This is a genomic window from Pseudomonas sp. MWU13-2100 (assembly GCF_023242365.1).
Taxonomy (GTDB): domain Bacteria; phylum Pseudomonadota; class Gammaproteobacteria; order Pseudomonadales; family Pseudomonadaceae; genus Aquipseudomonas.
The window spans coordinates 57,672-105,786 of record NZ_JALLIX010000023.1 but is presented as its reverse complement, the minus strand read 5'-3'; the positions used below and the strand labels follow the sequence as shown (position 1 = coordinate 105,786).

General features: G+C 63.1%; 39 protein-coding genes and 7 tRNA genes (1 of these 46 running past the window's edge). 42 read left to right on the top strand and 4 right to left on the bottom strand.

Annotated elements, in window-relative coordinates:
• The first annotated feature begins 172 nt into the window (after window positions 1-172).
• Window positions 173-631 (top strand): REP-associated tyrosine transposase, encoded by a 459-nt coding sequence (locus M5B99_RS17380; RefSeq protein ID WP_248805187.1) that lies wholly within the window; start codon window positions 173-175, stop codon window positions 629-631.
• A gap of 327 nt (window positions 632-958) precedes the next feature.
• Here the strand turns inward: M5B99_RS17380 and M5B99_RS17375 are convergent, their stop codons facing one another.
• Both M5B99_RS17375 and M5B99_RS17370 read right to left on the bottom strand, forming a co-directional pair.
• Window positions 959-2,449, bottom strand: a complete 1,491-nt coding sequence (locus M5B99_RS17375) for an MDR family MFS transporter (RefSeq protein ID WP_248805190.1) — start codon at window positions 2,447-2,449, stop codon at window positions 959-961.
• Window positions 2,450-2,498: 49 nt separating this feature from the next.
• Entirely contained in the window at window positions 2,499-3,545 is a 1,047-nt protein-coding gene (locus M5B99_RS17370) for an HlyD family secretion protein (RefSeq protein WP_248805186.1), read from the bottom strand.
• A gap of 228 nt (window positions 3,546-3,773) precedes the next feature.
• On the opposite strand from M5B99_RS17370, the gene gltX reads away from it, so the two are divergent.
• From gltX to M5B99_RS17325, 9 genes are all read left to right on the top strand, one after another.
• Window positions 3,774-5,255, top strand: a complete 1,482-nt coding sequence (gene gltX / locus M5B99_RS17365) for a glutamate--tRNA ligase (RefSeq protein WP_248805185.1) — start codon at window positions 3,774-3,776, stop codon at window positions 5,253-5,255.
• A 284-nt stretch (window positions 5,256-5,539) separates the two neighbouring features.
• Window positions 5,540-5,615, top strand: a tRNA-Ala gene (locus M5B99_RS17360).
• Window positions 5,616-5,757: 142 nt separating this feature from the next.
• Window positions 5,758-5,833, top strand: a tRNA-Glu gene (locus M5B99_RS17355).
• A gap of 57 nt (window positions 5,834-5,890) precedes the next feature.
• A tRNA-Ala gene (locus M5B99_RS17350) sits at window positions 5,891-5,966 on the top strand.
• Between the two features lie 142 nt (window positions 5,967-6,108).
• Window positions 6,109-6,184: transfer RNA gene (locus tag M5B99_RS17345), tRNA-Glu, on the top strand.
• Window positions 6,185-6,375: 191 nt separating this feature from the next.
• Window positions 6,376-6,915, top strand: coding sequence for a TetR/AcrR family transcriptional regulator (locus M5B99_RS17340; RefSeq protein WP_248805184.1), 540 nt, complete (start codon window positions 6,376-6,378; stop codon window positions 6,913-6,915).
• Between the two features lie 50 nt (window positions 6,916-6,965).
• A complete protein-coding gene (locus M5B99_RS17335) occupies window positions 6,966-7,400 on the top strand; it encodes an acyl-CoA thioesterase (protein WP_248805183.1) in 435 nt (144 codons plus the stop codon).
• Between the two features lie 67 nt (window positions 7,401-7,467).
• On the top strand, window positions 7,468-8,427 hold the full coding sequence (locus M5B99_RS17330) for a tRNA dihydrouridine synthase (RefSeq protein WP_248805182.1): 960 nt from the start codon (window positions 7,468-7,470) through the stop codon (window positions 8,425-8,427).
• A 111-nt stretch (window positions 8,428-8,538) separates the two neighbouring features.
• Complete coding sequence (locus M5B99_RS17325; protein ID WP_248805181.1) at window positions 8,539-8,988, top strand: Hsp20 family protein; 450 nt, start codon at window positions 8,539-8,541, stop codon at window positions 8,986-8,988.
• A 182-nt stretch (window positions 8,989-9,170) separates the two neighbouring features.
• On the opposite strand, the gene M5B99_RS17320 is transcribed toward M5B99_RS17325, so the two are convergent.
• Both M5B99_RS17320 and M5B99_RS17315 read right to left on the bottom strand, forming a co-directional pair.
• On the bottom strand, window positions 9,171-12,476 hold the full coding sequence (locus M5B99_RS17320; RefSeq protein WP_248805180.1) for a PAS domain S-box protein: 3,306 nt from the start codon (window positions 12,474-12,476) through the stop codon (window positions 9,171-9,173).
• 69 nt (window positions 12,477-12,545) lie between these two features.
• On the bottom strand, window positions 12,546-13,436 hold the full coding sequence (locus M5B99_RS17315; RefSeq protein WP_248805179.1) for a LysR family transcriptional regulator: 891 nt from the start codon (window positions 13,434-13,436) through the stop codon (window positions 12,546-12,548).
• Window positions 13,437-13,589: 153 nt separating this feature from the next.
• On the opposite strand from M5B99_RS17315, the gene leuC reads away from it, so the two are divergent.
• The 32 genes from leuC to tssM all read left to right on the top strand — a co-directional run.
• A complete protein-coding gene (gene leuC / locus M5B99_RS17310) occupies window positions 13,590-15,008 on the top strand; it encodes a 3-isopropylmalate dehydratase large subunit (RefSeq protein ID WP_100942990.1) in 1,419 nt (472 codons plus the stop codon).
• Between the two features lie 10 nt (window positions 15,009-15,018).
• Window positions 15,019-15,663: a 3-isopropylmalate dehydratase small subunit gene (gene leuD / locus M5B99_RS17305; RefSeq protein ID WP_248805178.1), complete on the top strand. Its 645-nt coding sequence runs from the start codon at window positions 15,019-15,021 to the stop codon at window positions 15,661-15,663.
• Window positions 15,664-15,838: 175 nt separating this feature from the next.
• Window positions 15,839-16,603, top strand: coding sequence for a class I SAM-dependent methyltransferase (locus M5B99_RS17300; RefSeq protein WP_248805177.1), 765 nt, complete (start codon window positions 15,839-15,841; stop codon window positions 16,601-16,603).
• A gap of 57 nt (window positions 16,604-16,660) precedes the next feature.
• A complete protein-coding gene (leuB, locus tag M5B99_RS17295) occupies window positions 16,661-17,743 on the top strand; it encodes a 3-isopropylmalate dehydrogenase (RefSeq protein WP_248805176.1) in 1,083 nt (360 codons plus the stop codon).
• 68 nt (window positions 17,744-17,811) lie between these two features.
• Complete coding sequence (asd, locus tag M5B99_RS17290) at window positions 17,812-18,924, top strand: aspartate-semialdehyde dehydrogenase (protein WP_248797421.1); 1,113 nt, start codon at window positions 17,812-17,814, stop codon at window positions 18,922-18,924.
• A 258-nt stretch (window positions 18,925-19,182) separates the two neighbouring features.
• Window positions 19,183-20,181 carry an aspartate-semialdehyde dehydrogenase gene (locus tag M5B99_RS17285; protein WP_248805175.1) on the top strand — a complete coding sequence of 333 codons (999 nt, stop codon included), beginning with the start codon at window positions 19,183-19,185 and terminating at the stop codon, window positions 20,179-20,181.
• Between the two features lie 208 nt (window positions 20,182-20,389).
• A complete protein-coding gene (locus M5B99_RS17280; protein WP_248805174.1) occupies window positions 20,390-22,966 on the top strand; it encodes a FimV/HubP family polar landmark protein in 2,577 nt (858 codons plus the stop codon).
• 168 nt (window positions 22,967-23,134) lie between these two features.
• On the top strand, window positions 23,135-23,959 hold the full coding sequence (gene truA, locus M5B99_RS17275) for a tRNA pseudouridine(38-40) synthase TruA (protein ID WP_248805189.1): 825 nt from the start codon (window positions 23,135-23,137) through the stop codon (window positions 23,957-23,959).
• Between the two features lie 63 nt (window positions 23,960-24,022).
• Entirely contained in the window at window positions 24,023-24,643 is a 621-nt protein-coding gene (locus M5B99_RS17270; RefSeq protein WP_248805173.1) for a phosphoribosylanthranilate isomerase, read from the top strand.
• Between the two features lie 106 nt (window positions 24,644-24,749).
• Window positions 24,750-25,670 carry an acetyl-CoA carboxylase, carboxyltransferase subunit beta gene (accD, locus tag M5B99_RS17265; protein ID WP_248805172.1) on the top strand — a complete coding sequence of 307 codons (921 nt, stop codon included), beginning with the start codon at window positions 24,750-24,752 and terminating at the stop codon, window positions 25,668-25,670.
• Window positions 25,667-26,974 (top strand): bifunctional tetrahydrofolate synthase/dihydrofolate synthase, encoded by a 1,308-nt coding sequence (gene folC, locus M5B99_RS17260; protein ID WP_248805171.1) that lies wholly within the window; start codon window positions 25,667-25,669, stop codon window positions 26,972-26,974. The genes accD and folC overlap by 4 nt, the downstream gene beginning before the upstream one ends.
• Window positions 26,958-27,617 (top strand): SPOR domain-containing protein, encoded by a 660-nt coding sequence (locus tag M5B99_RS17255; RefSeq protein WP_248805170.1) that lies wholly within the window; start codon window positions 26,958-26,960, stop codon window positions 27,615-27,617. Before folC ends, M5B99_RS17255 begins: the two co-directional genes overlap by 17 nt.
• Before the next feature lie 96 nt (window positions 27,618-27,713).
• Window positions 27,714-28,271: a CvpA family protein gene (locus M5B99_RS17250; RefSeq protein ID WP_248797414.1), complete on the top strand. Its 558-nt coding sequence runs from the start codon at window positions 27,714-27,716 to the stop codon at window positions 28,269-28,271.
• A gap of 41 nt (window positions 28,272-28,312) precedes the next feature.
• Window positions 28,313-29,818, top strand: coding sequence for an amidophosphoribosyltransferase (gene purF / locus M5B99_RS17245; protein WP_248805169.1), 1,506 nt, complete (start codon window positions 28,313-28,315; stop codon window positions 29,816-29,818).
• A 283-nt stretch (window positions 29,819-30,101) separates the two neighbouring features.
• Window positions 30,102-31,313 (top strand): O-succinylhomoserine sulfhydrylase, encoded by a 1,212-nt coding sequence (locus M5B99_RS17240; protein WP_248805168.1) that lies wholly within the window; start codon window positions 30,102-30,104, stop codon window positions 31,311-31,313.
• Window positions 31,314-31,324: 11 nt separating this feature from the next.
• Entirely contained in the window at window positions 31,325-32,089 is a 765-nt protein-coding gene (locus M5B99_RS17235; protein ID WP_263860555.1) for an SDR family oxidoreductase, read from the top strand.
• A gap of 132 nt (window positions 32,090-32,221) precedes the next feature.
• A tRNA-Val gene (locus tag M5B99_RS17230) sits at window positions 32,222-32,297 on the top strand.
• Window positions 32,298-32,354: 57 nt separating this feature from the next.
• Window positions 32,355-32,431 (top strand) — tRNA-Asp (locus M5B99_RS17225).
• A gap of 99 nt (window positions 32,432-32,530) precedes the next feature.
• A tRNA-Asp gene (locus M5B99_RS17220) sits at window positions 32,531-32,607 on the top strand.
• A gap of 409 nt (window positions 32,608-33,016) precedes the next feature.
• The gene (gene tssA / locus M5B99_RS17215; RefSeq protein WP_248805166.1) at window positions 33,017-34,033 is read left to right on the top strand and encodes a type VI secretion system protein TssA; all 1,017 of its coding nucleotides are present in this window, start codon (window positions 33,017-33,019) and stop codon (window positions 34,031-34,033) included.
• A gap of 29 nt (window positions 34,034-34,062) precedes the next feature.
• On the top strand, window positions 34,063-34,578 hold the full coding sequence (tssB, locus tag M5B99_RS17210) for a type VI secretion system contractile sheath small subunit (protein WP_248805165.1): 516 nt from the start codon (window positions 34,063-34,065) through the stop codon (window positions 34,576-34,578).
• Between the two features lie 38 nt (window positions 34,579-34,616).
• Window positions 34,617-36,107 (top strand): type VI secretion system contractile sheath large subunit, encoded by a 1,491-nt coding sequence (gene tssC, locus M5B99_RS17205; protein ID WP_412548743.1) that lies wholly within the window; start codon window positions 34,617-34,619, stop codon window positions 36,105-36,107.
• A gap of 74 nt (window positions 36,108-36,181) precedes the next feature.
• Complete coding sequence (locus M5B99_RS17200; protein ID WP_248805164.1) at window positions 36,182-36,667, top strand: type VI secretion system tube protein Hcp; 486 nt, start codon at window positions 36,182-36,184, stop codon at window positions 36,665-36,667.
• Between the two features lie 69 nt (window positions 36,668-36,736).
• On the top strand, window positions 36,737-37,231 hold the full coding sequence (locus M5B99_RS17195; RefSeq protein ID WP_248805163.1) for a type VI secretion system baseplate subunit TssE: 495 nt from the start codon (window positions 36,737-36,739) through the stop codon (window positions 37,229-37,231).
• On the top strand, window positions 37,206-39,089 hold the full coding sequence (tssF, locus tag M5B99_RS17190) for a type VI secretion system baseplate subunit TssF (protein WP_248805162.1): 1,884 nt from the start codon (window positions 37,206-37,208) through the stop codon (window positions 39,087-39,089). The genes M5B99_RS17195 and tssF overlap by 26 nt, the downstream gene beginning before the upstream one ends.
• Window positions 39,074-40,081 (top strand): type VI secretion system baseplate subunit TssG, encoded by a 1,008-nt coding sequence (gene tssG / locus M5B99_RS17185; protein WP_248805161.1) that lies wholly within the window; start codon window positions 39,074-39,076, stop codon window positions 40,079-40,081. The genes tssF and tssG overlap by 16 nt, the downstream gene beginning before the upstream one ends.
• Before the next feature lie 167 nt (window positions 40,082-40,248).
• The gene (locus tag M5B99_RS17180; protein ID WP_248805160.1) at window positions 40,249-40,638 is read left to right on the top strand and encodes a DUF4280 domain-containing protein; all 390 of its coding nucleotides are present in this window, start codon (window positions 40,249-40,251) and stop codon (window positions 40,636-40,638) included.
• Window positions 40,639-40,654: 16 nt separating this feature from the next.
• Window positions 40,655-42,583, top strand: coding sequence for a type VI secretion system Vgr family protein (locus M5B99_RS17175; RefSeq protein ID WP_248805159.1), 1,929 nt, complete (start codon window positions 40,655-40,657; stop codon window positions 42,581-42,583).
• Complete coding sequence (tssJ, locus tag M5B99_RS17170) at window positions 42,570-43,079, top strand: type VI secretion system lipoprotein TssJ (RefSeq protein ID WP_248805158.1); 510 nt, start codon at window positions 42,570-42,572, stop codon at window positions 43,077-43,079. Before M5B99_RS17175 ends, tssJ begins: the two co-directional genes overlap by 14 nt.
• A complete protein-coding gene (gene tssK / locus M5B99_RS17165; RefSeq protein WP_248805157.1) occupies window positions 43,072-44,409 on the top strand; it encodes a type VI secretion system baseplate subunit TssK in 1,338 nt (445 codons plus the stop codon). The genes tssJ and tssK overlap by 8 nt, the downstream gene beginning before the upstream one ends.
• A complete protein-coding gene (gene icmH, locus M5B99_RS17160; protein ID WP_248805156.1) occupies window positions 44,409-45,611 on the top strand; it encodes a type IVB secretion system protein IcmH/DotU in 1,203 nt (400 codons plus the stop codon). The genes tssK and icmH overlap by 1 nt, the downstream gene beginning before the upstream one ends.
• 39 nt (window positions 45,612-45,650) lie before the next feature.
• Window positions 45,651-48,115, top strand: the 5' portion of a protein-coding gene (gene tssM / locus M5B99_RS17155) for a type VI secretion system membrane subunit TssM (RefSeq protein WP_248805155.1). It continues 793 nt past the right edge of the window; 2,465 of the gene's 3,258 nt are visible here — the first part of the coding sequence; the start codon lies at window positions 45,651-45,653; its stop codon lies beyond the right edge, outside the window.

The following is a 48,115-nucleotide window of genomic DNA, read 5'->3' as shown; positions in this document are numbered from 1 at the left end:
AACGCACACGATCGAACGCAGGACCTGTGGGAGCGGAGCTTGCCCGCGAAGGGGCCAGGGCAGGCACCCACGAGTGAATGAACTCACGCGAAATATTCAGTGTCATTGATCCACCCGCTCCCTGATCCAGCTCCTGTATTTTCAAGCTTTTCCAGCTTCAGGAGGGTCAAGGATGACTACTCGTTTCAACTCCTGCCAATTACGTAAGGGCCGTTATTCGGAGTTCGGTGGTATTTATTTGCTGACGGCGGTGGTCCGGGAACGTGAACCCATCTTCAGGGATTTCAATCTTGGACGCCTGCTGGTCCATAGTTTCAGATCCGCAGAGGAAGAACAGTTGGCACGTTCCCTGGCTTGGGTGGTGATGCCTGATCATTTTCATTGGCTCATCGAGCTTCAGGGGACCTGCCTTGGCGATTTGGTGCGTAGGACCAAGTCCCGGGCAACCTGTGCCGTCAATCGAAGGTTGCAGCGCACGGGCGCGCTCTGGCAAAGCAGCTTCCATGATCGGGCGATACGTCGGGAAGAAGATTTGCAGTCTGTGGCGCGCTACATAGTGGCCAATCCACTGCGAGCCGGCCTGGTGACGCGGGTGGGTGACTACCCGTTGTGGGATGCCATCTGGCTTTAGACCGGTGTTGACTGCTCTGGCCTCTTCGCGGGCAAGCTCCGCTCCCACCCAGTTAGGGGCGAACCGGTTTACATGTGCGTCACACAACCTGTGCAGGGGCGAACCGGTTTACATGTGCGTCACACAACCTGTGCAGGGGCGAACCGGTTTACATGTGTGTCACACAACCTGTGCAGGGTCGAACCGGTTTACATGTGCGTCACACAACCTGTGCAGGGGCGAACCGGTTTACATGTGTGTCACACAACCTGTGCAGGGTCGAACCGGTTTACATGTGCGTCACATAACCTGTGGGAGCGGAGCTTGCCCGCGAAGAGGCCGGCAGTATCAATGCGCCTCTCCCGGTTTGATCCCCGCCGGCAGCGCCTTGGTCAACAGCACCGCCAACATGCTGATCCCCAGCGCGATCCCGACAAAGTGGAAGGCGTCGTTATAGGCCATGATCGACGCCTGCTGGTGGGTGATCTCGCTCAGTTTGCCCAGCGCCGCGCCGTCGCCGCCGAGCTTCTCCGAAAGCATGCTCAGGCGCTCGGCCACCTGCGGGTTGCCCGGCACGATCGCCTCGCGCAGATAGTCGAAATAGATCTTGGTCCGAGCATCCAGCAAGGTCGCGAGCAGGGCGATGCCGATGGCCCCGCCAAGGTTGCGCAGGATGTTGAACAGGCTCGACGCCGACCCCGCGTCCTGGGGCAGGATATAGGCAGTGGCGATCAGCGAGATGGTCACCATGATCAGCGGCTGGCCCAGCGCCCGGATGATCTGGATCTGGTTGAACTGCGGGCCGGCAAAGTCCGGGTTGAGCACCCCGGAGGAAAAACTCGCCAGCCCGAACAGGCCGAAACCCAGGGTGCAGAGCAGCTTCGGTGAGATGAACTTCATCAGCTTGGGCACCAGTGGAATCAGGAACAATTGCGGCACCCCCATCCACATGATCACCTCGCCGATCTGCAGGGCGTTGTAGTTCTGGATCTGCGCCAGGTATAGCGGCAGCAGGTAGATCGAGCCATACAGGCCCACGCCCATGCCCAGGCTGGCAATGCTGGACAGGCCGAAGTTGCGGTTCTGCAGGATGCGCAGATTGATCAAGGGGTTGGCTTTGGACAGCTGCAGGATGACGAAGGTGATCAGGCTCAGCAGGGCGATACTGCCCAGCGTCACGATCAGGTCCGACTCCAGCCAGTCCTTGCGGTGGCCTTCCTCGAGGAACACTTGCAGGCAACCCAGGCCGATGCCGAGGCTGACGATCCCGGCGTAGTCGGTGCTCTTGAGCAGTTCCCAATGGGCCTCTTTCTTCTCCAGGCCGTAGAGCAGGCCGCTGATCATGATCAGGCCGGGCGGGATGTTGATGTAGAAAATGTACTGCCAGCCCCAGTTCTCCGTGAGCCAGCCGCCAATGGTCGGGCCGATGGACGGGGCAAAAGTGGCGGTCATGGCGAACATGGCCATGCCCTTGGCGCGGTGGTGGTCCGGCAGCTTGATCAGGGTCAGGGTGAAGGCCAGGGGAATCAGCGCGCCGCCGGTGAAGCCCTGCATGGCGCGGAACACGATCATGCTTTCCAGGCTCCAGGCCATGGAGCAGAGCAGCGACGAGGCGAGGAAACCCAGCGAAACCCAGACCGCCAGCCGCCGCGCCGAGAGCAATTGCACCAGCCAGGCGGTAAGGGGAATCATGATGATTTCCGCCACCAGGTAGGATGTGGAAATCCACGAGCCTTCCTCCAGGGTTGCCGACAGGGCGCCCTGGATATCCTTGAGCGAGGAGTTGGTGATCTGGATATCGAGCACCGCCATGAAGGCGCCAAGCATCACGCTCATCACCGCGATCCAGTCCCGGCGGGTCGGTTCGCCCACCGGTCGGATCAGTTGATCACCGGCCATGCTGGGCGTCGCGCAGATCGACCTTGACGGTGACCGACATGCCCGGACGGATCTTGCCCCGCAAGGGGTTGTCGGCGGCAAAGGTCAGCTTGACCGGGATGCGTTGCACCACCTTGGTGAAGTTGCCGGTAGCGTTGTCCGGCGGCAACAGGCTGAACTGCGCGCCGGAGGCGGCGAACAGGCTTTCGACCTGGCCCTGGATCGGTGTGTCCTCATAAGCATCGAAGGTCAGCGTCGCGCTCTGTCCCGCGAGCATATGGCCGATCTGGGTTTCCTTGAAATTGGCCTGGATCCAGATGTCCTGGTCCGGGACGATCGACAGCAGGTAGGCGCCGGCCTGCACATATTGGCCGTTGCGCGCCGCGCGCTGGCCGACCAGGCCGCTGATGGGGGCATGGATCTCACTGCGGGTCAGGTTCAGTTCGGCCTGGGCCAGGTCGGCGCGGGCATTGGCGATCATGGCGTCGAGACGCTTGAGCTCGGCGCCCAGGGCCGTGACCTGCTGGCGTTGACCTTGCAGGTCGGCCTGGGCCTTGGCCACTTGCGAACGGGCGATATGATTGTCGGCGGAAAGCGTGGTGACCCGTTCTTCCGATACGTAGCCGGGCTTGCGCAGGGTCTGCGCGCGGTTCAGGTCGAGTTGCGAGCGACTAAGGCTGGCCTGGCTGGACGCGACCTGGGCATCGGCGGCGGCGATCAGGCTGGCCTGTTGGGTCAGCTTGCTCTGGGCCTGCAGGCGTTCGGCTTCGCGGGTGGCGAGGGTGGCATTGGCCCGGTCGACGGCGAGCTGGAAGTCGGCGCCTTCGAGGCGAACCAGCAACTGGCCTTTCTCCACATGCTGGTTGTCCGCCACCAGCACCTGGTCGATGCGCGCGCCCAACTGGCTGGAGACCCGGGTGATCTCGCCCTGGACATAGGCGTTATCGGTGCTTTCATAAAAACGTCCCTTGAAGAACCAGTGGGCGAAAAAGCCCAGGGCGATCAACAGGACCAGGAACAGGAAAACAGACAGTCGACGCTTGAGTTGGGAGGGCATGGGTATTAACACATCAATGTGTAAGTGAATTTTACGGTAGACGAATCTGGCACAGCAGTTCTAATGGGTAAATGCCAGCAACCGAGAAAGCCCGGTTTTCGCGGTCTGGAGCCATTTTTACACCGAAGCTTGGCTTATATGCCCTCTGTCGGATGCCCTGTGCTGGAGCCCGGACGGCTGCGCCTGTTACCATTCGCCCTTTGTTTTATCTCCATTTCGAGACCGCCCATGACCACCGTTCGCACGCGCATCGCGCCATCGCCCACCGGCGATCCCCACGTCGGCACCGCCTACATCGCTTTGTTCAACTATTGCTTTGCCAAGCAGCACGGCGGTGAGTTCATCCTGCGGATCGAAGACACCGATCAGTTGCGTTCGACCCGCGAGTCCGAACAACAGATCTTCGATGCCCTGAACTGGCTGGGTATCACCTGGGCCGAAGGCCCGGATGTCGGCGGTCCCCACGGCCCGTACCGGCAGAGCGAACGTAGCGAGATCTACAAGAAATATACCCAGCAACTGGTGGATATGGGCCACGCCTTCCCGTGCTTCTGCACCGCCGAAGAGCTGGACCAGATGCGTGCCGAGCAGATGGCCCGCGGCGAGACGCCGCGTTACGACGGCCGTGCGCTGTTGTTGTCCAAGGAGGAGGTGGCCCGCCGCCTGGCCGCCGGTGAACCCCATGTGATCCGCATGAAGGTACCGAGCGAAGGCGTCTGTGTGGTGCCGGACATGCTCCGTGGCGATGTCGAGATCCCGTGGGACCGCATGGACATGCAGGTGCTGATGAAGACCGACGGCCTGCCGACCTACTTCCTGGCCAACGTGGTCGACGACCACCTGATGGGCATCACCCACGTCCTGCGTGGCGAAGAGTGGCTGCCGTCGGCACCGAAACTGATCCTGCTCTACGAATATTTCGGCTGGGAGCAGCCACAGCTGTGCTACATGCCGCTGCTGCGCAACCCGGACAAGAGCAAGCTGTCCAAGCGCAAGAACCCGACCTCGGTGACCTTCTATGAGCGCATGGGCTTCATGCCTGAAGCCATGCTCAACTACCTGGGGCGCATGGGCTGGTCGATGCCCGACGAGCGCGAGAAGTTCTCCCTGGCGGAAATGGTCGAGCACTTCGACCTGTCCCGCGTCTCCCTGGGCGGGCCGATCTTCGATATCGAGAAATTGTCCTGGCTCAACGGCCAGTGGCTGCGTGACCTGCCGGTGGAAGAATTCGCCAGTCGGGTGCAGAACTGGGCGCTGAATCCCGAGTACCTGATGAAGATCGCGCCGCTGGTCCAGGGCCGGGTCGAGACCTTCAGCCAGGTCGCGCCGTTGGCGAACTTCTTCTTCGCCGGCAGCCTGCCGCTGGATGCCAAGCTGTTCGAGCACAAGAAGCTCTCGGCCGACGAGGTGCGCAAGCTGATGCAGTTGATCCTGTGGAAGCTGGAAAGCCTGCGCCAGTGGGAAAAGGACAGCATCACCGCGACCATCCAGGCGGTGGTCGACTCCCTGGAGTTGAAGCTGCGCGATGCCATGCCGCTGATGTTTGCCGCGATTACCGGGCAGGCCAGTTCGGTGTCGGTGCTCGATGCCATGGAAATCCTCGGCCCGGACCTCACGCGTTTCCGTCTGCGCCAGGCCCTGGATCTGCTGGGCGGGGTGTCGAAGAAAGAAAACAAGGAATGGGAAAAGCTGCTGGGCGCGATTGCCTGAGGCCTTCCTGTTTCTGTGGGGCCCTGTGGGAGCGGAGCTTGCCCGCGAAGGGGCCCTCAAGGCCGCCAAGAGCTTCGCGGGCAAGCTCCGCTCCCACAAGACCGCGCGCTCTGCGGATCGGCTGTTCGTGCAGGGATGGCGTTTTAGCCCCGGTTTCACCGGGGCAGGGCGGTAAGTGGTTGTTATGCCGACAAAAAAAATTCAAAAAGTTTGAAAATAAGTTTGAAAATAAGTTTGACAGCTCCCTGATACGCCCTTAAGATTCGCCCCGTCCTCACCGATGAGGGGCTATAGCTCAGCTGGGAGAGCGCTTGCATGGCATGCAAGAGGTCGACGGTTCGATCCCGTCTAGCTCCACCAATTTACACTTCAAGGCCTGGCCACACCGGCTTTGAAGTTGTAGGAGCCGGCTTGCTGGCGATGATATCGACACGGTGTTCTTTTGAGCCGCGTTGAATGGATCGCAAGAAGTCCAGGTCCTGCAAATGTTAGAAGGGTTTGCGTCCCCTTCGTCTAGTGGCCTAGGACACCGCCCTTTCACGGCGGTAACAGGGGTTCGAGTCCCCTAGGGGACGCCAGTTTTACAGAAGCGATGTTGCAGGTTGATGTCGTTCCGCCTCCGAGGCGAAAAATCCGGGGCTATAGCTCAGCTGGGAGAGCGCTTGCATGGCATGCAAGAGGTCGACGGTTCGATCCCGTCTAGCTCCACCAATTTACACTTCAAGGCCTGGCCACACCGGCTTTGAAGTTGTGGGAGCCGGCTTGCTGGCGATGATATCGACACGGTGTTCAGTTGAACCGCGTCGAATGGATCGCAAGAAGACCAGGCCCTGCAAATGTTAGAAGGGTTTGTGTCCCCTTCGTCTAGTGGCCTAGGACACCGCCCTTTCACGGCGGTAACAGGGGTTCGAGTCCCCTAGGGGACGCCACGATTGCCCGCTCTGCGGGATTTTATAAGGGTCATTCAATTATTGAATGACCCTTTTGTTTGTCTGGCGTTTGGCCTTTTGCTCCCTGCAATCTATTTTTCAATCAGCATGGCTCGGACCAGCGGTCAGAATAAAGTCTTGCGGAAAAATATTATGTGAATAATATTTGTCCGTGATGTCTGGAGGTGGCAATGAACGACAAGAAAGCTCAAACCCGCGAGCGCATTTTGCAGGCGGCGAGTAACGCGCTGATCCAGCGCGGTCCGGTCGAGCCGAGCGTCAGTGAAGTGATGGGCGCCGCCGGGTTGACCGTAGGCGGTTTCTACGCGCACTTCGAAAGCAAGGACGCGCTGATGCTGGAGGCGTTCAAGCAATTGCTCGCCCAGCGCCGGGCGAAGATGAGCGAAGTCGACAGCCAGTTGCCCGGGGAAGAGCGGCGGGCCCTGTTCGCGGCGTTCTATCTGTCGCGCAAGCACCGTGACGCGGTCGAGCAGGCCTGTCCGATCCCGTCGATCGTCGGGGAAATGTGCAACCTGCCGGAATGTTTTCGCGAGGCCTTGAACGAGCATGTGGAGCTGATGGTCGCGCAACTGGCATCCAGCCCCGAGGACACCGACAAGGCCCTGGCCGATATCGCCCTGATGATCGGCGGCCTGGCCGTGGCCCGGGCGCTGGGCCCTGGCGAGTTGTCCGATCGGCTCCTGCGGGCGGCCAAAACGGCGGTCATCTGAGGGCTGTTCCGTTACACTGCTGCGGTCTTTGATTTGACCGGGAGCGGTACATGAGTTGGGATCTGGCGACACCCTTCACCCTCGACCTGCAGGTGGCCGACGAGGATATCGACGGTCTCGGGCACGCCAACAACGCGGTATATGTCAGTTGGCTGGAGCGCTGTGCCTGGCGTCACTCGCAGCGCTTGGGCCTGGACCTGAGCGAATATCGGCGTCTGGATCGGGCCATGGCGGTGGTCCGTCATGAAATCGACTACCTGGCCGCCGCCTACGAAGGCGACGAGTTGCAGTTGGCAACCTGGATCGTCGACTGGGACCAGCGCCTGAAAATGACCCGGCGTTTCCAGCTGGTCCGTCCCAGCGACAACCTGACCCTGCTGCGCGCGCAAACCACCTTTGTCTGTATCGAACTGTCCAGCGGCAAGCCCAAGCGCATGCCGGCGGAATTTATCGAGGGCTACGGGCCGGCCGTGCAGTCGGTCTGAGGGCGTACCGGTTTGCGCCGGAACCCCGTAAACTGCCGCACTTTTTCGATTCCCTATGAGAATACCCATGCAAATTGCCCTGGCACCCATGGAGGGCTTGGTCGACAACATCCTGCGTGATGTGCTGACCCGCGTTGGCGGTATCGACTGGTGTGTCACCGAGTTTATCCGGATCAATGACTCGCTGCTGACGCCGGCCTACTACCACAAGTTCGCCCCTGAGCTGCTGACCGATGCCCGCACGGCGGCCGGCGTGCCGCTGCGGGTGCAACTGCTGGGTTCCGATCCGGTGTGCCTGGCGGAAAACGCGGCGTTGGCCTGCGAGCTGGGCTCACAGGTGATCGATCTGAATTTCGGTTGCCCGGCCAAGACCGTGAACAAATCCCGGGGCGGGGCGGTTCTGCTCAAGGAGCCGGAGTTGCTCAACGCCATTGTCGAGCAGGTGCGGCGCGCGGTACCGGCGCATATCCCGGTGACCGCGAAGATGCGCCTGGGGTTCGACAGTCCGGATGGGGCGTTGGTCTGCGGTACGGCGTTGGCCGAAGGTGGTGCGTCGCAAATCGTCGTGCACGCCCGGACCAAGGTCGACGGCTACAAGCCGCCGGCTCATTGGGAATGGGTGGCGCGTGTGCAGGAAGTGGTCAAGGTGCCGGTGTTCGCCAATGGCGATATCTGGTCGGTGGACGACTGGCGCCGCTGTCGCGAGATCAGCGGCGCCGAGGACATCATGCTTGGTCGCGGTCTGGTCTCGCGTCCGGACCTGGCCCGGCAGATCGCCGCGGCGCGGGCCGGCGAAGAGGTGGTGGAGATGACCTGGGGCGAGTTGCAACCGCTACTGCGCGACTTCTGGGCGCAGGCGGTGGCACAGCTGACGCCACGCCAGGCGCCGGGCCGTTTGAAGCAGTGGCTGGCGATGTTGACGCGCAATTATCCGCAGGCGGTGGAGCTGTTCACTCACCTGCGCCGCGAGACCGATTGCGACGCGGTCGGGCGCCTGTTGCATGTGCCGTTGCCGGAAGCGGCCTGAAAAATTTCACGACAATCTCTTGAAATGCGTAGGCGAGTTCCTATTTAGGGAGTACGCGATGCCGAATTCGGGTCGCGGACTAAACCACTCGCTGAATTTCAGGAGATTGACATGACTACCGCATTTTCCCTGGCTCCACTGTTCCGTTCCTCCGTCGGTTTCGATCGTTTCAACGATCTGTTCGAAACCGCGTTGCGCAACGAGCCGGGCAGCAGCTACCCACCCTACAACGTTGAAAAACATGGCGACGACCAATACCGCATCGTCGTGGCCGCCGCCGGTTTCCAGGAAGAAGACCTGGAACTGCAGGTCGAGAAGGGCGTGCTGACCGTCAGTGGCGGCAAGCGTGAGACCAAGGCTGAGAACGTCAGCTACCTGCACCAGGGGATCGCCCAGCGTGCCTTCAAGTTGTCCTTCCGCCTGGCCGACCATATCGAGGTCAAGGCCGCGGACCTGCGCAACGGTCTGTTGAATATCGACCTGTTGCGGGTCGTCCCGGAAGAGGCCAAGCCAAAACGCATTGCCATTAATGGCGCGCAACAGCCGGCCCTGCAGCATTGATCTGAAGCTGCACCCACTGAAAAACCCCGCCTTCGAGGCGGGGTTTTTCGTTGTGCGGCGGTCTCGGGAGTTCCCCCGCCAACCTGGTCGACATCGAACCTGAAGCCGGCTTGCTGGCGATGGCGGCCTCGTCGTCACCCTCGCCACTCCAGCCTCTCGGCTGAACGCCAGCAAGCCGGTTCCTACAGGTCGGTGGTGTGCTCGGTCGCGGGGGATTCCAGGAGCTTTTTGAACTCGTCCAAAGGCAGCGGTCGGCTGTGCAGGTAACCCTGGTACAGGTGGCAACCCAATCCCTCCAGGAATACCAGTTGCTCCGGCAGTTCCACCCCTTCGGCAATCACCGTCAGCCCCAGGCTGCGGGCCATGGCGACAATCGCTCGGATGATCTCCGCATCGTTGGGGTCGTGGGTCGCGTCGCGCACGAACGACTGGTCGATCTTCAAGGCGTCCACCGGCAGGCGCTTGAGGTAGGTTAGCGACGAATAACCGGTACCGAAATCATCCATGGCAAAACTGACGCCGATCTTGTTCAGGCGGCGCATCTTGCTGATGGTGTCCTCCAGGTTCTGGATCACGATGCCTTCGGTGATTTCCAGCTTCAGCATCGAGGACGGCACGTTGTAGCGGGTCAGCGTGCGCTCCACCTGTTCGACGAAATCGGTCTGGCGGAACTGCCGCGGGCTGATGTTCACACACAGGCTGAAAGCGTGGCTGATCAGGCCTTCGCCGAGCAATAAGCCGAAGGCTTCGCAGGCGTGGTCGAGGATCCAGGTGCCGACTTCAAGGATCAGCCCGCTGTCTTCCAGGACCTTGATGAACTCGGTCGGCGATTGCGCGCCGAGTTCCGGATGGTGCCAGCGCACCAGGGCTTCGGCGCCGATGATGCTGTTGTCGCGGGCGTCCACCTGGGGCTGGAAATGCACACTGAACTCGCCCCGGGAAAGCGCCTGGCGCAGGTCGTTTTCCATGCGCAGGCGTTCGCTGGCGGCTTTCTGCATGGTGCTGTGGAACAGTTGGGTGATATTGCGCCCGGAGTCCTTGGCCCGGTAGAGCGCGATATCGGCGCGCTTGAGCAGGTCGGCGGGGGTCGTGCCATGGTCGGGAATCAGCGCCACGCCGATGCTCGGGGTTACTTGCAGGCGTTGGCCGTCGAGGAACATCGGTTCGGCCAGCAGCTCGCGAATGGTGTCCGCCAGCTCGCGGACTTTGTGCGTGACTTCGCTGCGTGAACCCTCCAGGCCGCTGAGCAGCACCACGAACTCGTCGCCGCCGAGGCGTGCCACGGTGTCCTCGGTGCGCACGCTGGCTTCCAGGCGGGCGGTCACCACCTTGAGCACGGTGTCGCCCACCGGGTGGCCGAGGGAGTCGTTGATGTGCTTGAAGTGGTCGAGGTCGAGGAACAGCAGGGCGCCGCGCAGGTTATGGCGCTTGAGCAGGGCGATCTGCTGGCTCAGGCGGTCCATCAGCAGGGCGCGGTTGGGCAGGTTGGTCAGCGGGTCGTGATAGGCCAGGTGGCGGATCTGCGCCTGGGCGTTCTTCAATTGGCTGATATCGCGGGCCGTCAGCAGCAGGCACGCGGTTTCATTGAGGATGATGGGTTCGACCGAGACTTCGACGGTGAGCACATCGCCGCGCTTGTTGCGTCCGAGCATGTCGCGATGCGGGACATGGCCCTTTTCCTTCAATTCCGCCAGCAGGGCGCTACGCTGTTTGTGATCGGCCCAGACACCGATTTCATACACGGTACGGCCGATGACTTCGCTGCTGGTGTAGCCGGTCAGCCGGCAGAAACCATCGTTGACCTCCAGGTAGCGCCCGCTGTCGCGCTCGGTGATGGTGATGGCGTCGGGGCTGGAGTGGAAGGCCTTGGCGAACTTTTCCTCGCTGGCCTTGAGCGCCGCTTCGGCCCGTTGTTGCTGGGTGATGTCGCGTAGCGTGGTGACGATGCAGGGCTGTTCCTCGACCACGATCTGCCGGCTGTTGATGACGCAGGTCAGGGCGTGGCCGCGCTTGTGATGGACGACCACTGCCACGTTGTTCAGGGCCTGGTCACGGATTACCTGCTGTATGCGCAGCAGGCGTTTGGCCGTGTCGTCCCACAAGCCGATCTGCTCGGCACTGCGATTGCGCACTTCGTCGATGTTCCAGCCGAACACCTGGGTGAAGGCCGGGTTGATCTCGATGAACTGCCCGGTTTCTTGGCGTGTGACGCAGATCGGGTCGGGACTGACCTGGAACAGGCTGGCGAATTTCTCTTCCGAGGCCATCAGGCGCTGTTCGCGTTCCACCTGATCGGTGATATCCAGCAGGGTGCCAGCCATGCGCAAGGGGTTGCCCTGTTCGTCGCGGTAGAGGCGGGCGCGGCTTTCCAGATAGCGCGAAGTGCCGTTTTCCAAAGGCACCCGATACGTCAGCTGATAGTTGCCTTCCGGCCCTTCGCGCAGACTGCGGTAGGCATGGCGCATGCTCTCGCGTTCGCTCGCGGGCACACCGTCGAAAAATGCATCGAAAGATTCATGGAATGGCTGCGGCTCCAGCCCGTGCAACTGCGCGGCGCGCGCCGAGCCGTAGAGCATGCCGCTGGGGATATGCCAATCCCAGGTGCCCAGTTGCGCCGAGTCCAGGGCCAGGTCGAGGCGTTCCTGGCTGTCCTTGAGGGCCTGCTCGGCGTTCTTGCGTTCGGTGGTGTCGAGAAAGGTGCTGAGCAGATAGGCCTGGCCTTCCAGTTCGACCCGCTGGGCGCTGAGGATGCCAACGTGAATTTTCCCGTTGCTGGCCCGTAGCCGCACCTCCTGGCTGACCGACTCGCCCTTGGCAGGGAGCGACTTGAGCAGGCGCTGGCGTTCTTCGGGATCGGCCCAGAGTCCCAGCTCCAGTGTGGTCCGCCCGATCACTGAAAGCGCGGGCCAGCCGAACAGGCTTTCGAAGTATTGGTTGGCCTCGCTGATCAGGCCGTCCTCCTCGCGAGTCAGCAGCACCATGTTGGGGGACAGGTGAAACAGGGTGGCGAAGCGTTTTTCCGAGCTGCTGAGGGCATGCTCGCGCCGGCGTTGGTGGGTGATTTCGCGAATGACGCCGATCATCCGCGGCTTGCCATTCTTGTCCGGCAACAGGCTGCCATTGATTTCCAGCCAGTGCAGGCTGCCATCGGGCCAGCGGATGCGATGATGCATGGCCTGCTCGACGGGTTCGCCCTCCAGTACGGCATGAAAGGCCCGCAAGGTGCGCGCCCGATCCTCGACCGGCAGCAGGTCAAGGTAGTCGAGATCCTGGGGCAGTGGCTGGTGCGGATCGAAGCCGAACAGCGCCTGGGTGCCGCGGGACCAACTGACCTGGCCGGTTTCAATATCCCAGTACCAGGCGCCGAGGCGCGCCCCGTTGAGGGCGGCGAGCAGTTGCGCGGCGCTTTCCCAGCTCTGTTCCGACACCTGGGGATCGAGTGCGTGAATGCGTGGCAGGGGTGGAATACGGCTGGCGTGCTTGGGCATTTACAGCTGTCCTTGGGATGAAAGGAACGTTGTGCCGCAAAAAGCTGTTTGGAATAAAGCAGGCTTGTCTTATGCCGTCAATCCTGGGCTATCGCTCTGCGCATCCAGCAAAGCCATGAAAGCCCGGGCGGCATTCGACAGTGTCCGTTCCGTGTGCAGGATATAGCCTAGCTGGCGAGTCAGTTGTATGCCGGGTAAAGGTATGCGTGCCACCTGGTCGTCGAGCATGGTTCGAGGCAGGACGCTCCAGGCCAGGCCGATGGAGACCATCATCTTGATGGTTTCCAGATAGTTGGTGCTCATGGCGATGTTCGGCGTCAGGCCCTGGGCTTCGAACAGGCGCTGGACGATATGGTGGGTAAAGGTATTGCCACCCGGGAAGACCGCCGGGTGATGGGCGATGTCCTTGAGGGTGACCGGGCTGTGCCTGGCCAGCGGATGCTCGAGGGCGACGACGAAATCCAGCGGGTCGTCCCACACCGGCACGGCGCGTACCAGCCCGTGGGGTTCCGGCGCCAGGGTGATCACCGCCAGTTCGGCGCGGCCGTGGAGGATTTCCTCATAGGCGACCTCCGAATCGAGGAACTGGATATCCAGCGCCACCTGCGGGTAACGCCGGGTAAAGGTGCGCAGCAGGGGGGGCAGGCGGTGCAGGCCGATGTGGTGACTGGTGGCCAGGGTCAGGCGCCCGCTGACTTCACCGGTGAGGTTGGTCAGTGCCCGGCGGGTGTCGTCCAGCACATTGAGAATCTGGTAGGCCCGTGGCAGCAGGGCCCGACCGGCCTCGGTCAGGCCGATTTCGCGGCCCAGGCGGTCGAACAGGCGGACATTGAGTTGCTGTTCAAGGCCGGCGATGCGTTTGCTGATCGCCGGCTGCGTCAGGTGCAGGCGTTCCCCGGCACCGGAAAAACTCCCGGTCTCGGCGATGGCAATAAATGCATTGAGGTTGGCGAGGTCCATGTGCTGTATTCCAAATAGTTATCCAAAGCATAAAAAATATGAATTTGAGTTATTCACTCTAACGCCATAGCATCGACCTCACAAGCCAAGGGGTTATTGAGAACAGTCATCAATGACCCGGGGCATAGAAACAAGTTGATGAGGAAACGTCTGATGGCCGGCAAAACGCTTTACGACAAGCTCTGGGATTCTCATGAAGTGAAACGGCGCGATGATGGATCGTCGCTGATCTATATCGACCGTCACATCATCCATGAAGTGACTTCGCCCCAGGCTTTCGAAGGCCTGCGCCTGGCCGGGCGCAAGCCTTGGCGTGTCGACTCGATCATCGCCACCCCGGACCACAACGTGCCGACCACTCCGGAGCGCAAGGGCGGGATCGAGGCGATTGTCGACCAGGTGTCGCGTTTGCAGGTGCAGACCCTCGACGATTACTGCGATGAATATGGCATCACCGAATTCAAGATGAATGACGTGCGTCAAGGCATCGTCCATGTGATCGGCCCGGAGCAGGGGGCGACCTTGCCGGGCATGACCGTGGTTTGCGGCGACTCCCATACCTCGACCCACGGCGCTTTTGGTGCCTTGGCCCACGGTATCGGCACCTCCGAGGTGGAGCACGTGTTCGCCACCCAGTGTCTGGTGGCCAAGAAGATGAAGAACATGCTGGTGCGGGTCGAAGGCACCTTGCCGTTTGGCGTGACCGCCAAGGATATTGTCCTCGCCGTGATCGGCAAGATCGGCACCGCCGGCGGTAACGGCCACGCCATCGAATTCGCCGGTAGCGCGATTCGCGACCTGTCCGTCGAAGGCCGCATGACCATCTGCAACATGTCCATCGAAGCGGGGGCCCGCGTGGGCCTGGTGGCCGCCGATGAAAAGACCGTGGCTTACGTCAAGGGCCGTCCTTTCGCACCCAAAGGCGCGGAGTGGGACCTGGCCGTCGAAGCCTGGAAAGACCTGGTGTCCGATGCCGATGCGCAGTTCGACACCGTGGTCGAACTGGATGCCGCGCAGATCAAGCCGCAGGTCAGCTGGGGCACCTCGCCGGAAATGGTCCTGGCGGTTGACCAGAACGTGCCGGACCCGGCCCGCGAGCCTGATCTGGTCAAGCGTGGCTCGATCGAACGCGCCTTGAAGTACATGGGCCTGACCGCGAACCAGGCGATCACCGATATCCAGTTGGACCGCGTCTTTATCGGCTCCTGCACCAACTCGCGGATCGAAGACCTGCGTGCCGCGGCGGTGATCGCCAAGGGCCGCAAGGTCGCCTCGACCATCAAGCAGGCGATTGTCGTGCCGGGTTCGGGCCTGGTGAAAGCCCAGGCGGAAGCCGAGGGCCTGGACAAGATCTTCCTCGAAGCCGGATTCGAATGGCGCGAGCCGGGTTGCTCGATGTGCCTGGCGATGAACCCTGACCGCCTGGAAAGTGGCGAGCACTGCGCCTCGACGTCCAACCGGAACTTCGAAGGGCGCCAGGGTGCCGGTGGTCGTACCCACCTGGTGAGCCCGGCCATGGCCGCCGCCGCCGCCGTGAGCGGTCGTTTTGTCGACGTTCGTGAATTGATCTGAGGAGCGCAGCATGAAAGCCTTTACCCAGCACACCGGTCTTGTCGCGCCTCTGGATCGTGCCAACGTCGACACCGACCAGATCATTCCCAAGCAGTTCCTGAAGTCGATCAAACGCACCGGCTTTGGTCCCAACCTGTTCGACGAGTGGCGCTACCTGGACGTGGGTTATGCCTACCAGGACAACTCCAAGCGGCCGTTGAACAAGGATTTCGTCTTGAACGCCGAGCGATACCAGGGCGCCAGCGTGTTGCTCGCCCGGGAAAACTTCGGCTGCGGCTCCAGTCGTGAGCATGCGCCATGGGCTCTGGAGGAGTACGGTTTTCGCAGCATCATTGCGCCGAGCTATGCCGATATCTTCTTCAACAACAGCTTCAAGAACGGCCTGTTGCCGATCATCCTAGGCGACAATGAAGTCGACGAGCTGTTCCAGCAGGTCGAGGCCAACCCGGGTTACCAACTGACGGTCGACCTGCAGGCACAGACCGTGACCCGTCCGGACGGTAAGGTCTACCACTTTGAAGTCGATGCGTTCCGCAAGCATTGCCTGCTCAACGGCCTGGACGATATCGGCCTGACCTTGCAGGACGGCGAGGCGATTGCCGCCTTTGAAGCCAAGCACCGGGCCAGCCAGCCCTGGTTGTTTCGCGACGCCTGATTTGAGGTAGGCAGGGCCGGCCTCTTCGCGGCGATGCGGCGCCCCGACAAGCTCCGCTCCCACAGTCTTCGGTCGTTCTCCGATCTTGTGTTCGACGCAACACTGTGGGAGCGGAGCTTGCCCGCGAAGACGGCCTAATCGGCAATACACAACGTTCGGCAAAAAGGAAAACCCCATGACCGGCAAAGCTCACACCGCAGTCGTTCAAAAGCAATTCGGCGAACAAGCCAGCGCTTACCTGAGCAGCGCCGTGCACGCCCAGGGCGCCGAATTCGCGCTGCTCCAGGCCGAACTGGCCGGACGCTCCGATGCCCGGGTCCTGGACCTGGGTTGCGGCGCCGGTCACGTGAGCTTCAATGTTGCCCCGCTGGTCAAGAAAGTGGCCGCCTACGACCTCTCGCAGCAGATGCTCGACGTGGTCGCGGCTGCCGCTAGCGAGCGCGGCCTGAGCAATATCACCACCGTGTGCGGCGCGGCCGAGTGCCTGCCGTTCGCCGATGGCGAGTTCGACTTCGTCTTCAGCCGCTACTCGGCGCACCACTGGAGCGACCTGGGCCAGGCCTTGCGCGAAGTGCGCCGGGTCCTCAAGCCCGGCGGCGTGGCGGCCTTCATCGACGTCATGTCCCCCGGCAGCCCGTTGTTCGACACCTACCTGCAAAGTGTCGAGGTTTTGCGCGACACCAGCCATGTCCGCGATTATTCGGCGGGCGAGTGGCTGCGCCAGGTCAGCGAGGCCGGGTTGCACGTACGCAGCACCCAGCGTCAGCGCCTGCGCCTGGAGTTCAGCTCCTGGGTCGAGCGCATGCGCACCCCGCAGCCGCTGCGGGTGGCCATTCGCGATTTGCAGCAGGCAATGGGCGCGGAAGTGCGAGAATACTTTGAGATCGAGGCCGACGGTTCGTTCAGTACCGATGTCCTGGTGCTGTGGGCCGAGCGCTAGACTTTTTCCCGGTGCGCTCGTGACCATGGGCGCTCCGACAGATGACATGAGGAAAGCATGAGCAAGCAGATTCTGATTCTTCCAGGCGATGGTATCGGTCCGGAAATCATGGCCGAAGCGGTCAAGGTGCTGGAACTGGCCAACGACAAGTACAGCCTCGGTTTCGAGCTGAGCCACGACGTGATCGGCGGCGCCGCCATCGACAAACACGGCGTGCCCTTGGCCGATGAGACCCTTGATCGCGCCCGCGCCGCCGATGCCGTGCTGCTGGGTGCCGTTGGCGGGCCGAAGTGGGACAAGATCGAGCGCGATATCCGTCCTGAGCGCGGCCTGCTGAAGATCCGTGCGCAACTGGGCCTGTTCGGCAACCTGCGCCCGGCAATCCTCTACCCGCAACTGGCCGACGCTTCCAGCCTGAAAGCGGAAATCGTCGCCGGCCTGGATATCCTGATCGTCCGTGAACTGACCGGCGGTATCTACTTCGGCGCGCCACGCGGCACCCGCACGCTGGATAATGGCGAGCGCCAGTCCTACGACACCCTGCCGTACAGCGAAAGCGAGATCCGCCGCATTGCCCGGGTCGGTTTCGACATGGCGCGAGTGCGCGGCAAGAAGCTCTGCTCGGTGGACAAGGCCAACGTCCTGGCCTCCAGCCAGCTGTGGCGTGAAGTGGTCGAGCAGGTTGCCCTGGATTACCCTGACATCGAACTGAGCCACATGTACGTCGACAACGCCGCCATGCAACTGGTGCGGGCGCCGAAGCAGTTCGACGTGATCGTCACCGACAATATGTTCGGCGACATCCTGTCCGACGAAGCCTCGATGCTCACCGGCTCCATCGGCATGCTGCCGTCGGCGTCCCTGGATGCCCACAACAAAGGTATGTACGAGCCGTGCCACGGCTCTGCGCCGGACATTGCCGGGCAGGGCATCGCCAACCCGCTGGCGACCATCCTGTCGGTGTCGATGATGCTGCGTTACAGCTTCAATCTGCACGAGGCGGCGCAGGCGATCGAGACTGCGGTCAGCCGTGTGCTGGACCAGGGCTTGCGCACCGGCGACATCTGGTCGGCCGGTTGCACTAAAGTCGGTACGCAGGAAATGGGCGACGCAGTAGTCGCCGCGCTGCGGAATCTGTAATCTCTCGGGCCCACCGCCTCTTTCATCCCCGGAAGCGGTGACCCACTTTTGTAAAAGGTGTAGTTGCGATGAAACGTGTAGGTCTGATCGGTTGGCGCGGTATGGTCGGTTCCGTGCTCATGCAGCGGATGCTGGAAGAGCAGGATTTCGACCTGATTGAGCCGGTGTTTTTCACCACCTCCAATGTCGGCGGCCAAGGCCCGTCGGTGGGCAAGGATATTGCTCCGCTGAAGGATGCCTACAGCATTGAAGAGCTCAAGACCCTCGACGTGATCCTGACCTGCCAGGGCGGCGACTACACCAGCGAGGTTTTCCCCAAGCTGCGCGAAGCCGGCTGGCAGGGCTACTGGATCGACGCCGCGTCGAGCCTGCGTATGCAGGATGACGCGGTGATCATCCTCGACCCGGTCAACCGCAAGGTCATCGACCAGCAGTTGGACGCCGGTACCAAGAACTATATCGGCGGCAACTGCACCGTCAGCCTGATGCTGATGGGCCTTGGTGGCTTGTTCGAAGCCGGGCTGGTGGAGTGGATGAGCGCCATGACCTACCAGGCGGCCTCCGGTGCCGGCGCGCAGAACATGCGCGAGCTGATCAAGCAGATGGGCGCGACCCATGCGGCGGTCGCCGATGAACTGGCCAACCCGGCCAGTGCCATCCTCGACATCGACCGCAAGGTGGCCGAGGCCATGCGCAGCGAAGCCTACCCGACCGAGAACTTCGGCGTGCCGCTGGCCGGCAGCCTGATCCCGTGGATCGACAAGGAACTGCCGAACGGCCAGAGCCGCGAAGAGTGGAAGGCCCAGGCCGAGACCAACAAGATCCTCGGTCGCTTCAAGAGCCCGATCCCGGTGGATGGTATCTGCGTGCGCATCGGCGCCATGCGTTGCCACAGCCAGGCGCTGACCATCAAGCTGAACAAGGACGTGCCGATCGCCGATATCGAAGGGTTGATCAGCCAGCACAACCCCTGGGTCAAGCTGGTGCCGAACCAGCGCGAAATCAGCATGCAGGAGCTGAGTCCGACCAAGGTCACCGGTACGTTGAATATCCCGGTGGGCCGTCTGCGCAAGCTGAACATGGGCTCGCAGTTCCTCGGTGCCTTCACCGTGGGCGACCAGTTGCTCTGGGGCGCGGCCGAACCGCTGCGGCGCATGCTGCGTATCCTGCTGGAGCGTTGATCCGCTGAGGCTTTGAAAAAACCCGCGTCTCGTCAGAGTCGCGGGTTTTTTTTGGTTTTCAGAGAGTTGCCGGATCACTTTGTGGGAGCGGAGCTTGCCCGCGAAGAGGACCTTGAGATCGCCGAAAGCTTCGCGGGCAAGCTCCGCTCCCACATTAGGGGGGGAGGGCGGCCTTCAGTGGAACAAGCGGCGATAAATTGCCTGACCGCCGCGTCACGGGTAAAGTGCCGCTCCCCCCGTTCTACCTGAGGTCATCCCATGAGCCAGTCCTTTGATATTGCCGTGATCGGCGCTACCGGCACCGTCGGCGAGACCCTGGTGCAGATCCTCGAAGAGCGCGATTTCCCGGTGGCCGACCTGCACCTGCTGGCCAGCAGCGAGTCGGCGGGGCACTCGGTGCCGTTCCGGGGCAAGAACGTGCGGGTGCGCGAAGTCGATGAATTCGACTTCGGTAAAGTCCAACTGGTGTTCTTCGCGGCCGGTCCTGCGGTGACCGTCAGCTTTGCCCCGCGTGCAACGGCGGCGGGCTGCACGGTGATCGACCTGTCCGGTGCCTTGTCCGCGCCGCAGGTCGTGCCAGAGGCCAATTCCGAGGTGCTGGCGACCCTGGGCAAGCCAGTGCAGGTCGGCAGCCCGAGCGCCGCGGCCACGGCGTTGGCGGTGGTGCTGGCGCCGCTCAAGGGCCTGGACATCCAGCGGGTCACACTCACCGCTTGCCTGGCGGTATCGAGCCAGGGCCGCGAGGCGGTAACCGAGCTGGCCCGACAAACGGCCGAGTTGTTGAATGTCCGTCCGCTGGAGCCGCGTTTTTTCGATCGGCAGATGGCCTTCAACCTGCTGGCCCAGGTCGGCAAGCCGGACGCCCAAGGGCAAGTCTCGCTGGAAAAACGCCTGGTCAGCGAGCTTCGCGAGTTGCTCGCGGTGCCTTTATTAAAAATTTCAGTGACTTGCATTCAAGCCCCAGTGTTTTTCGGCGATAGCTATAGTGTCTCTTTACAAACCGCCGGCGAGGTTGATCTGGCCTCGGTGAACGCTACGCTGGAAGCAGCGCCGGGGATCGAACTGGTGGAAGCCGGCGACTACCCGACGGCGGTGGGTGACGCGGTGGGTCAGGATGTGGTTTATGTCGGACGGGTGCGCCGCGGTGTGGATGACCCGTGTGAGCTGAATCTGTGGCTGACAGCCGATAATGTACGCAAAGGTGCGGCATTGAACGCTGTGCAACTGGCAGAGCTGTTGATAAAAGACCTGCTGTAAAAGATACTTGGCGGCAATTTGCAGAATGATTCTAGCCTGACGCTATGCTCAGGCTGGTTGCTGGAGGTGAACCTGTCCTCGGGCATTTGCAAGGGCGTCGGCTGAAACCGCGCGCTGCGGCGATGTTTTCAAGGGCGCGCACGCTGCCGCAAGGCGGGCGACACCACCTTCTCGCTAGCCGAGGAATGCACAAACAAAGGAAGAGGCTATGGTTCAAGTTCGCAAACTGGTGTTAGCAATAGCGGCCGCTTCGGCGCTGTCTTCCGGTATGGCACACGCGCTTGGGCTGGGGGAAGTGACCCTCAAGTCAACTCTGAACCAGCCACTGCTGGCAGAAATCGAATTGCAGGATGTCAGTGGCCTCAGTGCCTCGGACATCGTGCCGAGCCTGGCCTCGCCCCAGGCCTTCGCCGATGCCGGGGTCAGTCGTCAGGATTTCCTCAACGACCTGACGTTCACGCCGGTGATCAACCCCAGCGGTCGCAGCGTGGTGCGTGTCACCTCGAGCAAACCATTGTCCGAAGCCTATGTCCGTTTCCTGGTGCAGGTGCAATGGCCCAACGGCCGGTTGATGCGCGACTACAGCGTGTTGCTCGATCCGTCGAAATACACCCCGCCCGCCGACGCCGCCAAGCCTGCTGGCGCGGCCGCCGCGAGTGCGGCGACCGCGCCTGTCGCGCCAGTGACCGCACCGACCAAGGCCAAGCAGTACACCACCGGCCCCAACGACACCTTGTGGGACATCGCCTTGAAGGAGCGCAATGGCGCTTCCGTGCAGCAGACCATGCTGGCGATACAGGCGTTGAACCCGGGGGCTTTCCTCGACGGCAACATCAACCGCCTGAAGACCGGCCAGGTATTGCGCCTGCCTGATCGCGTGGAAAGCCGCGCGTTGGCGCAACCCAGGGCCATCGCTGAAGTGGCGGCACAGAATGCCGCCTGGCGTTCCGGGCGGCGTTCGCACCATGCCGGCAAGCAACAGATCGATGCCACCCGGCACAAAGGGACCGAGGGCGCGCCGGCCAAGGCTGCGGGCAAGGACAACCTGAGCCTGATCTCCGCCGAGTCCGGGAAGAAACACGGCAAAGGCGCCGCCGGTGACAGCAAGGCCTTGAACAACAAGCTGGCGGTGACCCAGGAAAGCCTGGATACCACCCGTCGCGACAATGCCGAGTTGAAAAGCCGGATGGAAGACCTGCAAAGCCAGTTGGACAAGTTGCAGCGCCTGATTCAACTGAAGAATGACCAGTTGGCTAAGTTGCAGGCCGAAGGTTCGACTGCCGCACCAGCGGCCGGGCAACCGGCCAATGCCATGTCCGCCCAGTTGGCGGTCAAGCCGGAAGCGGCCCCGGTTGCACCTGCGCCTATCGTTCCGGCGGCAGAAGTGGCCAAGCCGGCAGCGGTTGAACCACCGATCCAACCTGAAACCCCCGCAGTGCAGGAGCGCAAGCTCGATGACCTGCTGGCCAGTCCGATTCTGATGGGGCTGCTGGCCGGCTCCGTGGTGTTGGTGTTCCTCTTGCTTCTGCTGTTCCTGGCGCGTCGGCGCAAGGCCAAGCAGGAAGCGGAGAAGCACCTGCGCATGGCCAAGGCGCTAAACGAGGAAAGCGGTTTTTCCGAAGAGCTGGACATGCCTGAAAGCAGTTTCGAGGGTCTGGAGGTCCCTCCGCCGAGCGTAAAGCTGGCACCCGCTCCGGCCCCGGTCCCGGCCGCTGAGCGTCCTACCGATGTATTGGACCAGGCTAACCTGCATATCCAGCGTGGTCACCTGAACCAGGCGGCCGGCTTGCTCGAAGAGGCGGTGAAGTACGAACCGCAGCGTACTGACGCGCGCCTGAAACTGATGGAAGTCTACGGCCAGCAGGGTGATCGCGATGCCTTTATCGCCCAGGAGCGACAGCTGCCTGCCGGTCAGCACCTGGCCGAGGTCGAGCAGCTCAAGAGTCGCTTCCCGTCGATGATCGCGGTCGCCGCGGTGGCGGGTCTCGGTGCGGCTGCGGCGGCTGAACTGAGTGAGGATTACGTCAAGGAACTGCTCGCCGACGAACCGCCGGCTCCCGCTCCGGTTCCCGTCCCGGCGGCACCTGAGCCTGAGCCGCAGGCGCCTGTGGCGGCGGATGATCTCTTCGACAGCGATTTCGACCTGAGCCTGGATGATCTCGAGGCCGCCTCGCCGACGGTGGTTGCCGCGCCGGCGGTGGATCTGGATGACCTGCAACTGGATGATGACTTGAGTTTCGAGTCGCTCCTGGAGCAGCAGACCCAGGCCAAGCCGGCTCTCGACGACCTGGCCGATTTCGATCTCGACCTGGGTGGGGAGGCACCACTGTCGACGTCGGCGGATGACGACTTCCTGCTGAGCCTGACCGAAGACCTGAAGGATTCCGATGCCGAGGTCCCGACCCTGGGCGCGGACGGTCTGGATGATCTGGATCTGCCGGCGGATTTCGATCTGTCGCTGGCGGACGAACTGGAAGCGCACGCCGGCCCGAATGCCTTCACCGATGAACTGGATGACGTCAATGCCGAGCTGGATCGCCTGTCCCAGAGCCTGGAGCAGCCGCCGCTCGCGGCGCCAAGCCTGGCGGCTGACGAGTTGCCGGAAGACGAGTCGTTCGACTTCCTTTCCGGCACGGATGAGGCGGCCACCAAGCTCGACCTGGCCCAGGCCTACATGGACATGGACGACAGCGATGGGGCGCGGGATATCCTCGCCGAAGTGTTGAACGAAGGCAGCGAGGCGCAGAAGACCGAAGCCCGGGAGATGCTCAAGCGTCTGGCTTGATCCGTGCCTCAATGAAAACGGCAGCCCAAGGGCTGTCGTTTTTGTTTATAGCGCGAACTAAAAGTCCCTCGCGCATGGCGTCTCGGCCGGCTGGCCTTATAATGCCCGCCTTTGCGTAAACCAGCAGGCTGTGAGTTCTTGGCAAATATAGATAACCCGGCCGCCGAAATGGCGGCCGACGGCTTTTTCAGGATCGCCCTGGGCGTCGAGTACAAAGGCTCGCGCTATTGCGGCTGGCAGCGTCAGGCGTCCGGCGTGCTGACGGTGCAGCAGACCCTGGAAGAAGCGCTGTCGAAAGTGGCGGACTCCCCGGTTTCGCTGATGTGCGCCGGGCGTACCGACGCCGGCGTGCATGCCTGTGGCCAGGTGGTGCACTTCGATACCCGCGCCGAGCGCTCGCTGAAGGCCTGGGTCATGGGGGCCAATATCAACCTGCCCCATGACGTCAGCGTCAGTTGGGCGCAGGTGATGCCGGCGCATTTCCATGCACGTTTCAAGGCCATTGCCCGGCGATATCGCTACGTGATCTACAACGACCAGATCCGCCCGGCCCACCTGAACCAGGAGATCACCTGGAACCACCGCCCGCTGGATGTCGAGCGCATGGCCGAGGCTGCCCGCCACCTGATCGGCACCCATGACTTCAGCGCCTTCCGGGCCGGCCAGTGCCAGGCCAAGTCGCCGATCAAGGAAGTGCACCACCTGCGGGTCACCCGCCACGGCAAGATGATCGTCATCGATATCCGTGCCGGGGCCTTCCTGCATCACATGGTGCGCAATATCGCCGGGGTGCTGATGACCATCGGTGCCGGCGAGCGGCCGGTGGAGTGGGCCAGGGAGGTCCTGGAAAGCCGGGTCAGGCGTACCGGCGGCGTGACCGCGCATCCGTTCGGCTTGTACCTGGTGCAGGTGGAGTATCGCGACGAGTTCGCCCTGCCGCAGCGTTACATCGGGCCGCACTTTCTCACCGGGTTCTCCGAACTTGACGGCTGACGCCCGGAAAAGCATTTGTTACCATCCGGGACTTTCTCGGAAAAACACTCGGGGTTTTACGACATGTCCGCCGTTCGCAGCAAAATTTGCGGGATTACCCGCATTGAAGATGCGTTGGCCGCCGTCGACGCCGGGGCCGATGCCATTGGTTTTGTGTTCTACGCCAAAAGTCCGCGTGCGGTGACGTTCCAGCAGGCGCGGGCGATTATCGCCGCCTTGCCGCCGTTCGTGACCACCGTCGGCCTGTTCGTCAACGCCAGCCGTTGCGAACTGGGGGAAATCCTCGACGCGGTGCCGTTGGACCTGTTGCAGTTCCATGGCGATGAAACCCGCGAGCAGTGCGAGGGCTATCACCGTCCCTATATCAAGGCGCTGCGGGTCAAGGCCGGTGACGATATCGCCGCGGCCTGCGAGGCGTATCCGAGTGCCAGCGGGATTCTTCTCGATACCTATGTGGAAGGGGTTCCCGGGGGAACCGGCGCGGCTTTCGACTGGTCCCTCATACCACGGGGCCTGAGCAAGCCGATCATCCTCGCCGGCGGCCTGACCGCCGACAACGTGGCCGAGGCCATTGCCCGGGTCAAACCCTATGCCGTGGATGTCAGCGGCGGGGTGGAGCAGGCCAGGGGCATCAAGGATCGTACAAAGATCGAGGCGTTCATGCGGGCCGTACGCGCTTGCTGAGCGCCAATGTGACGGCTGGCAGCCTGCCGCCGTCCATGCATACCGCCGCAGAAAACAGGCGGGCCCGGTTGTCCGACGGGCCGAAAACGAATTGGAGAAAGACAGCATGAGCAACTGGTTAGTAGACAAACTGATCCCTTCGATCATGCGTTCCGAGGTGAAGAAAAGCTCGGTGCCTGAAGGTCTGTGGCACAAGTGCCCATCGTGCGATGCGGTGCTCTACCGTCCGGAACTGGAAAAGACCCTGGACGTCTGCCCCAAGTGCAACCACCACATGCGCATTGGCGCTCGCGCGCGCATCGATATCTTCCTCGATGCCGAAGGCCGCGTTGAGCTGGGCGCCGAGCTGGAGCCGGTGGATCGTCTGAAATTCCGTGACGGCAAGAAGTACAAGGACCGCCTGACCGCGGCTCAGAAGCAGACCGGCGAAAAAGATGCGCTGGTGTCCATGAGCGGCACCCTGCTGGGCATGCCGGTGGTGGTTTCCGCCTTTGAGTTCTCATTCATGGGCGGTTCCATGGGCGCCATCGTCGGCGAGCGTTTCGTACGTGCCGCCAACTACGCCCTGGAAAACCGCTGCCCGATGATCTGCTTCGCCGCTTCCGGCGGTGCGCGGATGCAGGAAGCGCTGATTTCCCTGATGCAGATGGCCAAGACTTCGGCCGTGCTGGCGCGCTTGCGTGAAGAAGGCCTGCCGTTCATCTCGGTGCTGACCGACCCGGTCTACGGTGGTGTTTCCGCCAGCCTGGCGATGCTCGGCGACGTGATCGTCGGCGAACCCAAGGCACTGATCGGCTTCGCCGGCCCTCGCGTGATCGAGCAGACCGTGCGCGAGAAGCTGCCTGAAGGCTTCCAGCGCAGCGAATTTCTGCTGGAGCACGGTGCGATCGACATGATCATCGCCCGCCAGGAACTGCGTCCGCGCCTGGGCAACCTGCTGGCGCAGATGATGGGCCTGCCGACGCCCGAGTACATTGCCGTGCCGGTCGAACCTGTCATTGTCCCGCCGGTGCCTGCAAGCCTATGACCGAACGTACCCTGGGCGAGTGGCTCGCCTACCTGGAGCAATTGCACCCATCGGCCATCGACATGGGGCTGGAACGCTCGCAAGAGGTAGCGAACCGCATGGGGCTGGGCAAGCCGGCGCCTCGGGTAGTGACCGTGACCGGCACCAATGGCAAGGGTTCGACCTGCGCCTTTGTCGCCGCGTTGCTGCAAGCGCAGGGGCTCAAGGTCGGCGTCTATAGCTCGCCGCACCTGCTGCGCTACAACGAGCGCGTGCAGATCAACGGGGTCGAGGCGACGGATGCGCAGCTGTGCGAAGCTTTCGTTGCCCTCGACGCCGGGCGCGGCGAGACATCCCTGACCTATTTCGAGATGGGCACCCTGGCCGCGCTCTGGCTGTTCGAACGCGCGGGCCTGGATGTCGTGGTCCTGGAAGTCGGTCTTGGCGGACGCCTGGACACCGTCAATGTGGTCGATGCCGACCTTGCGCTGGTGACGAGTATCGGTGTCGATCATGCCGAATACCTGGGCAATACCCGCGAGTCGGTGGCGTTCGAAAAGGCCGGGATCTTCCGTCCGGGCGCGCCGGCGCTGTGTGGCGACCTGAGCCCGCCGCAGCCGTTGCTGGACAAGGCCCGCGAGCTCGGCAGTCCGTTCTTCCTGCGTGGTCGGGACTTCGATCTTGGCCTTACCGACGCGAACTGGCAGTGGCGCGGCGTTGACCGCCAGGGCCAGGTGGTCGAGCTGCGCGATCTGCCGTTGCTCGACCTGCCCATGGAAAACGCTGCCCTGGCATTGCAGGCCTATCTGCTGATGGACTTGCCGTGGCAGCCCGAGCGGATTGCCCGGGCGCTGCGAGATACCCGTATGGTCGGCCGGCTGGATCGGCGTAAGCTGGAGTGGCAAGGCCGGTCGCTGAACCTGATGCTGGACGTCGGGCACAATCCCCATGCCGCCGAATACCTGGCCGAGCGCCTGGCGCGCAGTCCCTTGAAGGGGCGGCGCCTGGCGGTGTTCGGGTTGTTGTCGGACAAGGATCTCGACGGTGTGGTTGCGCCCCTTGAGCGTTACGTCCAGCACTGGGCGGTGACGCCGTTGCAGACGCCGCGCAGTCGCCCGGCCGCTGATCTGCAAGCCGCGCTGGCGGCCCGTGGTGCGACGGTAAGTGTTTACGGAAGTGTCGCCGCAGCGCTGGAGGGGCAATGTGCCCAGGCCTCGGCCGATGACGAGATTCTGTTGTTCGGATCGTTTTTTTGTGTTGCCGAGGCGCTGGAGTGGCTGGCCCGGCGCGCCACGGAGGAGGCTGCCAATGGCAATGCTGGATAAAGCTTACAAGCAGCGGATGGTCGGCGCTCTGGTACTGGTGGCGTTGGCGGTGATCTTCCTGCCGATGCTGTTTTCCCGCCAGGACGAGCAGCGTCAGGTTCGGGTCGAGGCGCCGACGGCGCCCCAGGCCTCGGCGCTGCCCCAGGTCAAGGTCGAGCCGGTGCCGGTTCCCGAGCCGCAGGCATTGCCCCAGGAACCGGTTCCGGCTGATGACGGGGGCGAGCAAACTCCGGTGCCTGTCGCGCCGGCCCCGGCACCCAAGCCTGTGGCGCCGGTCGCGGCGGCCAAGCCGGTGGCACCTGCGTCTGTCGCCAAGCCAGCCCCGACGCAAACCCCGGCCCAGGTGGTCGCGGTGGCGCCGGCCAAGCTCGATACCACGCAAAATCGCGTGGACCCCAATGGTCTGCCGATCAGTTGGTCGGTGCAACTGGCCAGCCTGTCCAGTCGCGACAGCGCCGAAAGCCTGCAAAAGACCCTGCGCAGCCAGGGTTACAACGCCTATATCCGTTCCTCCGATGGCAAGAACCGGGTATTTGTCGGTCCGTTGATCGAGCGTGCCGAGGCTGATCGGCTGCGTGACTTGCTGGGTCGTCAGCAGAATCTGAAGGGCTTTGTCGTGCGTTTCCAACCAGAACGCGGTTAAGTGTGCGGGTTTGTATCGAAATGCTCTGACAATCGCCTTACCAGTGGGGCGGCGCTCTGCTAAAATGCGCCGCCTTATCCGTCTGTAGGCTGCACTGTGCCATTTACCTGGGTTGACTGGGCGATTATTGCGGTAATCGTCGTTTCTGCGTTGATCAGCTTGAGCCGTGGTTTCGTCAAGGAAGCCCTGTCCCTGCTCACCTGGATCATTGCCGGCGCGGTCGCCTGGATGTTCGGTGGCTCGTTGTCCGTGTACCTGACCGACTATATCCAGACACCTTCGGCACGCGTGATCGCGGGCTGTGCAATCATGTTCGTCGCCACCCTGCTGGTGGGCGCCATGATTAACTATCTTATCGGCGAACTGGTTCGCGTCACCGGCCTGTCCGGGACCGATCGCTTCCTGGGCATGGCCTTCGGTGCCGCCCGCGGCGCGCTGCTGGTGGTGGTGGCCGTCGGGTTGCTGAGCCTGGGGCCGGTCCAACAGGATTCGTGGTGGCAGAGCTCCCAGCTCGTGCCAAAATTTCTATTGGTCGCCGACTGGTCCAAGAACCTCATCCTGGGGTGGAGCAGTCAGTGGCTAGCCAGCGGAATCAGCGTACCCGCTGACCTTCCGTTCAAGGAACATCTCTTGCCGGCCAAAACGCCTCAGTAAGGGCTGTTCAGTTCAGATTCATTAAGTAGGGGTTGCGTCGCATGTGTGGCATCGTCGGTATCGTCGGTAAGTCGAACGTCAATCAGGCGCTGTATGACGCGCTAACCGTGCTCCAGCACCGCGGCCAGGACGCTGCCGGTATCGTGACCAGCCATGACGGCCGGTTATTCCTGCGCAAGGACAACGGCCTGGTCCGCGATGTGTTCCATCAGCGGCACATGCAGCGCCTGGTCGGACACATGGGCATCGGCCATGTGCGCTACCCGACCGCCGGCAGCTCGACTTCGGCTGAAGCCCAGCCGTTCTATGTCAACTCGCCGTACGGCATCACCCTGGCGCACAACGGCAACCTGACCAACGTCGAACAGTTGGCCAAGGAAATCTACGAGTCGGATCTGCGCCACGTCAACACCAACTCCGACTCGGAAGTGTTGCTCAACGTGTTCGCCCACGAGCTGGCCCAGCGCGGCAAGCTGCAACCGACCGAAGAAGACGTGTTCGCCGCGGTCACCGACGTGCACAACCGTTGCGTCGGCGGCTACGCGGTGGTGGCGATGGTGACCGGCTACGGCATCGTCGGTTTCCGCGATCCCCATGGTATCCGTCCGATCGTGTTCGGCCAGCGTCACACCGACGAAGGCGTCGAGTACATGATCGCCTCCGAGAGCGTGTCCCTGGACGTGCTCGGTTTCACCCTGATCCGCGACCTGGCACCGGGCGAAGCGGTGTACATCACCGAAGACGGCAAGCTGCACACCCGCCAGTGCGCCACCAACCCGTCGCTGACCCCGTGCATCTTCGAACACGTCTACCTGGCGCGTCCGGATTCGATCATCGACGGCGTGTCGGTGTACAAGGCGCGTCTGCGCATGGGCGAGAAGCTGGCGGAGAAGATCCTGCGCGAGCGTCCGCAGCACGACATCGACGTGGTCATCCCGATTCCGGACACCAGCCGTACCTCGGCCCTGGAACTGGCGAACCACTTGGGCGTGAAGTTCCGCGAAGGCTTTGTGAAGAACCGCTATATCGGCCGGACCTTCATCATGCCCGGCCAGGCGGCACGCAAGAAGTCCGTGCGCCAGAAGCTCAATGCCATCGAGCTGGAATTCCGCGGCAAGAACGTCATGCTGGTGGACGACTCCATCGTGCGCGGCACCACCTGCAAGCAGATCATCCAGATGGCCCGCGAAGCCGGCGCGAAGAACGTCTACTTCTGTTCGGCGGCCCCGGCGGTGCGTTACCCGAACGTCTACGGCATTGATATGCCGAGTGCCCATGAACTGATCGCCCATAACCGGACGACCCAGGATGTGGCTGACCTGATCGGCGCCGACTGGCTGATCTACCAGGACCTGTCGGACCTGATCGAGGCCGTCGGTGGTGGCAAGATCAAGATCGAGAACTTCGATTGCGCGGTGTTCGACGGCAAGTACGTCACCGGCGACATCGACGAGCACTACCTGGCCAAGATCGAGCAGGCGCGTAACGATGCGTCCAAGGTCAAGACCCAGGCGGTCAGCGCGATCATCGATCTGTACAACAACTGAGTAAAAACCGGCTCTGGGGTGTGGCCGCGGTGCTGAAAACACCACAGCCCCTATAGGCGCCGGGCTTGTGTGGGAGAGTTTGTTGTGGGAGCGCAGCTTGTGTGGGAGCGGAACTTGCCCGCGAAGCTTTTAGCGGCCTCAAGGCCCCCTTCGCGGCGGTGCGGCGTTCCGACAAGCTCCGCTCCCACACAAGCTGCGTATCCATGCAAGCCCTGTTTCTGCCGGGGTGTACCTGCGCGGAGCCGGTTTTGATCTTCAAGAGAATCGAGCAAGGAGTAGCAGCATGAGTCAGGAATGGGATGCCGGTCGGTTGGACAGCGATCTCGAGGGCGTGGCCTTCGACACCCTGGCCGTCCGCGCCGGTCAGCACCGCACGCCGGAAGGCGAGCATGGCGACCCGATGTTCTTCACCTCCAGCTACGTGTTCCGCACCGCGGCCGATGCGGCGGCGCGTTTCGCCGGGGAAGTGCCGGGTAACGTCTACTCGCGTTACACCAACCCCACCGTGCGTTCCTTCGAAGAGCGCATCGCGGCCCTGGAAGGGGCTGAGCAGGCAGTTGCCACCGCCACCGGCATGGCCGCGATCATGGCCGTGGTCATGAGTCTGTGCAGTGCCGGCGACCATGTGCTGGTCTCGCGCAGTGTGTTCGGCTCCACCATCAGTCTGTTCGAGAAGTACTTCAAGCGCTTCGGCGTTGAAGTCGACTACGTGCCGTTGGCCGAGCTGTCCGGCTGGGACGCGGCGATCCGGCCGAATACCAAATTGCTGTTCGTCGAGTCGCCGTCCAATCCGCTGGCCGAGCTGGTGGATATCGCCGCCCTGGCTGAAATCGCCCATGCCAAGGGCGCGATGCTGGTGGTCGACAACTGCTTCTGCACGCCGGCCCTGCAGCAGCCGTTGAAGCTCGGCGCGGACATCGTCGTGCATTCGGCGACCAAGTTCATCGACGGCCAGGGCCGTTGCATGGGCGGCGTGGTCGCCGGGCGTGGCGAGCAGATGAAGGAAGTCGTCGGTTTCCTGCGCACCGCCGGGCCGACCCTCAGCCCGTTCAACGCCTGGATCTTCCTCAAGGGCCTGGAAACCCTGAACCTGCGCATGCGCGCCCACTGTGCCAATGCCCAGGCTCTGGCCGAGTGGCTGGAGCAGCAGGACGGTATCGAGAAGGTCCATTACGCCGGTCTCAAGAGCCACCCGCAGCACGAACTGGCCCTGCGCCAGCAGCGCGGCTTCGGTGCGGTGGTGAGCTTCGAGGTCAAGGGCGGCAAGGAGGGTGCCTGGCGCTTTATCGATGCCACCCGGTTGATTTCGATCACCGCCAATCTGGGCGACAGCAAGACCACCATCACCCACCCGAGCACCACCTCCCACGGCCGTCTGGCGCCGCAGGAGCGTGAGGCTGCGGGGATTCGCGACAGCCTGATCCGTGTCGCCGTCGGCCTCGAAGACGTTGCCGACCTGCAAGCCGACCTGGCCCGCGGGTTGGCGGCCTTGTGATCGAGTGGTCCCTGGACGCGGCCGTTGCCAGCAACGGCCGCGTCGCCCTGGTCACGGGCGCGGCGCGCGGCATCGGCCTGGGGATTGCGGCCTGGTTGATCAGCGAAGGCTGGCAGGTGGTCCTCACCGATCTCGATCGTGGTCGTGGCGGCAAGGTCGCCAGGGTCCTGGGTGAAAATGCCTGTTTCATCGGCATGGATGTGGCCGACGAAGCCCAGGTGGCCAAGGGCGTTGCCGAGGTCTTGGGCCGTTTCGGCCGGATCGATGCCCTGGTGTGCAATGCGGCGATTGCCGATCCGCACAACATCACCCTCGAAAGCCTCGACCTGGCGCACTGGAACCGGGTGCTGGCGGTCAATCTCGGCGGGCCGATGCTGCTGGCCAAGCACTGTGCGCCTTATCTGCGTGCCCACTGTGGCGCGATCGTCAACCTGGCCTCTACCCGTGCGGCGCAGTCGGAACCCGACAGCGAGGCCTATGCGGCGAGCAAGGGCGGCCTGTTGGCCCTGACCCACGCCCTGGCCATCAGCCTCGGGCCGGAGATCCGGGTCAATGCGGTCAGTCCGGGCTGGATTGATGCGCGGGATCCGTCAGTGCGCCGGGCCGACCCCTTGAGCGACGCCGATCATGCCCAGCATCCGGCGGGAAGGGTAGGGACGGTCGAGGATGTGGCGGCACTGGTGGCATGGTTGCTGTCGAGGAATGCCGGGTTTGTCACCGGCCAGGAGTTCGTGGTTGACGGTGGCATGAGCCGCAAGATGATCTATCGCGACTAGCCTGGTTCCGGCGGTGGTGGGGGCTTCACCGCCGTGGACGTGACACGATTCTGTCTTTTTCTGAAAAACTTCAAGCAGGCTATTGACTTAGGTCCGCTACCTGCGTAAATTTCGCGGCCTCAACGAAGCAAAGGGTGATTAGCTCAGCTGGGAGAGCATCTGCCTTACAAGCAGAGGGTCGGCGGTTCGATCCCGTCATCACCCACCACTCGTTGAGCTTCTCGCAAGAGAATCGGATGTTCCGCAAGGAGCCTCCAACCGACGCGCAGCGGTAGTTCAGTCGGTTAGAATACCGGCCTGTCACGCCGGGGGTCGCGGGTTCGAGTCCCGTCCGCTGCGCCATATTTGTACAGAGCGCCTCGTGCGTTCTGCGATTGAAAAGCACCGAAGCTTTTCGATCACGGGTTTCAAGGTTTCAACGGACGCAAGTCCGAGCGATACGCAGCGGTAGTTCAGTCGGTTAGAATACCGGCCTGTCACGCCGGGGGTCGCGGGTTCGAGTCCCGTCCGCTGCGCCATACACCGCTTCAAGGCCCTTGAACTCCTTGAAGCAAAGAAAATGCCCCGGCTTGCCGGGGCTTTTTTTTGCCCGTTTTTCGCCAACGGCTACCTGGACTTCTTGCGCTGACTTGAAGTCGTCCCCCCTCGACTGTTTTATGACGTCATCAGCGTTCTATGGACGTTTAAAAGTGCCATAAACTTTTCGCTGTGCCCTGTTCTCGAAGTTACAAACTTTCGTTATTCATCCCTGTTGACGCGGAACTTCGTGGTTGTCTGATCTAGGACGATTCCTATGTTTTCGGCTCCCCCCTTTGACTAGAGTGAATCCACGCAGCGCCTGGCTTGCCCTCTGCAGCAGGCGCTGCGGTTTAAAGGTTTTCATTGTGGTTGAGGGTGCCTGATGGGCATCTGTCAAGAGGCTGGAATATGTCGATAAAAGAACTGATTCCTTATATTGATACCCTGCCTGACAGACCGTGTGGTCCGAATCTGGAATACCGGGCTGACTTTATTCAACTGTTACAAGAAGTAGAAGGTGGCAACGAAGTTCAATACGGCGAGCATTTGTATCCCGCCACGCCGGTGGACTGGAAGCGGGTGCAGTCGCTGTGCCTGACGTTATTGGCGGACGCCCTCGACTTGCGGGTTGCGGTTTGCCTGGCGCGAGCCCTGCTGGAGTTGCAGGGGTTGCCTGGTTTTGTCGAAGGGCTTCGCTTGATCAGCGGCCTGCTGCGCGAGCGTTGGGAGGATGTTCATCCCCAGCTTCTGGCCGAGGATGATCACGATCCGCTGGTGCGGCTCAATACGTTGGCTGAACTGGCAGTGCCGACCAGCGTGGTCCTGGTCCTCAAGCGTCAGCAGTTGGCAAGCGCCATGGGCCTTGAGCCGTTGTACCTGGCCGATCTGGCTTGCATCGTCGAGTCGGTCCAGGAGGAACCCCGGACCGAGGGACTGGCGCGCTTGGTCGGCCTGCTCGAATCCAGTGCCCACGATGAACTGGTCGAGAACCTGCGCTCCATCAGGACCCTGGTCGAGTTGATCGCACAGATCGGCGCTTGCCTCGAAGAAAAAACCGCAGCCGCCGGTATTTCCCCGCTGGGCGGGCTCGGGCGAGCCTTGGACAAGTGGTGCCGCGTTGCCGAGGAACGCTGCGGCAGCGTCTTGCCGGCGCCGGCCGATGACTCGCCAATGGCGGCTGCCACCCGCGTGGTAACGGCCGGCACGGCCGTCTGGAGCGGAATCTGCCAGTCGCGCGAGGACGTGGTCCGTGCCCTGGATGCCATTTGCGCCTACTACGCCCACCACGAGCCCTCGAGCCCGGTGCCCCTGCTGGCGGCCAGGACCCGACGGCTGGCCACCATGAGTTTCCTCGAAGCAATCGCCGAACTGGTGCCGGGCAGCCTCGCCGACCTGCACGCCCTGGGCGGTATCGCCCATGAATAACCTTTCTCTCCCTGCTCAGGTTGATTTTTATGTCCAGTAGCAACAGCCAGAAATTCATTGGCCGCAACCGTGCGCCACGGGTCCAGATCGAATATGACGTCGAGTTGTACGGCGCCGAAAAAGCGGTCGAGATTCCCTTTGTCAATGGCGTGTTGGCCGACCTCTCGGGCGCCAACCGGGCCGACTTGCCGGTGGTGGCCGAACGCAAGTTCCTGGAAATCGATATCGACAATTTCGATGAGCGCATGGCCGCCATCGAACCTCAGGTGCGCATCAGTGTGCCCAATCAACTGACGGGCGAAGGGCAGGTGGCGGTGTCGCTCAGCTTCAAGAGCATGGACGATTTTTCGCCCGGGGCCGTGGCCCGCAACGTCGAGCCTTTGCGCGAGTTGCTGGAGGCGCGCGATCAGTTGGCCAATCTGCTGACCTACATGGACGGCAAGAGCGGGGCCGAACAACTGATGGCCCGCTTGCTGGAAAACCCGGCCCTGATGCAATCGCTGCTGGTCCAGGCCAAACCGACCGTCACCGAGTCCGAAGACTGATGCCTTCGATAATCGCTCCCTGAAACAGGTAAATACCCGTGTCCGTCACTACTGAGAATCAGCCCGGTATCGATCCGGCGGTCGAACTGTCGCCCAGTGAATTCAACGACCTGCTGCAGCGCGAGTTCAAGCCGCGTGGCGAGCCGGTGCGCGAAGCCATCGAGAATGCGGTGCAGACCCTGGCCCAACAAGCGTTGCGCACGACCCACCTGATCGCCCACGACACCATCGGTACCATCCAGGCGCTGATCGGTGAAATCGACGCGAAGCTGTCCGCGCAGGTCAATGACATCCTCCATCACCCGGACTTCCAGGCCGTCGAGTCGGCCTGGCGCGGCCTCGACTACCTGGTGAGCAACACCGAGACCGACGAAAAACTCAAGATCCGCTTTATCAACCTTTCCAAGGATGAAGTGGCCCGTGAACTGAAGAAGTTCAAGGGCGCGGCCTGGGACCAGAGCCCGCTGTTCAAGAAAGTCTACGAACACGAGTACGGACAACTGGGTGGCGAGCCGTTTGGCGTGCTGATCGCCGATTACTATTTCGACAACAGCCCGCCGGATGTCGAGTTGCTCGGGTCGCTGGCGAAGATTGCCGCGGCGGCCCACGCGCCGCTGATCAGCGCGGCGTCGCCGGCGGTGATGTTGATGGACTCCTGGCGCGAAGTCGCCAACCCCCGGGACCTGAGCAAGTTGTTCCTGACGCCCGAGCACGCCGCCTGGCGCAACCTGCGGCGCTCCGAGGATTCACGCTATATCGGTCTGACCATGCCGCGCTTCCTCGGGCGTATTCCCTACGGTGCGCGCACCGCGCCGGTGGCGGAGTTCGCCTTTGAGGAAGTCACCGAAGGTCAGGCGCAGAACTACCTGTGGGCCAACGCCGCCTATGCCATGGGCATCAATATCAACCGCTCCTTCAAGGAGTATGGCTGGTGCTCGCGGATTCGCGGCATCGAGTCCGGCGGAGCCATCAGCGGCTTGCCGGTGCACACCTATCCGACTGAAGAGGGCGGTGTGGACATGACCTGTCCGACCGAGGTCGCCATCAGCGACCGGCGTGAGGTGGAGTTGGCGAAGAACGGCTTCATGCCCCTGGTGCATTGCAAGAACACCTCGCTGGCGGCCTTTATCGGCGCGCAGTCCTTGCACTGCCCCCAGGAATACGACGACCCCGATGCCACCGCGAATGCGCAGTTGGCGGCGCGCTTGCCGTATCTGTTCGCCACCTGCCGTTTTGCGCATTACCTCAAATGCATCGTGCGCGACAAGATCGGCTCCTTCAGCGAGCGCGAAGACATGGAGATCTGGCTCAACAATTGGATTGTCAAGTACGTCGAGCATAACCCGGCGACCGCCAGCGACGCCGACAAGGCACGCAAGCCGCTGGCGGGGGCCGAAGTGGTGGTGCAGGAAGTGGAAGGCAACCCGGGCTTTTACCAGGCCAAATTCTTCCTGCGTCCCCACTATCAATTGGAAGGACTGAGCGTATCCCTGCGCCTGGTCTCCCAACTGCCCTCGGTCAAAGGCTGAGGGTTCATGCCCGACCGGGGCCTGGCTCCGGAAAGGTACTTAACCATTCAAATAAATAGATGTTGGAGTCCCGTATGATTTTATTGAAGTTCGGAGTGAAGGACGAACCCACGATTAAGGGGAACAGCGAGGAGGCGGGTCACAAGTTTTGGATCGTGGTCGACACCTGGCAATTCGGCGGTGGTCGTTCCATCACGATGGACAATGACCGTGAGAACAGCGTCGGCCAGGTCAGTGAGCTCGTCTTGAGCAAGCCCGCCGACATCGTTTCGCCCCTTTTGTTTATTGAGTCGGTCACTGGCAAGTCCCTGGAGCAGGCGACGTTACACGTTATCCAGACCAACGGTAGTTCGACCGGCCAGAACAAACCCTACATCGAACTGAAACTGAAGGACCCGATGATCTGCGCCTACAACGTCAGCGGTAGCAGTGAGCGTCCGATGGAGCAGTTCACCATCAGCTTCACCGAGATCGAGTACACGTATGACCACATTATCAACGGCCAGAGTGCTGGCCCTAATACGAGGGCCTTCAGCCAGCATCGCAAAACGACCGTGTGATCGAACGTCGGTAAGGCCTGCAGCGGGTTGCGGGCCTTACCGGTGCCTGGTTTTTTCGGGAGGATTTTCATGAGCACTTCCATGACACCGCTGCTCGAGCGTCTGCTGCGCTGCGCCAGTCCAGGCGACGAGATGGACCGATGCCGAGCCGGCACGAGTGCGCAACAAGAGCTGGAACAGCTCTGCCGGGATCTCACGCTGCTGTTCAATGCCACCGGCCTCGGGGCGATCTGCCCGCTGAGCAGTCAGCCCCATGTCACCCGTTCGGTGCTCAACTACGGCCTGGGCAACCTGGCCGGGGTGATGCTGTCGAGCATCGATACGCAGAAGCTCGAGAGCCGTATCCGCGAAATCGTCCTGGATTTCGAACCGCGGATTTTGCGTTATAGCGTCGCGGTGCAACTGTTGCCGACTATCTCTCGTAGCGCCAGCCTGAATTTTCTGATCGAGGGCGAGATTCGCGGTCTCGATGCGTTGCACGCGTTCCGCCTCGAGTCGGCCTGGAACACCGAGAGTGGCGAGGTGCGGGTCGGGCCTTATGGCCACCTGCCCAACCATGGATGAGCGGCTGCTGCGTCATTATGAACAGGAGCTGAGTTTCCTGCGCGAAGCCGGCGCCGAATTTGCCGAGGATTACCCGAAGATTGCCGCCACCCTGGGGCTGCGCCCCGAGGAGGTGACCGACCCATCGGTGGAGCGCTTGCTGGAAGGGCTGAGTTTTCTCACCGCCCGCGTGCAATTGCAAATGGAGGCCGAATTCCCACGGTTCACCGAGAGCCTGCTGGAGCTGGTGCAGCCGCAGCAGTTGCTGCCGGTGCCGTGCATGGCGGTGTTGCAGTTTTCCCCTGACTTGCAGGAGGGCTCGCTGGCCTCCGGGTTTACCTTGCCGGCCGATAGCGTGGTGCGTTCGCTGGGCGATGCCGGTGGACAGGATCCGCGTTGCGAGTTTCGCAGCCTGCGTCCGGTGACGCTCTGGCCCCTGGCCCTCGACTCGGCCGAGTACCTGCCCAGCGCCGGGCTGCTCAAGGGCTTGCCCGCCAATGTGCTCAAGCAGGACGGTGGTGCCCTGCGCCTGCGGCTGCGGACTACGGCCGGGGTGTCTTTCGATCAATTGACACTGCACGAGTTGACGCTTTTCCTGCGCGGTGAGGGCTCGCTGCCGCTGGCTGTCCAGGAAGCCCTGCTGACCCGCGCCACGGGACTGTTTGTACGTTGCGGTGAGGGCGAGGAGGGGTGGAGCCCGTGGATTGATCCCGAGCATATTCGCCAGCCATCGCCGCAGCCCGCTTCCAGCCAGTATGCACGCTCGTTGAACAGTGACGCGGTGTGCGCGCAGCTCAAGACCTTTCTCGCCTTCGCCGCGGGCGAGCGTTTTGTCAGCCTGGGAGGCCTGGGGCCGGCGCTGCGTGATTGCCCGGCGCGGACCGTGGAACTGGTGGTGGTGTTCGCGCCCCTGTCGCTGCCGTTGTCGGCGCTGCTCAATGCCGGCCACTTCGGGTTGTTCTGTACGCCGGTGATCAACCTCTTCAGCAAACGTGTCGAGCGTATCCTCGTCGACCCTTACCGGCATGACTTGCCATTGGTGGTCGACAAGGCACGGCCGCTCGCCTATGAGATCCAGGAGGTGCAGGCGGTCCATGGTTATGCCGCCGGCGCCAAGGAGCGCCAGGTCATCCTGCCGCTGTATGCCCCGTCACGGCTGGACGACGGCGCTGCTCGCCCGGCCGGTTTCTACCAGATGCGGCGCACGCCCAGCCGTATCCCGCAGCGTTTCGTCGATGGACAGCGGCGCTACCGTGGCTGTGACGCCAGTCTGGTGCTGGCACTGCAGGCGGATGCCGAGTTGCAACGTCTGGCGGTGGACGTGCTGTGCTCCAACCGCGACCTGCCGTTGCGCTTGCCGCTGGGGGCGGGCAACACCGATTTTGTTCTCGACGTGAGTGCCCCGGTGCTGGCCATCCGCTGTGTGGCCGGGCCCTCGCGGCCGCTGCCCGCGCCCTCCCAGGGCGACCGGCAATGGCAGGTGGTACGGCAACTTTCGCGCAACTACCTGCCCCTGGCTCACCGCGAGGGGGCAGCCGGGGCCCAGGCCTTGCGCGAGTTGCTGGCGCATTACCTGCCCGAGGATGACAGCAGCGGACACAAGTTGCTGCAAGGCATCATCTCCTTGCGTGCCAAGGTCGTCACCCGGCGCTTGCCCGGTGCGGGGCCGGTAGCTTTCGGACGTGGCCTGAACCTGACCCTGCTACTGGACGACGCCGCCTGCGAGGGCACCGGGACCTATCTGTTCGGCGCCGCACTGGAGCGTTTCTTTGTCCGCTATGCCGCGCTCAATGCCTTTATGGAGACCGAGTTGCACAGTGTGAGCCGAGGCCATATCAAGACCTGGAAGGCGAGGGCCGGTCAGTGCATGATCTGGTAGCGCCACCGCCGGAACTGGTTGCAGCGCCCTGGCGCTATGACTTTTTTACCGCGATGCGTTTGCTGGAGCGCACTTACCCTGATGCACCGCGCTGGGGAACGGCGCAGCGCCTGGACGACGATCCGTTGCGCCTGGCGCAGCACGTCTCGCTGGCGTTCGAACCGGCGATGATCGCCCAACTGCGCCTGCGTGAGGGCCGTGCCGGGCTGCTGGCGGTGAACTTCTTCGGCCTGACCGGGGCAAACGGGCCGATGCCCCTGCATTTCAGCGAAGATGTGCTGTCGCGCCAGATCAACCATGGCGACAGCACCCTGGCGCACTTTCTCGATGTGTTTCACCACCGCCTGCTGAGCCTGCTCTATCGCAGCTGGGCACGGGTTCGACCGGAGGTCTGGGCCGATCGTCCGGCCGATGACCGTTTTGCTGATTATGTGTCGGCGTTCTCGCCGGGCGAGCTCAGTGCCTTGCCCCAGGGGGCACGCTTCTACGCACCGCAGTTCATCGACCAACGTCGCAGCGCCGCCGGTTTACTGGCTCTGGTCCGGGATCTGCTGCGCTTGCCGGTGGCGCTCAGCACGCTGGCTCGGCATCGGGCCGTCCTGGCATTCGATGAGCGCTTGCAACTGGGGCGGCGCAGCGAGTCGGCACGACTGGGCGGGGCCGCGTTGCTGGGGCGTTGCCAGTGGAATATCCAGCACAGTTTCTGCCTGCACCTGGGGCCCTTGCCCTGGTCGGACTACCAGCAGCTGTTACCCGGGGGGCGCTACTTCGAGCCGCTTTGCCAACTGGTCGAGCGTTATGTTGGCCCGACCTTGCAATGGGACCTCGACCTGCGTCTGCAAGCGGCGCAGCGGCCACGTCTGCAATTGGGTGCGCAGTTAGGTTTGGGGCGGGCCTGTTGGCTGGGGCGCAAGTGCGCGGCGGCCACCGGGTGGCGCTTCGACCCCACCCGCTTTCAGCGACCCGCACCGACCCAGGTTAATGCCGGTTAGTTACGCACTTCTGAAGTCAGGCCCGCTCGCCACAGCGCCGCGTCTGGTTTTGAACTTCCTTGGTGGCATTGCCCGCGGCGGCTGATTTAGGAGTTATCCGATACCCCGCGGGGGGGCCCTTCACTGACACTGCACGGGCTTTCCATGGATGTCTGTCTGGAGCACGCATGAATCAGCAAGTTGTACTGGGTGCCTTGCTCTCCTGTTCGTTTGGCGCCGCGCCGGCCCGTCTCAATGTCCTGCCGCTTGGGCGGGTCAAGGCCGAAGGGCAGCCGGCGGCGAACATTCTCGATCACCAACCCCTGGTCAATATTCCGCCCTTCGGCCTCTGCCGCAGTCCGGCCAACCCCCAGGTCGCGGCGGCCACCGCTGCCGCCATGGGCGTGCTGACGCCGATGCCCTGCATCCCCGCCACGGCCACGCCCTGGCAGCCCGGCGCGGCCCGCACGCGGATTGCCAAGCTGCCGGCCCTGGATAACCGCTGTACCTGCCAGTGCAACTGGGGTGGCCAGATCCGCGTCAATGCCAGCGCCACCCTCAAGACCACGATTGCCTGAGCGAGCCCCTGTCACCATGTCCGAAAACACCTACCAGCGCCTCCAGGTGCCTGGCGTCGATGCCAAGCTGTCGCTGCTCGAACTGAGTGGCCGGGAAGGGTTGAGCCGGCTCGGCGAATACGAGTTGACCATTGCCAGCCTGGACGACGGCTTGCAGATCGATGACCTGCTGGGCCGACCGTTGGCCCTGAACCTCGGGGCTTCGCAAGAACGGGCACGGTTCATCCATGGCTATATCACGGCCTTCAGCGCCACGGGTCGGGTCGAGCGCGAGGCGCGCTATCGGCTCTCCCTCAGGCCCTGGCTGTGGTTCCTGACGCAGTCCCGGCGCCAGCGTATTTTCCAGAAACTGACCCTCAGGCAGGTGCTCGAGGAGGTCTTCGACGACTACCCGGCAAGTGTCGACTGGCGGGTTGAACGCCTGGAGGCGATGGAGTATTGCCTGCAGTTCGGCGAAAGCGACTTTGCCTTTTTCAGCCGTTTGCTGGAGGAGGCGGGACTCTACTATTTCTTCGATCATCAAGCTGACGATCACCAACTGGTGATCACCGACTCGATGAGCGCCCACAAGCCGGTGCGGCATTGGCGTGAAATGATCTACCGGCCCAATCAGGACAAGGCCCCAGGCAGCATGATGAACTGGGAGTCCCATGGCGAATTGCGGCCCGGGGCATTTGGTCTGGTGGATTTCGACTTCACCAAGGCCAGTAATCGGGAGGCCAGTGTCCTTTCGGTGAACCAGGCAGCGGCGGTAACCGCGCGCCACGGCAACTATCGACAGGACGGTTTCCCGGGACGCTTCAGCAGCCGCCAGTCTGGCGAAGCATTGGCGCAGATCCAGCTCGAAGCCGCGCACGCCCGCCAGCAGTGGCAACGGGGCACCAGCCGGTCGCCGTATCTGGTGCCTGGCCAGTGTTTCACCCTGGTCGATCACCCGCGAGCCGAGCAGAACCGCGAGTACCTGATCGTGGCCGCGACCTTGCAGTTCCATGCCACGGCGCAGTTGCACTGTGAGGTCGAGTCGATCCCGACCACCCAGGTGTTTCGTGCGCCGATTCAGACGGCACGACCGCTGATTGCCGGGCCACAGACCGCCTTCGTGGTCGGCAAGGCCGGCGATCCGATCTGGGTCGATGAGTTTGGCCGGATCAAGGTGCAGTTTCACTGGGACCGCAGTGGGCAGCCCAACGAGGATTGTTCCTGCTGGGTCCGGGTCGCCCAACCGCTGGCCGGCAAGCGCTGGGGCGCGTTGTTCCTGCCTCGGGTCGGGCAGGAGGTGGTGGTGGAGTTCCTTGGCGGCGACCCTGACCGGCCCCTGGTCACCGGCGGACTCTATAACGCCGGTCACCGGCCACCCTGGGCGCTGCCGGACCAGGCGGCCCGCAGCGGTTTCAAGTCGCAGTCGCTGGGCGAGCAGGATGTCTACAACGAGTTGCGCTTCGACGACAAGCAGGGTCGCGAGCAGTTGCTGATCCATGCCGGACGCAACCAGGACCTGACGGTGCGCAACGATGCCTTTGCCAGCATTGGCAACGACTGGCACCTGACGGTCGGCGCCAGCCAGTTTCTCAAGGTCGAGGATGACCTTCATGAGTCCGTGGGCGGCCGGCGCAACAGTCGGGTCGATGCCGATCAGTCGCTGGATATCGGCGGCGACAGCCATTGCAGGATTGCCGGCCAATGGCAGTCGACTGCGACTGATATGGATTTCAAGGCCCACGGCAAGCTGGTGCTGGAGGCCGGCAAGAGCCTGACTCTCAAGGTCGGTTCCAGCACCCTGGTGCTCAGCGCCGCGGGCGTGGCGATCAACGGCAAGACCCTGACCCTTGATGGCTCCGCCTCGGTCGACATCAATGGCGGTGCCGCCGCGGCCACAACCTCGGCCAAGGCCGCGCAACCGGCGAAGGCCAAGTCGCCCAAGGAGGCCGATGATGGTCGCGATTAAGCCGGTGTTTCGAGGCCTCATGTGCCTGCTGCTGGTGCTGGCGCTCCCAGGCTGTGCCTGGTTCTGGGCGGACGAACCGCCACCGCCTGAACCGCGTATCGCCTTGTCCCTGGAGGCGGCGCTGGACAGCAATCCCGACCTGCATGGCCGACCGTCGCCGGTGATCGTCAGGCTTCTGCAACTGGCCGACAGCAAGCGCCTGGAGCAGGTCGAGCTGTTCCAGTCCGAAGCCGCGGCCGAGCAGGCGCTGGGCCGTGACCTGCGGCGGCAGGAATCGTTGCTGCTGCGCCCGGGCCAGCAGCAAGAGCAGAGCTTTCTTCCCGTGCCCGGCACCCGCTTTATCGCGTTGGTGGTCGAGTACCGCAATATCGACCATGCCCAGTGGTGGGCCTGGGCCGAAATCGACCCGACGCGGCCCTCGCGGCTGAGCGCCCTGATCGAGCGCCAGCGCGTGGCGTTGAGGTCCGCACCCTTGGAGGAAAAGGCCGATGAGTAGTCACGACAGCGTCGTGTGGTCCGAAGGCATGTTTCTGTTGCCACAGCACTTCCAGCAGCAGGAGCGCCATTACCGGGCCAGGCTGGCGCAGGTCCTGCGCGCAGTGCAACCCCATGGCTGGGGTTTTGCCGCGTTGAAAATCGATGTTGCACAGTTGGCGCTGGGCACCTTGGCCCTGAGTGCCTGTGAAGGGGTCATGCCTGACGGCAGTCCCTTTGCCCTGACGGACGAGGAACTGGCCCGGCTGCGTTATCCAGTGGCCGACAGCGAGCGTGATGTGCAACTGGTGCTGGCGCTGGCGGTCAATCGCCCCGGGGCGGCGGACACCGAGGCTGTCCCCGGGGACGACAGCCTGGCCCGTTACCGTATCGGCGAAGTCCTGGTGGCCGACGCCAATACCGAGGGCGGCGAGCCGGCCTGTTTGCAGGTCAGCCGTCTGAACCTGAAGCTGGCGCGAGAAGTGGACGTGGCCGCCTCCCATGTCTTCTTGCGCGTGGCCCGGGTGCTAGAGCGCACGGCCGCCGGCCTGGTGGTCCTTGATCGGCAACAGGTGGCACCATTGCTGGCCTGGCGCTGTTCGCCGGTGTTGGCACGTTCCGTCGATGAACTGATCGCCCGCGCCCGGCAACGCGGTGCGGCCCTGGCCGAGGGGCTGGGCCAAGGCGGGCTGGGTGGGATGACGGAAATCCAGCAGTACGTGATGTTGCAGAGCGTCAACCGCGCCGAAAGCCTGTTGCTGCACCTGGCCAGCCAGCCGGCGCTGCACCCAGAACTGCTGTACCGTGAGCTGGTGCGACTGGCCGGCGAGCTGGCGATTTTCTATCAGGAGCGCAAGCGCCCCAGGGCATATCCGCCTTATCGCCATGATCGTCTGGGCGAGAGCTTTGTGCCGCTGATCCAGGACCTGTTGCAGGCGTTGAGTGCGGTGGCCAGTGCCGAGGTGGTGGCCCTGGCACTCAAGAGCGGTGCTTTTGGTTTTCGTTTTGCCCAGGTGCCGGACATCAACCTGTACCAGTCGGCGCGTTTCATTCTTGCGGTCCGCGCGCAGCTACCCGACGAGGAACTGCGCAAAAGCTTCCCCAACCGCTTGAAGATTGGTCCGGCCGAGCGCCTGCACGACCTGGTGAATCTGCAATTGCCGGGGCTGGCGATCCAGGTGTTACCGACGGCCCCCCGGGAGCTGCCTTACTATCCCGGTTTCAGCTATTTCCAACTGTCGAGCGACCACCCTTTGTGGGCTGACCTGGTGGATACCAGCGGTTTCGGCTTGCATGTGGCCGGTTCGTTCCCGGGGCTGCAATTGGCGTTCTGGGCCATCAGGGAGGCGTGATGGCATCTGCCAAGGCGCCTCGCGGATCGCGTCAACGCCAGCGTGAGCCTGTCCAGGCCGGGCCGGCGGCGGCCGACGAAAACCTTCGCGGGTTGACTGACGATCTGCTGCATGAGGTGGTGGTGTTCCAGCGCCTGACGCGCCAGCCCGACTTGCCGGCGCTGCGCCTGCGGCTGATCGCTCGGGTGCGGATCTTCCAGAGCCGGGCGCTGGCCTGCGGTATCGAGCAGCGCATCGTACTGCGCGCCCGTTATGCCCTGTGCACCTTGCTTGATGAAGTCATCGCCAGCAGCGAATGGGCTCGGGGCGCCTGGTCACAGCACAGTCTGTTGATGACCTTTCACCAGGAAAGCGAAGGTGGCGAAGGCTTCTTCGCCTATCTGGACGAGGCGCAGCTCAGGCCGGTGGAGCACCTGGCGCTGCTCGAACTGATGTACCTGTGCCTGGCGCTGGGGCTGGAGGGACGTTATCGCATCCAGCGTGAAGGCCATTCGATCCTGGCCCTCAAGCGTGCCCAACTCTACGAGACCCTGCGCCTGCACCGCGAGCGTTATCCGCGTCCGCCGTCGACGACCCCGCAGAGCGGACCGCGGTTGCGGCGCGTATTGCGCTGGAGCTGGTGCGCTCCATTGGTGCTGCTGCCCATCCTCGCGGTGGTGGGCGCGTACGACTTGCAAATGCGTTCCGAGCAGCAGTGGCGTGGCCTGGCACGGGTGTTGCCGGCCAGCGCCACGCGGCCATCTGCGGCCCCGTCATTGCCCTCGTTGGCTGAACGTCTGGCCAAGGATATCCAGGCCGGGCGCCTGACGCTGCACGATGAAGCCGCTGGTGTCCGGTTGCGGCTCGGCGCAGCCGCGTGGTTCACACCGGGTGGCAGCGTGATCGCGCCCGGGAATGAAGCGACCTTGCAGCGTATCGCCGCGGTGCTGGCGGATTGGCCGGGAACGATCCGGATCATCGGCCACAGTGACGATACGCCGGTCGGCAAGGGCCGGGTCTCCAATCAACAGCTCTCGCTGCGCCGTGCCCGTGCCGTGCTGTTCGCGATGTTCGGCGAGACCGCCGATCCCGGGCGTGTCCAGGCCCTGGGACGTGGCGCCAGTGAGCCACGGGTGCCGAATGACAGCGTGGACAACCGGGCCCGCAATCGCCGGGTGGAAATTGTGCTCGAACCTTCCGTGACCGCTACTGCCTTGCCATAGCGCGCTGCACCTCTTTGCCCTCGCCGGATGACTGTCACCATGCCCCAGAGATTGCTGAAAAACCTGCTGCGAGCGCTGCCGCTGGTGCTGGGCCTTTATCTGTTGACCCTGCTGGTCCGCAGTCATGGCTCGCGTTTGTCCATCGATGGCGTCTCGCCACTGACACATGATTGGCAGCAGTGGCTGTTGCTGGGGCCGTTGTACCTGGGTGGACTGCTGTTGTTCTGGTGGGCCCGGCGCCGGCGCAAGCATCGGGAGTTGATCCGCGCCGAAGCGGCGCAGCAGGCGTTGCAGGAGCTGGACCCGCCTTGTGCCCGGGAACGGCGCTTGCGCGAACGGCTGGAGCGCTGGCGCCTGGAAAGCCAGGCCAGCGCAAGCGGTCCGGTGTTCCTGTTGCTGGGGGCGGCGGGTGCCGGCAAGCGCAGTCTGATGGGGGAGAGGGGACGCCGGGCACGCGGGGGCGACGAGTCGCCGCCCGATGACTTGCGCCCGGAACGTCTCGGGGCTTTCTCCGTTATGGCGCTGAGCTCGGCGTTGCTGACCCAGGCCGACCCCGGCGGCGTGCGCTTATGGCGTTGCCTGCTCGATGAACTGCAACGCTCACGCCGCCACGGGCTGGGAGTCGCCGGCGTGGTGCTGGTGCTCAATGCGGTACATCTGTTGCGTCTGGCGCCCGCCGCCCGCGATGCCCAGGCCCTGATCCTGCGGGCACGCCTGGAAGAGCTGGCCACTGAGTTCGGGCATGGCTTGCCGGTGCAGGTGATCGTCACCCACTGTGATCGTTTGCCAGGATTCGAACCGTCGCTGCTGGACTTGCCGGTCGAGGACAGAGACCTGGTGCTGGCCTTTGGCCGCCAGCGCAATCGGCAGAACCTGGCGGGGTTGGCCGAGCGGCTTGTGCGTACCTTCGCGGCTGTGCAAGACGGACTTCCCGAGCGTTTGCAGAGAGAAGCGCAGACCTCGGCCCGGGTTCAACTCTATGGTTTCCCACGCTTGTGGCGACAGTTCGGCGAGGTCTTGCAGCCTTATCTGCAGACGGCGTTTTTCGAACAGCCGCGGGTCGCGCAGGTACACCTGCAATCGTTGCGTTGCGGCGGCCACTTGCGGTTCGAGCCGGGTGCCCGGGCTGCCAGTCAGCGCTTGGTCCGCTGCCTGCAACAGAGTCGAGGCCACGCGCGCTGGCCGGGCTTCTTGCAGGCGGGAGCGGGCCGTTGCTTGCTTGCACTCGGCGCGGCGGCTTTGGTCATTCTGCTGGCAACGCTGCTTGGCAACAGTTACTGGCAGCAGACCCGGCAGCTGCAGTGGCTGGCCGAGCAACAAGCGTCGCTCGCGGCGTTGCCGGCCAGTGCTACCGGGACGAGTCTGACGCCGGCGGTGCTCGAGCGTCTGGCGGTCTTCAGGAATCTGGCCCATCCCCCCTCGGACGACTGGCCGCAACCCGCCTTCTGGTTGAGTGAGTATCAGCGATTGCTAGGCCAGACCCGTAGCCTCTATCAGCAAGCCTTGCTCGATGAATTGCTGCCCCGCGTTGTGCAAAGCTTGCAGCATTCCCTGCCGAACGAGGCACACAACGAGAGCCGGGAGCGCCTGCGGTTTTACCTGATGCTGGGCGGCCAGGGGCGGTTCGAATCGGCGGCCTTCGAACACTGGCTGTCGGCCCGGGTGCAGGGCGATCTCGGTCAGTCGCTGGCCCCGGCGCAACGCGAGCAACTACAGGTTCATGCCCAGGCGCTGATACCGTTACTGGCGACGGGGCCGGTGCTGAGCGTCGACCCGCAATGGGTCGAGCAGGTACGTCGACAACTACGCAGCGAGCCGCAACAACAGCGCCTGTACGATCGACTGAGCACGATGTTGGCCAGTGCCGGCGCGGAAGAATTCAGTGTCGTCGCTGTCAGCGGCAGCGAGGGCCTGCTGAGCCTTGCCCGCCGTAGCGGCGAGCCCTTGAACCGCGGCGTTCCTGCCCACTTCAGCCGCAGCGGCTACAAGCAGCTGCGGGTCCGCCTGCCGTTACTGGTGGCCGAGGCGCTCCAGGAAGAAGACTGGGTCATGGGCACGGGGCCGCGACTGGACGCGTTGACCTTGCACAACGAAGTGTCCGCGCTTTATACGCAGGACTATATCCGCCACTGGGAGCGGTTCTTCGCCGACCTGCGGCTGGTCGGCCTCGACCAGCCCGAGTCCCTGGCCCTCAGGCTGGAGCGGCTGTCGCGGGCCGACTCGGCGTTGTTCAGCTTGTTGCGTGCGGCAGCGCATGAAACCCGCCTGGAGATCACCCAGGTCCCCCAGCGTCTGGTCGACAGGGCGCGTCAACAAGTGTCGTCGCTGGCCTCCAGTTTCTCCTCCGATCCGGCCAAGGCGCTGGCTGACACGATTGCCCTCGAGGAGCACCCGATCAACCGGCACTTTATGGCGCTGCAACAGTTGACCGAGGGCAACGCCGTCCCGCTTGAGGCCTTGCGCGAAGCCCTGGCCCAGGCGGCGGTTTACCTCCAGGCCCGGGA

Excerpts from the sequence above, each read along its gene's own strand:
- M5B99_RS17195 (WP_248805163.1), top strand. The coding sequence starts at position 36,737 with ATGAGCACTTCCATGACACCGCTGCTCGAGCGTCTGCTGCGCTGCGCC.
- asd (WP_248797421.1), top strand. The coding sequence starts at position 17,812 with ATGAAACGTGTAGGTCTGATCGGTTGGCGCGGTATGGTCGGTTCCGTG.
- M5B99_RS17270 (WP_248805173.1), top strand. The coding sequence starts at position 24,023 with ATGTCCGCCGTTCGCAGCAAAATTTGCGGGATTACCCGCATTGAAGAT.
- gltX (WP_248805185.1), top strand. The coding sequence starts at position 3,774 with ATGACCACCGTTCGCACGCGCATCGCGCCATCGCCCACCGGCGATCCC.
- folC (WP_248805171.1), top strand. The coding sequence starts at position 25,667 with ATGACCGAACGTACCCTGGGCGAGTGGCTCGCCTACCTGGAGCAATTG.
- M5B99_RS17340 (WP_248805184.1), top strand. The coding sequence starts at position 6,376 with ATGAACGACAAGAAAGCTCAAACCCGCGAGCGCATTTTGCAGGCGGCG.
- tssJ (WP_248805158.1), top strand. The coding sequence starts at position 42,570 with ATGGTCGCGATTAAGCCGGTGTTTCGAGGCCTCATGTGCCTGCTGCTG.
- M5B99_RS17300 (WP_248805177.1), top strand. The coding sequence starts at position 15,839 with ATGACCGGCAAAGCTCACACCGCAGTCGTTCAAAAGCAATTCGGCGAA.
- purF (WP_248805169.1), top strand. The coding sequence starts at position 28,313 with ATGTGTGGCATCGTCGGTATCGTCGGTAAGTCGAACGTCAATCAGGCG.
- M5B99_RS17280 (WP_248805174.1), top strand. The coding sequence starts at position 20,390 with ATGGTTCAAGTTCGCAAACTGGTGTTAGCAATAGCGGCCGCTTCGGCG.
- accD (WP_248805172.1), top strand. The coding sequence starts at position 24,750 with ATGAGCAACTGGTTAGTAGACAAACTGATCCCTTCGATCATGCGTTCC.
- tssB (WP_248805165.1), top strand. The coding sequence starts at position 34,063 with ATGTCCAGTAGCAACAGCCAGAAATTCATTGGCCGCAACCGTGCGCCA.
- M5B99_RS17320 (WP_248805180.1), bottom strand. The coding sequence starts at position 12,476 with ATGCCCAAGCACGCCAGCCGTATTCCACCCCTGCCACGCATTCACGCA.
- M5B99_RS17255 (WP_248805170.1), top strand. The coding sequence starts at position 26,958 with ATGGCAATGCTGGATAAAGCTTACAAGCAGCGGATGGTCGGCGCTCTG.
- truA (WP_248805189.1), top strand. The coding sequence starts at position 23,135 with ATGGCGGCCGACGGCTTTTTCAGGATCGCCCTGGGCGTCGAGTACAAA.
- M5B99_RS17240 (WP_248805168.1), top strand. The coding sequence starts at position 30,102 with ATGAGTCAGGAATGGGATGCCGGTCGGTTGGACAGCGATCTCGAGGGC.
- M5B99_RS17180 (WP_248805160.1), top strand. The coding sequence starts at position 40,249 with ATGAATCAGCAAGTTGTACTGGGTGCCTTGCTCTCCTGTTCGTTTGGC.
- M5B99_RS17285 (WP_248805175.1), top strand. The coding sequence starts at position 19,183 with ATGAGCCAGTCCTTTGATATTGCCGTGATCGGCGCTACCGGCACCGTC.
- tssA (WP_248805166.1), top strand. The coding sequence starts at position 33,017 with ATGTCGATAAAAGAACTGATTCCTTATATTGATACCCTGCCTGACAGA.
- tssK (WP_248805157.1), top strand. The coding sequence starts at position 43,072 with ATGAGTAGTCACGACAGCGTCGTGTGGTCCGAAGGCATGTTTCTGTTG.
- M5B99_RS17330 (WP_248805182.1), top strand. The coding sequence starts at position 7,468 with ATGCAAATTGCCCTGGCACCCATGGAGGGCTTGGTCGACAACATCCTG.
- M5B99_RS17315 (WP_248805179.1), bottom strand. The coding sequence starts at position 13,436 with ATGGACCTCGCCAACCTCAATGCATTTATTGCCATCGCCGAGACCGGG.
- leuC (WP_100942990.1), top strand. The coding sequence starts at position 13,590 with ATGGCCGGCAAAACGCTTTACGACAAGCTCTGGGATTCTCATGAAGTG.
- M5B99_RS17200 (WP_248805164.1), top strand. The coding sequence starts at position 36,182 with ATGATTTTATTGAAGTTCGGAGTGAAGGACGAACCCACGATTAAGGGG.
- M5B99_RS17175 (WP_248805159.1), top strand. The coding sequence starts at position 40,655 with ATGTCCGAAAACACCTACCAGCGCCTCCAGGTGCCTGGCGTCGATGCC.
- tssF (WP_248805162.1), top strand. The coding sequence starts at position 37,206 with ATGGCCACCTGCCCAACCATGGATGAGCGGCTGCTGCGTCATTATGAA.
- icmH (WP_248805156.1), top strand. The coding sequence starts at position 44,409 with ATGGCATCTGCCAAGGCGCCTCGCGGATCGCGTCAACGCCAGCGTGAG.
- M5B99_RS17325 (WP_248805181.1), top strand. The coding sequence starts at position 8,539 with ATGACTACCGCATTTTCCCTGGCTCCACTGTTCCGTTCCTCCGTCGGT.
- M5B99_RS17335 (WP_248805183.1), top strand. The coding sequence starts at position 6,966 with ATGAGTTGGGATCTGGCGACACCCTTCACCCTCGACCTGCAGGTGGCC.
- leuB (WP_248805176.1), top strand. The coding sequence starts at position 16,661 with ATGAGCAAGCAGATTCTGATTCTTCCAGGCGATGGTATCGGTCCGGAA.
- M5B99_RS17380 (WP_248805187.1), top strand. The coding sequence starts at position 173 with ATGACTACTCGTTTCAACTCCTGCCAATTACGTAAGGGCCGTTATTCG.
- leuD (WP_248805178.1), top strand. The coding sequence starts at position 15,019 with ATGAAAGCCTTTACCCAGCACACCGGTCTTGTCGCGCCTCTGGATCGT.
- M5B99_RS17370 (WP_248805186.1), bottom strand. The coding sequence starts at position 3,545 with ATGCCCTCCCAACTCAAGCGTCGACTGTCTGTTTTCCTGTTCCTGGTC.